The sequence below is a fragment of the Phocaeicola sp. HCN-6420 genome (assembly GCF_037890145.1).
In the GTDB taxonomy this organism is placed as follows: domain Bacteria; phylum Bacteroidota; class Bacteroidia; order Bacteroidales; family Bacteroidaceae; genus Phocaeicola.
Map to the genome: position 1 here is coordinate 1 of NZ_JBBKBJ010000013.1, position 57,671 is coordinate 57,671.

General features: G+C 42.3%; 40 protein-coding genes and 1 pseudogene (1 of these 41 running past the window's edge). 35 read left to right on the plus strand and 6 right to left on the minus strand.

What is annotated here, in order from left to right; translation table 11 throughout:
- Window positions 1–268 precede the first annotated feature (268 nt).
- The 23 genes and pseudogenes from WKT12_RS09285 to WKT12_RS09395 all read left to right on the plus strand — a co-directional run bounded on the left by WKT12_RS09285 (window position 269) and on the right by WKT12_RS09395 (window position 38,215).
- Window positions 269–1,159, plus strand: coding sequence for an AraC family transcriptional regulator (locus tag WKT12_RS09285; protein ID WP_021972009.1), 891 nt, complete (start codon window positions 269–271; stop codon window positions 1,157–1,159).
- A gap of 262 nt (window positions 1,160–1,421) precedes the next feature.
- Window positions 1,422–2,381, plus strand: coding sequence for a glycoside hydrolase family 5 protein (locus WKT12_RS09290; RefSeq protein WP_340319510.1), 960 nt, complete (start codon window positions 1,422–1,424; stop codon window positions 2,379–2,381).
- A 288-nt stretch (window positions 2,382–2,669) separates the two neighbouring features.
- Window positions 2,670–3,974 carry a glycoside hydrolase 5 family protein gene (locus tag WKT12_RS09295; RefSeq protein WP_340319511.1) on the plus strand — a complete coding sequence of 435 codons (1,305 nt, stop codon included), beginning with the start codon at window positions 2,670–2,672 and terminating at the stop codon, window positions 3,972–3,974.
- Window positions 3,975–4,236: 262 nt separating this feature from the next.
- Window positions 4,237–7,509, plus strand: a pseudogene (locus WKT12_RS09300) (SusC/RagA family TonB-linked outer membrane protein).
- Window positions 7,510–7,522: 13 nt separating this feature from the next.
- On the plus strand, window positions 7,523–9,238 hold the full coding sequence (locus WKT12_RS09305) for a RagB/SusD family nutrient uptake outer membrane protein (protein ID WP_340319512.1): 1,716 nt from the start codon (window positions 7,523–7,525) through the stop codon (window positions 9,236–9,238).
- Between the two features lie 16 nt (window positions 9,239–9,254).
- A complete protein-coding gene (locus tag WKT12_RS09310) occupies window positions 9,255–10,517 on the plus strand; it encodes a glycan-binding surface protein (RefSeq protein WP_340319513.1) in 1,263 nt (420 codons plus the stop codon).
- A gap of 17 nt (window positions 10,518–10,534) precedes the next feature.
- Window positions 10,535–12,436: an IPT/TIG domain-containing protein gene (locus tag WKT12_RS09315; RefSeq protein WP_340319514.1), complete on the plus strand. Its 1,902-nt coding sequence runs from the start codon at window positions 10,535–10,537 to the stop codon at window positions 12,434–12,436.
- Between the two features lie 14 nt (window positions 12,437–12,450).
- Window positions 12,451–13,800 (plus strand): glycosyl hydrolase, encoded by a 1,350-nt coding sequence (locus WKT12_RS09320; protein WP_340319515.1) that lies wholly within the window; start codon window positions 12,451–12,453, stop codon window positions 13,798–13,800.
- 183 nt (window positions 13,801–13,983) lie between these two features.
- Window positions 13,984–15,093 (plus strand): glycoside hydrolase family 26 protein, encoded by a 1,110-nt coding sequence (locus WKT12_RS09325; protein ID WP_445323132.1) that lies wholly within the window; start codon window positions 13,984–13,986, stop codon window positions 15,091–15,093.
- A gap of 21 nt (window positions 15,094–15,114) precedes the next feature.
- Window positions 15,115–16,287, plus strand: coding sequence for a glycoside hydrolase family 130 protein (locus WKT12_RS09330; RefSeq protein ID WP_340319517.1), 1,173 nt, complete (start codon window positions 15,115–15,117; stop codon window positions 16,285–16,287).
- 20 nt (window positions 16,288–16,307) lie between these two features.
- On the plus strand, window positions 16,308–17,705 hold the full coding sequence (locus tag WKT12_RS09335; RefSeq protein ID WP_021972021.1) for an MFS transporter: 1,398 nt from the start codon (window positions 16,308–16,310) through the stop codon (window positions 17,703–17,705).
- Window positions 17,695–18,897, plus strand: a complete 1,203-nt coding sequence (locus WKT12_RS09340) for an AGE family epimerase/isomerase (protein WP_340319518.1) — start codon at window positions 17,695–17,697, stop codon at window positions 18,895–18,897. The genes WKT12_RS09335 and WKT12_RS09340 overlap by 11 nt, the downstream gene beginning before the upstream one ends.
- A 139-nt stretch (window positions 18,898–19,036) precedes the next feature.
- On the plus strand, window positions 19,037–21,481 hold the full coding sequence (galA, locus tag WKT12_RS09345; RefSeq protein ID WP_340319519.1) for a beta-galactosidase GalA: 2,445 nt from the start codon (window positions 19,037–19,039) through the stop codon (window positions 21,479–21,481).
- 4 nt (window positions 21,482–21,485) lie between these two features.
- The gene (locus WKT12_RS09350; protein WP_340319520.1) at window positions 21,486–23,825 is read left to right on the plus strand and encodes a glycoside hydrolase family 3 N-terminal domain-containing protein; all 2,340 of its coding nucleotides are present in this window, start codon (window positions 21,486–21,488) and stop codon (window positions 23,823–23,825) included.
- Between the two features lie 538 nt (window positions 23,826–24,363).
- Window positions 24,364–28,560 carry an acyl-CoA dehydratase activase gene (locus WKT12_RS09355; protein ID WP_340319521.1) on the plus strand — a complete coding sequence of 1,399 codons (4,197 nt, stop codon included), beginning with the start codon at window positions 24,364–24,366 and terminating at the stop codon, window positions 28,558–28,560.
- Window positions 28,561–28,566: 6 nt separating this feature from the next.
- Window positions 28,567–29,196 (plus strand): TetR/AcrR family transcriptional regulator, encoded by a 630-nt coding sequence (locus WKT12_RS09360; RefSeq protein ID WP_340319522.1) that lies wholly within the window; start codon window positions 28,567–28,569, stop codon window positions 29,194–29,196.
- Between the two features lie 90 nt (window positions 29,197–29,286).
- The gene (miaA, locus tag WKT12_RS09365) at window positions 29,287–30,204 is read left to right on the plus strand and encodes a tRNA (adenosine(37)-N6)-dimethylallyltransferase MiaA (protein ID WP_021969923.1); all 918 of its coding nucleotides are present in this window, start codon (window positions 29,287–29,289) and stop codon (window positions 30,202–30,204) included.
- Window positions 30,205–30,208: 4 nt separating this feature from the next.
- Window positions 30,209–31,141 (plus strand): diacylglycerol/lipid kinase family protein, encoded by a 933-nt coding sequence (locus tag WKT12_RS09370; RefSeq protein ID WP_340319523.1) that lies wholly within the window; start codon window positions 30,209–30,211, stop codon window positions 31,139–31,141.
- An 8-nt stretch (window positions 31,142–31,149) separates the two neighbouring features.
- A complete protein-coding gene (kdsA, locus tag WKT12_RS09375; protein ID WP_340319524.1) occupies window positions 31,150–31,956 on the plus strand; it encodes a 3-deoxy-8-phosphooctulonate synthase in 807 nt (268 codons plus the stop codon).
- Between the two features lie 94 nt (window positions 31,957–32,050).
- The gene (gene serS, locus WKT12_RS09380; protein WP_021969926.1) at window positions 32,051–33,325 is read left to right on the plus strand and encodes a serine--tRNA ligase; all 1,275 of its coding nucleotides are present in this window, start codon (window positions 32,051–32,053) and stop codon (window positions 33,323–33,325) included.
- A 253-nt stretch (window positions 33,326–33,578) separates the two neighbouring features.
- Window positions 33,579–35,525 carry a glycogen debranching enzyme N-terminal domain-containing protein gene (locus WKT12_RS09385; protein ID WP_340319525.1) on the plus strand — a complete coding sequence of 649 codons (1,947 nt, stop codon included), beginning with the start codon at window positions 33,579–33,581 and terminating at the stop codon, window positions 35,523–35,525.
- A gap of 15 nt (window positions 35,526–35,540) precedes the next feature.
- The gene (locus tag WKT12_RS09390; RefSeq protein ID WP_340319526.1) at window positions 35,541–36,812 is read left to right on the plus strand and encodes a glycosyltransferase family 4 protein; all 1,272 of its coding nucleotides are present in this window, start codon (window positions 35,541–35,543) and stop codon (window positions 36,810–36,812) included.
- Window positions 36,813–36,829: 17 nt separating this feature from the next.
- A complete protein-coding gene (locus tag WKT12_RS09395) occupies window positions 36,830–38,215 on the plus strand; it encodes a glycoside hydrolase family 57 protein (protein ID WP_021969944.1) in 1,386 nt (461 codons plus the stop codon).
- Between the two features lie 249 nt (window positions 38,216–38,464).
- Here WKT12_RS09395 and WKT12_RS09400 read toward each other — a convergent pair whose 3' ends face one another.
- Complete coding sequence (locus WKT12_RS09400; protein ID WP_021969945.1) at window positions 38,465–39,367, minus strand: cation diffusion facilitator family transporter; 903 nt, start codon at window positions 39,365–39,367, stop codon at window positions 38,465–38,467.
- A 218-nt stretch (window positions 39,368–39,585) separates the two neighbouring features.
- Here WKT12_RS09400 and WKT12_RS09405 point away from each other — a divergent pair, with 218 nt between their 5' ends.
- The 5 genes from WKT12_RS09405 to WKT12_RS09425 all read left to right on the plus strand — a co-directional run bounded on the left by WKT12_RS09405 (window position 39,586) and on the right by WKT12_RS09425 (window position 46,927).
- A complete protein-coding gene (locus WKT12_RS09405; protein ID WP_340319527.1) occupies window positions 39,586–39,762 on the plus strand; it encodes a histone H1 in 177 nt (58 codons plus the stop codon).
- Between the two features lie 139 nt (window positions 39,763–39,901).
- The gene (locus WKT12_RS09410; protein ID WP_340319528.1) at window positions 39,902–44,305 is read left to right on the plus strand and encodes a DUF5113 domain-containing protein; all 4,404 of its coding nucleotides are present in this window, start codon (window positions 39,902–39,904) and stop codon (window positions 44,303–44,305) included.
- A gap of 15 nt (window positions 44,306–44,320) precedes the next feature.
- On the plus strand, window positions 44,321–45,043 hold the full coding sequence (locus WKT12_RS09415) for a DUF5932 domain-containing protein (protein ID WP_340319530.1): 723 nt from the start codon (window positions 44,321–44,323) through the stop codon (window positions 45,041–45,043).
- Window positions 45,033–45,737, plus strand: a complete 705-nt coding sequence (locus WKT12_RS09420; protein WP_340319531.1) for an AbgT family transporter — start codon at window positions 45,033–45,035, stop codon at window positions 45,735–45,737. Before WKT12_RS09415 ends, WKT12_RS09420 begins: the two co-directional genes overlap by 11 nt.
- A gap of 89 nt (window positions 45,738–45,826) precedes the next feature.
- Complete coding sequence (locus tag WKT12_RS09425) at window positions 45,827–46,927, plus strand: TlpA disulfide reductase family protein (RefSeq protein ID WP_340319533.1); 1,101 nt, start codon at window positions 45,827–45,829, stop codon at window positions 46,925–46,927.
- A gap of 243 nt (window positions 46,928–47,170) precedes the next feature.
- Here WKT12_RS09425 and fabD read toward each other — a convergent pair whose 3' ends face one another.
- Window positions 47,171–48,058, minus strand: a complete 888-nt coding sequence (fabD, locus tag WKT12_RS09430) for an ACP S-malonyltransferase (RefSeq protein WP_021969951.1) — start codon at window positions 48,056–48,058, stop codon at window positions 47,171–47,173.
- Window positions 48,059–48,128: 70 nt separating this feature from the next.
- Complete coding sequence (gene thiD, locus WKT12_RS09435; protein WP_340319534.1) at window positions 48,129–48,959, minus strand: bifunctional hydroxymethylpyrimidine kinase/phosphomethylpyrimidine kinase; 831 nt, start codon at window positions 48,957–48,959, stop codon at window positions 48,129–48,131.
- Between the two features lie 247 nt (window positions 48,960–49,206).
- Between thiD and WKT12_RS09440 the strand changes: the two genes are divergently transcribed.
- From WKT12_RS09440 to WKT12_RS09455, 4 genes are all read left to right on the plus strand, one after another.
- Window positions 49,207–49,947, plus strand: a complete 741-nt coding sequence (locus WKT12_RS09440) for an NUDIX hydrolase (protein ID WP_340319557.1) — start codon at window positions 49,207–49,209, stop codon at window positions 49,945–49,947.
- 12 nt (window positions 49,948–49,959) lie between these two features.
- Window positions 49,960–51,441 carry a xylulokinase gene (locus WKT12_RS09445; RefSeq protein ID WP_340319535.1) on the plus strand — a complete coding sequence of 494 codons (1,482 nt, stop codon included), beginning with the start codon at window positions 49,960–49,962 and terminating at the stop codon, window positions 51,439–51,441.
- A 90-nt stretch (window positions 51,442–51,531) separates the two neighbouring features.
- On the plus strand, window positions 51,532–52,848 hold the full coding sequence (xylA, locus tag WKT12_RS09450) for a xylose isomerase (protein ID WP_021969955.1): 1,317 nt from the start codon (window positions 51,532–51,534) through the stop codon (window positions 52,846–52,848).
- A 109-nt stretch (window positions 52,849–52,957) separates the two neighbouring features.
- Window positions 52,958–54,022, plus strand: a complete 1,065-nt coding sequence (locus WKT12_RS09455) for a mannose-1-phosphate guanylyltransferase (protein ID WP_340319536.1) — start codon at window positions 52,958–52,960, stop codon at window positions 54,020–54,022.
- Between the two features lie 162 nt (window positions 54,023–54,184).
- On the opposite strand, the gene tpx is transcribed toward WKT12_RS09455, so the two are convergent.
- The gene (tpx, locus tag WKT12_RS09460; protein ID WP_021969957.1) at window positions 54,185–54,697 is read right to left on the minus strand and encodes a thiol peroxidase; all 513 of its coding nucleotides are present in this window, start codon (window positions 54,695–54,697) and stop codon (window positions 54,185–54,187) included.
- 154 nt (window positions 54,698–54,851) lie between these two features.
- Between tpx and WKT12_RS09465 the strand changes: the two genes are divergently transcribed.
- Window positions 54,852–55,763, plus strand: a complete 912-nt coding sequence (locus WKT12_RS09465) for a DUF368 domain-containing protein (RefSeq protein WP_021969958.1) — start codon at window positions 54,852–54,854, stop codon at window positions 55,761–55,763.
- A 121-nt stretch (window positions 55,764–55,884) separates the two neighbouring features.
- On the opposite strand, the gene WKT12_RS09470 is transcribed toward WKT12_RS09465, so the two are convergent.
- Complete coding sequence (locus tag WKT12_RS09470) at window positions 55,885–56,358, minus strand: PaaI family thioesterase (RefSeq protein WP_340319537.1); 474 nt, start codon at window positions 56,356–56,358, stop codon at window positions 55,885–55,887.
- Between the two features lie 14 nt (window positions 56,359–56,372).
- Window positions 56,373–56,672 carry a Dabb family protein gene (locus WKT12_RS09475; protein ID WP_021969960.1) on the minus strand — a complete coding sequence of 100 codons (300 nt, stop codon included), beginning with the start codon at window positions 56,670–56,672 and terminating at the stop codon, window positions 56,373–56,375.
- 72 nt (window positions 56,673–56,744) lie between these two features.
- On the opposite strand from WKT12_RS09475, the gene udk reads away from it, so the two are divergent.
- Window positions 56,745–57,356 carry a uridine kinase gene (gene udk, locus WKT12_RS09480; protein WP_021969961.1) on the plus strand — a complete coding sequence of 204 codons (612 nt, stop codon included), beginning with the start codon at window positions 56,745–56,747 and terminating at the stop codon, window positions 57,354–57,356.
- Window positions 57,353–57,671: the start of an MltF family protein gene (locus WKT12_RS09485; protein ID WP_340319538.1), read on the plus strand. 1,064 nt of this gene lie beyond the right edge of the window; 319 of the gene's 1,383 nt are visible here — the first part of the coding sequence; it begins with the start codon at window positions 57,353–57,355; the stop codon falls past the right edge of the window. Before udk ends, WKT12_RS09485 begins: the two co-directional genes overlap by 4 nt.

The following is a 57,671-nucleotide window of genomic DNA, read 5'->3' on the forward strand; positions in this document are numbered from 1 at the left end:
GGTGAACAGACTGATATGGTTTTATCTTATTCTTGTAGATAGGCCGTAATGAAAAAAATATTTCTCGAGGAGTGTCGATAATTTTTTGTACAAATTTTCTAAGTTTTTGTACAAATTTTCAGAAAAGTTCAGCAGGTTTTTCGGAAGGTCTTTTCATAAATATTTCTGGATTCGATAACTTTTTCTGGCTGCTTTTCTGAGATTTTTCTTGTATTCTTTGAACTATCATTTTATTTCGTATCTTTGTGACTGAAGAAAGATGAGTGCTATGGAAAAACAAGTCAATGAGAATTTCATACGTGAAATAACTCCTTTGTCGGATAAGGATTGCTTTTATATAGCCGACAGGCATAAAAAAGAGTTTACCTATCCGATGCATTCGCATCGGGAGTTCGAACTGAATTTTGTGGAGCATGCCTCGGGTGTGCGTCGTGTTGTCGGTGATTCTGCTGAAGTAATAGGCGATTATGATTTGGTGCTGATTACAAGTCCTGATCTGGAGCATGTATGGGAACAGAATACCTGCACGTCGTCGGATATCAGAGAGATAACCATTCAGTTTGTCCCTTCTTTTATGAGCGGACTGATAGAAACCAATCAGTTCGATATGATTCGTAAGATGCTGGACAAGGCGCAGTATGGATTGTGTTTTCCGATAGATGCGGTGATGAAAGTATATTCGCTTATCGACAAGCTTCCTGAGATGAAAGGCTTTTATGCGGTAGTGCACTTCCTGACTTTATTGTATGAACTTTCCCTTTTTACTGATCAGGCACGTACGTTGTCGAGCTCTTCATTCGCAAAAATAGAAGTCCATTCTGACAGCAGGCGGGTACAAAAGGTGCAGGATTACATTGGGAAGCATTATCAGGAAGAAATCAGACTGGGAGTGCTTGCTGATATGGTAGGTATGACAGAAGTTTCTTTCAGCCGTTTCTTCAAGTTGCGTACCGGAAAGAACCTGTCGGATTACATTATCGATCTGCGTTTGGGGCATGCCACCCGTTTACTGGTGGATTCTACGATGGCGATTGCGGAAATCTGCTATGAATGTGGATTTAATAATTTGTCGAACTTCAATCGTATATTCAAGAAGAAGAAAAACTGTTCTCCTAAGGAGTTCAGAGATAACTATCGGAAGAAGCGCACTATTATATAATAAAGGTGAATCTTTGGCGGAAGCGGCTTTCTCTTTTGTTTTGCAACAAGACATAAAGGAGAAAGCCGTTTTTGTGTAATTATCATTTGAGGGGGGAGGATTATCGTTTCGTTAGAGTTTGTATAAGATTTGAAACTTTTTGTTTTTTACGTAGATGAATAAAATATGATAAGATTGTATTGCTTTTTCATTTAATTGTAGCTTAACTTTGCTATCAGTTAATCGGGATAGAACATCTTCAAACTGAAATGCTATGAATCGGATGAAAATAAGAAAAAGGACTTCTTCGTTTAGGATTTGTCTGGCGCTGTGTGCCGTATTATTATGTGTCAATGTTTCCGTATGTGCAGCGGTCGATCGTTTGTTGGTTAAAGGAACTTCCCTGGTAAATGAACAAGGAGATACCGTTGTCTTGAAAGGTGTCAGTCTGGGATGGCATAACTGGTGGCCACGTTTTTATAATTCTTCTGCAGTAAAGGAATTGAAAGAACAATGGCATTGTACGTTGCTGCGTGCTGCAATGGGCGTAGAACCGGAGGGAGCTTATCTTACAAATCGTCAGAAAGCCTTGGAGTGTATGACTACAGTGGTAGACGCCGCTATTGAAAATGATATGTATGTGATAGTAGACTGGCATAGCCATGGCTTACGGACCGAAGAAGCTAAGGTTTTTTTCAGGGAGATGGCTTCCCGGTATAAGGGTGTTCCGAATGTAATATACGAGGTCTTTAATGAACCTGTAAAAGATTCTTGGAAAAAAGTGAAAAAATACGCGGAAGAGGTTATCGGTTGTATCCGTACCGTCGATAGCGAAGCTTTGATTTTAGTCGGTACTCCTCATTGGGATCAGGATATACATCTGGCAGCAGACAATCCGATTCAGAATGTATCGAATATAATGTATACATTACATTTCTATGCGGCTTCTCATAAAGAGTGGTTACGTGAACGTGCCGATTATGCTTTGAAGAAAGGATTGCCTGTTTTTGTTTCGGAATGTGCCGGGATGGAAGCAAACGGCAACGGTGAAATTGATATGAAGGAGTGGAATCTGTGGTTGTCGTGGATGAAAAAACATGCTGTCAGTTGGGCTGCCTGGTCGATTGCGGATAAAGATGAAACTTGCTCCATGCTTTATCCTTCGGCACCGGATGCCGGATGGGCAGATAAAGATATCAAAGAGTGGGGGCATGTTGTAAAGCATACGTTGCTGGCTAAGTAGTATTTGCCGGTGATGTCGTTGCTTGTCTGTTTTTCAGACCGTATAAAATATATTCGAAGTTAAAGTTTATTTTTTATTGTATGGTTAGTATTTAAAGGTAAATATTGTAAGGATAATGGGCAAAGGTGTTGGTTATTGTGAAGTAACCAGCGCCTTTACTTGTATAAATCAGGTTGTGTGAGCCTGGAAAAAGGGAAGGGGACAAATGTAAATTATTGGATAAAATTATATCATCTTTGTGTGCTGTTTCCCCTTAAATTTGCATTGATGAAAATAAATCTAATAGATATGAGAAAGCTAAATTTAATTGTATCGCTGGTGTTGGTGCTGGTTGCTGTTTCGTGTACCACGCCATCAAAAAATCAAGAGGGAAGCAATTTTGTACGCGTAGAGAACGGACATTTTCTCCGAAATGGGAAACCGTATTATTATGTCGGAACAAATTTCTGGTACGGTGCCATTCTTGGCTCAGAAGGTCAGGGAGGAAATCGTCAGCGTTTGTGTCGTGAGTTGGATTCACTGAAGAGTCTTGGCATTGACAACTTACGTATCCTGGTTGGATCTGATGGTGAAAGGGGGGTATCGGCTAAGGTGGAGCCAACTCTTCAGGTGGCTCCGGGTGTCTACAATGATACGATTTTTGCTGGATTAGATTATCTGCTTGCCGAAATGTCGAAGCGTGATATGCTTGCAGTGCTTTATTTAAATAATTCCTGGGAGTGGAGTGGAGGTTACGGTCAGTATCTTCAATGGGCAGGTTATGGTAAAGCTCCAGCTCCGGCTGCCGACGGATATGCTGCTTATATGAAATTTGCCGGACAATTTGTTTGTTCGGATACAGCACAAGCTCTTTATGCTAACTATGTAAAAGATGTAATTAGCCGTACCAACCGTTATACCAAGGTACGTTATATAGACGATCCTACTATCATGTCGTGGCAGATAGGTAACGAACCTCGTGCTTTTGTAGAAGAGTATAAGGAAAGTTTCGCCAACTGGATAAGTAAGGCTGCTGCTTTGATAAAATCGCTGGATCCGAATCACCTGGTGTCTACCGGCAGTGAAGGTAAGTGGGGATGTGAAATGGATATGAATCTGTTTGAAAGAATTCATGCTGATGCAAACGTCGACTATCTGAATATTCATATCTGGCCTTATAACTGGGGTTGGGCTCCGAAGGATAGCTTGCAGGAGAACTTGGAAAAGGCTAAACAAAATTCTAAGTCATATATCGACGAACACCTGGCAATTGCAAAGAAGTATCAGAAACCTTTGGTGATGGAAGAATTCGGATATCCGAGAGACGGATTCCGTTTTGACAAGTCTTCTCCGGTTACGGCACGTGATGCTTATTATAAGTATATTTTTGATTTGGTAGTACAGCATGCGGCTTCTCATTCATTGTTTGCCGGTTGTAATTTTTGGGGATGGGGTGGCTTGGCCAATCCGTCTACAGAACATGAATATTGGAAACCGGGCGATGATTATACTGGTGATCCCGCTCAGGAGCAGCAGGGATTGAATTCTGTGTTTGCTTCGGATAGCAGTACGATTGCTTTGATAAAAACTTTTTGTAGGAAGCTTAAAAAATAATATTTGTATCGCATAGCTTCTTAATTGATGTAATATCATTTTACTTATTTGTGAAATAATATTGGCTATAAATAATCCTTGTCTTTACTATATCAGTTCTTGATAAAAAAGTATTATTTACTACGTTATATAATTTTTATTTTTGCAGTAATGAAAATACATATAAGTATGAGTTAAGTCTGATATTGTGTAAAGAACAATGATTTTGTTGACTTTTTATCTGGGTCTGATAAATAGAATTTTATTAATCAAAAAGAATATCATGGATAGGAATGTAAGGAAATGCGTACTGATTGCTGGTGCATTTGCAGCCATTTCGATGGGGAATACACATCAGCTATGGGCTTCTGAAGCTCATTTATCAGAGATTGCGCAGCAAACTAAAAAACAAATTAAAGGAAAGGTAGTTGATGCTACTGGTGAAACTGTTATTGGTGCTAATGTTCTTGAAAAAGGTACGACAAATGGAGTGATAACTGATTTTGATGGAAATTTTGTATTGAATGTATCTGCTGGAGCTACACTTGAAATTTCTTATATCGGCTATGTAACACAAACTATTAAAATAACCAACCAGACTTCTTTGAACATTGTGCTGAAAGAAGATTCAGAAACGTTGGATGAAGTTGTCGTTGTCGGATATGGAACAATGAAAAAAAGTGATCTTTCTGGTGCATCTGTTTCTGTGGGGGAAGATGCAATAAAAGGATCTGTCATTACGAACTTGGATCAGTCTTTGCAGGGACGTGCTGCAGGTGTGTCGGCTGTAACAACTTCTGGAGCACCGGGATCTTCTTCTTCAATTCGCGTACGTGGACAAGCTACAATTAATTCGAATGCGGAACCTTTGTATGTAATCGATGGTGTGATTGTACAAGGAGGTGGTTCGTCGGGTGCAGACTTTGGATTGGGTGATGCATTGGGTAACGGTTCTGTTTCTACCATTTCTCCTTTGTCTACTATAAATCCTTCGGATATCGTTTCAATGGAGATTTTGAAGGATGCTTCGGCAACGGCTATTTATGGCGCTCAAGGTGCGAATGGAGTTGTCTTGATTACAACGAAACGAGGAAAAGCTGGTGAAGCCAAGTTTACTTATGACGGTATGTTGGCTGTACAGCGTCAGACAAAGCGTCTGGACATGATGAATTTGCGTGAGTTTGCCAGTTTTTATAATGACTTCGTCGATACGGGTGAACTGGAAAAGAGCTCTACCTATGCCGATCCTTCTTTGTTGGGTGTTGGTACAAACTGGCAAGATGCCGTATTCCGTACAGCATTGCAGCATCAGCATCAGATTTCGGCATAAGGCGGTACCGATAAGGTAAAATATTATGTTTCGGGATCTTATATGGATCAGGATGGTACATTGATAGGTTCCAGCTTTAACCGTTATTCGTTTCGTACAAATCTGGATGCACAATTGAAATCGTGGTTAAAGATTGGACTGAATGCCACTTATTCTTCTACCAAAGATGATTTGAAGTTGGCCGATAGTGACCAAGGTATCATCAGTTATTCATTGCAGACAGTACCGGATATTCCTATTTATGATATCGATGGTAACTATTCATCTATTGTACGTGAAGGATATACTAGTCCGAATCCGATTGCAATGGCTATGATGGATCAGATTCTGTTGTACCGCCAGAAATTGACAGGTAGTATTTTTGCAGACGTAACTTTGATGAAGAATCTAACCTGGCATACAGAATTTGGTTATGATATCAGTTACAACAAAGGTGAGCGTTATCAGCCGAAAGTAGATTTAGGAAATTGGAAGCGTGATAGTAACTCTAGCTCTATACAAAAAAATAATAGTACATTCTGGCAATTGAAAAACTATGTAACTTATAATGGTCAGATTGATAAGCATAGCTTCACTGCAATGTTAGGGCAAGAATGCTGGGAGTCTAATTATGATTATACTTCGGTTGCCAATACTAATTTACCTTCGGATATAGTTCATAATCCTGCATTGGGTACAGGCACTCCGTCTATTAATGCTGGATTTGGTAGTTCGGCGATGGCTTCTTTCTTTACTCGTCTGACATACAACTATGCAGATAGATATTTGGCTACCTATACTTATCGTTACGATGGTTCATCGAATTTCGGACCTGATAATCGTTGGGCTGGTTTCCATGCCGTAGCTGGATCTTGGCGTTTCTCTAATGAAAAATTCTTTGAGCCTTTAACCAATGTGATTAGTAATGGTAAACTGCGTCTTGGATGGGGACAAACTGGTAATTCGAATATTGGCGGATACCGATGGGGAGCAAGTATGTCGAGAATGCCGACCGGATTGGGATTAGGTTATCGCCAGTCTAATATTGCAAACTTGGGAGTCAAATGGGAAACTCAGGAACAAGTTAATGTGGGTATTGATTTAGGCTTTTTCCACGAAAGAGTAAATTTGGTTGTCGACTGGTATAAAAAGGTTTCTAAAGATATGTTGATGTCTTTGCAACTTCCTTCTTATATGGGTACGTCGGGAAATGCTTCTTCTGCTTTGGCTGCACCGATGGGAAACTATGGTGATATCGAAAATAAAGGTTGGGAAATCTCTTTGAATACTCATCCGCTTGTTGGAGCTTTTGAATGGGATTCAGATTTTCAGATTTCATTTAATAGAAATAAATTGCGTGCACTCGATGGCACGGCCAATGCTCAAATCGTAGGATATGGTCAGTGGAGTGATGTAGTGAGTGTGACTAATGTAGGCGAATCATTATATAATTTCTATGGTTATGTATGTGATGGTGTATACGAAGATTTAGAAGATTTGCAGACATCAGCTAAACCTGTCAAATATCCGGCTAATGGTGTGTTTAACAGAACCAATACAGTTTGGGTTGGTGATATTAAATATAAGGATCTGAATGGCGATGGAGTTATTGATGAAAATGATAGAACTAATATAGGTTCTCCGCTGCCTAAGTTTACTTTTGGGTGGACTAATACATTTAGATATAAGAATTTTGATTTGTCTTTGTTTATAAATGGTTCATATGGGAATAAGGTATATAACTATCTTGGCATGAAGTTAACGCATATGAATTCACCTTGGAGTAACCAGTTGAGTTCTGTTTTGGACCGTGCACAAATTGTTCCTATAGATCCTAATAAAGATTATGCGGCAGGTGTAGTGGTCAATGGCGTGACTGTATATAATTGGTATGATGATATTACTAATGTACGTGTTGTAAATGCTGGTACAACTGTCCCTCGTGCTTCCATACAAGATCCTAATGATAACGACCGTATTAGTGATCGTTATGTAGAAGATGGTTCATATATTCGTTTGAAAAATATCACTTTGGGATACACGTTCCCTGGAAAGATGATAAAGAAATGGGGACTGGATAATCTTCGTATATATGCAAATATCCAAAACTTGTTGACAATTACAGGTTATGATGGTTATGATCCGGAAATTGGAGCCAGCACTGCAAGTGCGAATGTTTATGGTTTGGATAATGGTCGTTATCCTTCTCCTACTGTTTATTCTTTCGGATTGAATGTTTCTTTCTAAAAAAACGATGGTTATGAAATTGAATAATATAAAATATTGGGCTTTAGCAGCCGTCTTAGGTATCAATTTATCTTCTTGTGATGATTTCTTGGATCGTCCGGCAGAAGATTCATACAATGTCGATAACTTTTATCAGAACGATGAGCAATGCTTTCAGGGAGTAAATCCTTTGTATAACTCTCCCTGGTTTGATTTTCAACGCGGTTTCTTTAAAGTAGGTGAGGTGCTGGCTGGTAATTACTATTGGGGCTCTTCTCCATATTTGACCTTTACTGTGAATGGTACAGATGAAGATTTGATAAATATGTCTTATTCTTTGTGGTCGGTAAATGCGTATGCAAATACAATTCGGGAAAGACTTCTGTCTGCTACAGTTTCAGATCAGACAAAGAATACGTGCATCGGTGAATGTCTGGTATGGAAGGCTATGGCTTACTTTTATCTGGTACGTACTTTCGGAGCAGTACCTATCGTTCACAGTAACTCTTCGGATATAGCGGAAGGCAACTACAATGAAAAATATAAGGTACAGATTCCAGATGTTTATGAGTACATTGTTATGACACTGGAAAAGGCAATAGAACTGTTACCTCCTTCAAATTCGGAGGGGCGTATCGATCAGTATACTGCTAAAGGTTTGCTGGCTAAGGTTTATCTTACTAAGTCGGGCTATGGAATGAACGGATCGAGAAATGAAGATGACTTACGTCAGGCTGCGGCTTATGCGAAAGATGTTATTGATAATTCAGGCAGACATTTGTTGGAGAACTATTCAGATGTATTCCGTCTGGCAAACAATTTCAATGAAGAGTGTCTGTTATCATGGCACTGGTCGGCTTCTTCTGATGCTTGGACTTGTCAGAATGCCTTACAGTCGGATTTGGCGATAACTGGTTTCGATGAATTTGGTGACTGTTGGGGAGGGTATAACGGACCGTCCGTCGATTTGCAAGATGCTTTTGGTGAGAATGCTTTAAGTCCGACACGTTATAATGGCGATGCACGTCGTAAAGCAACGATGATGATGTGTGGTGATGTTTATGAATATTTTTGGCAAGATAAAGGTGGTTTCAATTATATCAACTTCATTTATGATACAGATAATTTAGGTGGTCCGGGTACTTATCAAAGTGCAACAGGAGCAAATGAAGTAAAACAGTTGTATGGTAATGCCAATGACCATTTGACGGCAACTGGGGTATCTGCTTCATCTCAACACAGTCAATTGAGTACTCATCTGTTACGCTTGTCGGATGTATATTTAATCTATGCAGAAGCTGTAATTGGTAATAATGGTTCAACTACTGATGCCTCTGCAATTGATGCTTTTTATCAAGTACGTCATAGAGCTATCAGTACATACGAACGTCCTTCCGTCATTACGTGGGAAGATGTATGGAAAGAACGTCGTTTGGAGTTAGCTTGTGAGGGAGATCGTTGGTATGACTATGTTCGTTTGTCTTATTATGATCCACAAAGAGCAATAGATGAATTGACGAACCAACGCCGTGATGTTTATTATGGCTTGGATGATTTGTATAAAACATATTATCAGACTGGTACTTTTACCGTAAATCCGGAAGAACATCGGTATAATCCTACCGCAGTCAAACCTAATGTTACTATTTCAAGCTTTACATTGCCGTTTCCTACAGAAGATGTTGTCTTTAATCCTCATCTGATGGAAGACCCGATTCATGTGGATGTACGAAGTGAGTATAGTTATTAATAAAAATAGAAGTAAAATGAAAGCAATACTAAGATATATAAAAGGCTTGGTTATGATTGGAGCTATTATCTCTGGAATGGTAGTAACTTCATGTGAAGATGAACCAGATAAATATGAAATATCAGATGGACTTCCTACTGTAAAATACATACGTATGACAGATCCGGAGGTAGCCGATTCATTGATAACAGGAGCTTATATGGCAAATACGATTTGTTTGGTTGGCGAAAATCTGAGAAGTGTTTATGAACTTTATTTCAACGATCAGAAAGCGATTCTGAATACAAGTTTGATTACGGACAATACTTTGATTGTGGATATTCCTTCCACAATACCGAGTGTGGTTACCAATAAGATTTATTTGACTAATAAGAATCATGAAACTGTAACCTATGATTTCAATGTATTGGTTCCGGCACCGAAAATAACTTCTATGTCGAACGAATATGCTCAACCGGGTACGGTTGCTACAATTTATGGAGATTATTTTATCGATGACCCGAATGTCCCATTATCAATAGAAATAGGAAATGTTCCAGTTACAGAAATAACTGACTTGACGAGAAATGCTGTTAGTTTCGTTATACCCGATGGGGCTGAAATGGGATACATTAATGTGGAATCTATTTATGGAACCGGACAGTCTACTTTCCGTTATATGGAGCGTGATGGTATTTTGTTCGACTTTGATGATGATGGCGATGATGCTATAGCAAAAGATAACGGTTGGCATGCAGCAACTATTGGCACATTGGACAAGGTTACTTCATTGGATGGTAATTATTTGATTTTCCAGGGCGATCTGGATAACGGTGCTTGGAATGATACTGACTTTGCTTTTGAATATTGGCCTTATGGAGATGAAGCTACTCCTTATCTGAATACATTGGTCGATTTTGAAGACTTGAGTAATTTGCAATTGAAGTTTGAAGTAAATGTACCCGACGCTTGGAGCGCATGTGCTATGCAGGTATTGCTCACAACAAATAACGAGGTAAGCGGAAATAATATGAACAATACCTTCTTTCAAGGTGATACTTTCCCGCGTGCTTTGTGGATTCCATGGCAGTCTACAGGAAGTTATACTACTACCGGATGGACAACGGTAACGATTCCTTTATCTGATTTCCGTTATGGTGCTTCTGGTATTTCGATTTCTCCGTTGTCGGCAACAGATATTACTGGTTTGACTTTATTTGTATGGAACGGGGGAGTAACTGGAACAGCTTGTTCTCCAACTATCTGTATCGATAATATCCGAGTTGTTCCTATTTATTAATCAAAAAATGAATTACAATGAAAACAAATAAATTGTCGGTGCTTTGCTTGGCAGGAGCACTTTTATTGACAGGCGTTTCTTTTACTTCATGTCTGAAAGGTGATGAAGTAGATACTAACCAGTATATAGGAGGAATAAGTTTAAATGTTTTCGGTCCGTCTCCTGTTGCACGTGGTGGTGAATTGAGATTCTTGGGAAGTGGTATGAACCAGGTGACGGCTGTTGTTCTTCCTGGATGTGCCGATATTACAGATATTAAGGTAATCAGTGATACGGAAATCCGTATCACTGTTCCTCAGGAAGCGCAACCGGGACTGGTTACTTTAAGAACTCCTAATGGAGATATTACAACGAAAACAGAGTTGACCTTTACGGAACCCATTTCGATAGACAACTTCACCCCGTCGGCTGTATTGCCGGGAGATGAGTTGACGATCGAAGGAGAGTATCTGAATCTGATTCATGAAGTTATTTTTGCGGATGAGGTGGTCGTATCGGAAGACAATTTTATTACGCATGAACGTAATACGATACAGCTGGTTGTCCCTCAAGAGGCTCAAACCGGACAGATTATTCTGTCTGATGGTGAAGAACTGCCTAATTTGATTTATTCAGAAGATGAATTAGTAGTGACCCTGCCTTCTGTAGAGAATGTTGTAAATAAGGAGAATGCTAAGCCGGGAGATTTGGTCGAAATATCAGGACAACATCTTGATTTAGTTCGTCAGGTGATAATGCCCGATGGAACGGAAGTCGAATTTACGTTGAATAATTCAACCGAAATAACGTTTGCATTACCAGAAAATACCTCCGATGGGGATATTGTTGCTGTACCTGCTTCGGGAGTAGAAGTTGTTGTTGCTCATGTAAGCATGGCTGTACCGACAGATGTTGCTGCTGCTCCTGCTTCGGGTCTTAGAGGAGGAGATGAAATTGTTCTGACTGGTACTAATCTGGATGTTGTTACTGATTTATCTTTCCCTGGAGTTGATGAAGCGATTGTACCGACAGCTCAGTCGGAACATGAACTGAAAGTTGTTATGCCTGAAATGGCACAAAGTGGTAATCTTATATTGAATACGAAGAGTGGCAAACAAGTTAGTGTAACAATTGAAACATTGAAACCGCAGGTAGAGAGCTATACTCCTTCCTCTGTTCCGGCTGGTGAAAGTTTGCAGATAAATGGTCAAAATCTGGATTTGGTTGCTTCAGTAACATTCAACGGCGGACAGACGGTAGAAGTTACTTCTCCTTCGGTACAACGCCTGTCTGTAGTTGTTCCAATGCAGGCTGAAACGGGTAATATTGTTTTGAATATGCATAATGGAGAGCAGGTAGAAGCTCCCTCACTTTCCATCTCGAAACCTCAGTGCTGTTATCTTGTAAATGTCCCTGATAAAGTTGAAGCAGGAGCCTTGTTGGAATTGGATGTTGCCAACGGAGATAAGCTGGAACGAGTTATGATAGCAGGAAATCAAGTTCAATTTATTTTACGCGATACGAAGTTATTGATTTCTTTACCTGCCGATGTCGTTGGTTCCGTAAATCTGGATTTGATTTCTTCGAATGGTACAATTTCTTATCCGCTTGAAATTATAGGTTCTATGGGGACACTTATTTTTGAAGGTCCGCTGGATACAGGTTCATGGTCTAGTTACGCACAGATACCATCCGCTTCATTCGCAGCGGCTCAGGTAGGACAGGTGATTACCGTAGTCGTTTCCGATTTGAAATCTGGAGCACAAGGATCATTTAAGAATGGTAGTACTTGGGGAGCTATTGCTCCAGGCATGGAGTATTTTACTATTGATGGAAATTTTTCATTGACAATAACTCAGGATGTCTTGACTCAGTTGCAGGCTGGAGGTTTAATTGTTAGCGGACAGAATTATACAATCGAATCAGTTTATATTAAATAATAAGTTATAAAAGTATGAATAAGATCTATATATATTTGTTGCTAATAGCAGCATTGTTTACTACGCTTTCATGCTCAACGGAGGTAGAGCATGAAATAGCGCAGGTTGCATCTCCGACACTGGTTTCTTCTACTCCTGCATCTGGTACTACTGGAATAAAGGCGGGAAATGTGACAATCAGTTTGACTTACGATAAGAACGTTTTTTTCGCATCGCAGAAAAAAGATTTATTGTCGATTTCCAATGATGGAAGCATCGTGAGTGCTGACGTGATTGGTTCAAGCCCTACATTGGTCGTAGTCGTAAATTGTCCTTCTCGCAATACGACCTATACATTTTCTGTTCCGGAAGGATTGGTCACAGGTCCTAACTCAATGCCGGCTCCTGCTGTTGAGATTAGTTTTACTACTTTGGGGCTGGATGCTGAACCTGTTAACACATTGACAACCGAGGCTCAGAACGTATATAACTTCTTGCAGGAAACCTACGAACAGAAAACAATCTCGGGTATAATGGCCAATGTGGCATGGAATACGGAAGAGGCAGAACGAGTTTATAGTTGGACAGGAAAATATCCGGCACTGAATTGCTTTGATTATATTCATCTGAATGCTTCGGCAGCAGGAAGCTGGATTGATTATGGAGATATTACTCCTGTCAGAAACTGGTGGAATAATGGTGGGCTGGTTGCCGCTATGTGGCACTGGAATGTTCCTGTATCCGAAGGGAGCAGTGATGTCGCTTTTTATAAAGATCAGACTTCTTTTGATATAGATAACGCTTTTACCGAAGGAACATGGGAATATCAGACGATAAACAGTGATTTGGCAAAAGTTGCCGGTTATCTTAAATTACTGAAAGATGCCGGTATTCCAGTCATCTGGCGTCCACTTCATGAAGCTGCCGGTGGATGGTTCTGGTGGGGTAAAAATGCTGAGAGCTTTAAGAAGCTGTGGATTCAGATGTTTGATTATTTCAAGGCTCAGGGCTTGGATAACCTGATATGGGTATGGACAACTGAAACGGGTGATACAGATTGGTATCCGGGTGATCAGTATGTTGATATTATTGGTCGAGATCTGTATGGAAACGATGCGGCAGATTGTGCCTCTCAGTATCAGATGACGGTATCGGAGCATGGAAATAAGATGGTAACATTAAGTGAATGTGGAGCTAATATCGATGCTAATGCAGAGTTGGGCTTACTTTCTGAACAATGGAATGCAGGAGCCCGTTGGTTGTGGTTTATGCCATGGTATGACGGAGAAGGTGTTTCCTTATCGCATGCAAGTCAGGAATGGTGGCTGGATGCTATGTCGCAATCGTATGTGATCGCTCGTGAGTCGCTTCCGTCTTTTAAATGATATTGCTTTTTTATTTTTGAATATGAGGAGTGATCATGTGGAAACATGGTCACTCCTTTGTGTTTAGTACAATATAATATCTGAATGCTAAAAAGAAAGAACGTATATGTATATGTTAAGATTGTATCATTCCGTGGTATAAAATTTCTCTATCTTTGCTGATGTTAAATAATAAAACTAATCATTATGAAAATCTCGAAAGCTATAATTTCAACTATGATTATCGGCACTTGTCTAACTGCTTGCGGTACGCAACAAAAAAAACAATCTGACATGGAAAAAACACCAGAAGCATGTTCTATGCTAAAGATATTAAAGAAGCTTCCTCAGCAAAAACAATTTATGTTTGGTCATCACGACGATCCTATATACGGTATTGGTTGGGATGGAGATGAAAACCGGAGCGATGTGAAAAGTGTCTGCGGAGATTATCCTGCTATGATGTCTTTCGATTTGGGAAGAATGGAAATATATGGTAATAAGACTTTGGATAATGTTTCGGTAGACCGTATCCGGAAAGAGGTGATTGCACAATACGAGCGTGGAGGAATGTCCTCTATCAGTTGGCATGTAGACAATCCTGTTACAGGAAAAGATGCATGGGATGTAAGTGATTCTACTGTCGTTAAATCCATTTTGCCCGGAGGTGCCAACCATGACAAGTTTATTGGCTGGCTGGATAAGATAGCCGATTTCTTGAATTCGATACAGACTCCCGAAGGTGTGAAGGTTCCTGTATTATTCCGTCCTTGGCACGAACATACGGGAAGCTGGTTCTGGTGGGGAAAGAACTTGTGCTCTGCAGAAGATTACAAGGCTCTGTGGAAAATGACTTACGACCGTATGCAGGAAAAGGGAGCCACTCAGCTTTTATATGCTTATTCTCCGGGTACAGAACCTCAGGATTCTACAGAATATCTGGAACGTTATCCGGGAGATAGTATTATAGACCTGATAGGAGTAGATGCCTATCAGTTTGATAGAGATGCCTATATAAAGAGCCTGAATAATGCACTTACCATTGTATCACAAGTAAGCAAAGCACATCAGAAAGCAATGGCCGTAACCGAAACTGGATATGAAACGATTCCCGATTCACTTTGGTGGACACAGACACTGATGCCGGTTATAGAAAAATATCCGATAAGTTATGTACTGGTATGGAGAAATGCACGTGAAAAAGAAAATCATTTTTATGCACCTTACCCGGGACATCCGTCGGCTGCCGACTTTGTGAAATTTTACAATGACCCTCGTACATTGTTTGCCGGAGATATGAAAACAATAAAATAATTGATTATAAAACTAATTGCAATGAATGCGTTTGATGAGAAAGTAAAAAGATTGTTCGCTCAGTATGAAGAGTTGATTACTCGTAAAAATGAGCCTGTAGAAAAAACAAACGGAGTTTTTACTCGCTATAAATATCCGGTAGTGACGGCTGCCCATACACCTGTATTTTGGCGTTATGATCTTGACGAAAAAACGAATCCATATTTGATGGAACGTATCGGGATGAATGCTACGATGAATTCGGGGGCTATCAAGTGGAACGGAAAGTATTTATTGGTTGTGCGTGTAGAAGGTGCCGACCGTAAATCTTTTTTTGCTGTTGCCGAAAGCCCGAATGGAGTCGACAATTTCCGTTTCTGGGATTATCCCATTACGATGCCCGATGATGTAATACCTGCTACCAACATTTACGATATGCGTTTGACTGCCCATGAAGATGGCTGGATTTATGGCATTTTCTGTGCAGAACGTCACGACGACAATGCACCTGCCGGAGATTTGTCTTCAGCAACAGCAACGGCTGCCATCGCCCGGACCAAAGACTTGAAGACATGGGAACGTCTGCCGGACCTGAAATCAAAGAGTCAGCAGCGTAATGTTGTGCTTCATCCGGAGTTTGTCGACGGCAAGTATGCCTTCTATACTCGTCCACAGGATGGATTTATCGATGCCGGAAGCGGTGGAGGTATCGGCTGGGCGCTGGTAGACGATATTACTCATGCAGAGATCAAGGAAGAAAAAATTATCGATTGCCGTTACTATCATACCATCAAGGAAGTAAAGAACGGCGAAGGTCCTCATCCTATCAAGACACCAAAAGGATGGTTGCACTTGGCTCATGGTGTACGCGGCTGTGCTGCTGGTCTGCGTTATGTGCTTTATATGTATATGACTTCATTGGAAGATCCCAGCAAGCTGATTGCATCTCCGGGCGGTTACTTCATGGCTCCCGAAGGAGAAGAGCGTATTGGTGATGTTTCGAATGTATTGTTTACAAATGGCTGGATTGCCGACGAAGACGGAACGGTCTTTATATATTATGCTTCTTCCGATACACGTATGCATGTAGCTGTTTCTACTATTGACAAGTTGGTGGATTATTGTATGAATACTCCGCAGGATGGTTTGACTACTACAGCTTCAGTAGAAACCTTGAAGCACTTGATTGATAAAAACATGAAACTGATGAAATAATAAGGAAAGTAAGTACTACTATGATAAAGCTCACGGAAAAGATTGGTTATGGTTTTGGTGATATGGCTTCTTCCATGTTTTGGAAGTTGTTCGGTGCCTATTTGATGATATTTTACACGGATGTATTCGGGTTGCCTGCTGCTATGGTGGGAACAATGTTTTTGGTTACTCGAATATGGGATTCCGTATTCGATCCGATTGTCGGTGTGGTAGCCGATCGTACTTCCAGCCGATGGGGAAAATTTCGCCCATATTTGTTGTTCCTTGCCGTTCCGTTTGCCTTGATAGGAGTACTTACTTTTTATACACCTCCTTTCGGAGATATGGGGAAGCTGGTATATGCTTACATTACCTATTCATTGATGATGATGGTATATTCGGCTATCAATGTTCCTTATGCCTCATTGTTGGGAGTTATGAGTCCTGATCCGGCAGATCGTAATACGCTGTCTACATATCGTATGATGTTTGCTTATCTTGGCAGTTTTATTGCACTTTTGCTGTTCATGCCAATGGTAAATGTATTCAGCGGGCATAGTAAGGACCTGGGTGACCAGCAGTTTGGATGGTGCATGGCTGTAATTGTAATAGCCGTAATGTGCGCCTTGTTGTTCTTTGGATGTTTTGCCTGGACAAGAGAACGTGTAAAACCAATCAATGATAAGAAAACTTCGCTGAAAGACGATATAAGAGATTTGTTTCACAATAAGCCTTGGTGGATATTATTTGGTGCCGGAGTTGCGACTTTAGTCTTTAATTCTATTCGTGACGGGGCAGCCGTATATTATTTCAAGTATTTTGTGGTAGAAGATGAATATCGTTCTATTTCAGTGATGGGCGTATCGTTTGTTTTAAGTGGCCTATACCTTTCTATCGGGCAGATAGCCAATATCGTTGGAGTTATTTTGGCAGCTCCTATGAGTAACAAGGTAGGAAAGAAGAAAACATTCGCTCTTTCTATGCTGGTTGCTTCCGTATTGAGTGTCATATTCTTCTGGTTCGACAATGACGACCTGATGCTGATTTTTATCTTCCAGTGTCTGATCAGTATTTGTGCGGGTAGCATTTTCCCCTTACTCTGGTCTATGTATGCTGACTGTGCCGATTATTCGGAACTGAAGACAGGCAACCGTGCAACAGGACTGATATTTAGTGCTTCATCGATGAGCCAGAAATTCGGGTGGGCAATAGGTACGGCGGTTACCGGATGGCTGTTGTCTTTCTTCGGCTTTCAGGCCAATGCCGTTCAGAGTGCAGAAACGATCAATGGCATCAAGATGTTTTTAAGTTTGCTTCCTGCCATGGCAGCGTTTATATCCGTTCTTTTCATAGTTTGTTATCCGTTGGGTGAGCAGAAAATGAAAGGTATCATGGAACAATTGAATTTAAAACGAAAATCGAAAAAAGATGGACAATGAAAAGATAAGCCAGTTGTGTGCTGAAGTAAAGGCAGAGCTGGAAAATAATATACTTCCTTTTTGGATGACAAAGATGATTGACCGCGAACGCGGAGGTTTCTATGGTCGCATTACAGGAAACGATGTCTTGGAGGCATCAGCTTCGAAGGGAGCGATTCTGAATGCCCGTATTTTATGGACATTCTCTGCTGCCTACCGTCTGTTGGGAAAAGAAGAGTATCTGGAAACGGCTACTCGTGCCAAACGTTATCTGATTGACCATTTTTATGATGCTGAGTTTGGTGGCATTTATTGGGAGCTGGATTGTGAGGGAAAGCCGCTTGATACTAAGAAACAGATTTACGCCATAGGATTTGCTATTTACGGATTGAGTGAATATGTTCGTGCTACAGGCGATGCGGAAGCGCTGGATTACGCTAAACGTTTGTTTGAAGTAATCGAAAAATATAGCTTCGATGCTGATAAAAATGGCTATCTGGAAGCGCTTACCCGCGACTGGCATCCGATAGAGGACATGCGTCTGAGTGATAAAGACGAGAATGAGAAGAAAACCATGAATACGCATTTGCATATTCTGGAGCCTTATACCAATCTGTATCGTGTATGGAAAGATGAATATCTGAAGAAGCAGATTCGTAACTTGGTCAACTTGTTTCTGGATAAAATACTCGATGCAGACACTTACCACCTGAATTTGTTTTTTGAAGACGACTGGACCAATAAGTATCAGATTGTATCGTACGGACATGACATTGAGGCATCGTGGTTGATTCACGAAGCAGCTTTGGTCTTGGGCGATAAAGATTTGCTGGAAAAGGTAGAACCGGCTATTATAAAAATTGCGGCGGCAGCCGATGAAGGATTGAATCCGGATGGAAGCATGATTTATGAAAACTTTGTAAGTAAAGGCAAGGTAGACCGTGAACTGCACTGGTGGGTACAGGCAGAAAACGTGGTTGGTCACCTGAATCTCTATCAGCATTTTGCTGATCAGTCGGCATTGGAGAAAGCTTTGCGGTGCTGGAATTTTATCAAAAACCATTTGGTTGACAGAGAACACGGGGAGTGGCACTGGAGTTTATATGCCGACGGTACGGTCAATACCAAAGATGATAAGGCTGGCTTCTGGAAATGTCCTTATCATAACGGGCGTATGTGCATGGAAACACTGGAACGCTTCTGCAAAGCGTAGAGGATAATATCTTTTAGTGGAAATAGACATAAAACTCATCACTGTAAGGATCGGACCGATCGTTATGGTGATGAGATTATTAATACTCGGCATTGCAGGACTATTTTTTAGGCATCGACAAAATCTTATTGAAAATATTATGAAAAAACTATTATCTGTATTGCTGCTTATACAGTTTATTGCCTGTCTGTCTGTCAGTGCGCAACAGGCAAGAGAAGCTATATTGCTGAACAATGGGTGGAAATTTGCCTATGGACATGCGGGCGACATGAAGAAGGATTTTACTCATGGTACAGAGTATTTCACCTATTTTGCGAAAGCTAAATCCTTTAATCAGAATCAGGGGCCCAGTTCCGAACAGTTTAATGACAGCACGTGGCAGACAGTCAATTTGCCGCACGACTGGGTGGTAGACCTTCCTTTTTCGAAAGAGGCAAGCCATAGTCATGGATACAAGACCGTCGGATGGAAATATCCGGAAACCAGTGTCGGATGGTATCGGCGTAAGTTTTATATACCAGAAAAGGATTTAGGAAAACACATCAGTGTACGGTTCGACGGCATTTTTCGTAATGCGCAGGTCTTTTGCAACGGCTTTTATTTAGGTCATGAGCCGAGTGGATATGCCACTCAGGTGTACGATTTGACAGAATACTTGAATTATGGTGGCGAAAACTTGCTGACCGTCCGTGTGGACGCCAGTACAGAAGAAGGATGGTATTACGAAGGAGCGGGCATTTATCGGGATGTATGGCTGGACAAGATGTCGCAGGTACATGTTGCTCCTTTCGGCACATTTGTTGCAACGCATATTGATCCTTCTTATAAGACTGCCGATGTAAATATAGAGGTCTGCTTGGCGAACAAAGGGCTGGAGGCAGCAGGTTGTAAGGTCGTCAACCGTATTCTCGATGCGACGGGTAAGGAAGTAGTCCGCACGCAGGAATCAAGCACGACTTTAGCTTCCAAGCAGGAAGAAGTGAAATTGTTGCAGTCGGCGACGATGGACAATATTCATCTATGGGATTTGGAGCATCCTTATTTGTATACCTTATATACAGATGTATATGTCGGCGAGAAACTGGTCGATACGTATACGACGAGTTTTGGAATCCGTAACATTGAGTTCAATCCGCAGAAAGGATTTTTGTTGAACGGCTGTCCCGTCAAGTTGAAAGGTACCAACTTGCATCAGGATCATGCGGGAGTAGGAACAGGTATTCCCGACAGATTGTGGAAATACCGGATCGAAAAAATGAAATCGATGGGCAGCAATGCGATACGTACTTCTCATAATCCCGTATCGCCTGCCATGCTCGATTTGTGCGACCGTATGGGAATGCTGGTTATCGAAGAGAATCGCTTGATGGGGATTAATAAGGAACATGTCGATTTGCTGGAGCGGATGATTAAACGCGACCGCAATCATCCGTGCATCATTCTGTGGAGTATCGGAAACGAAGAGTGGGCACTCGAAGGGAACGAACGCGGATTGCGTATTACTCAATCGATGAGTGAATACGTACATCAGCTGGATTCCACCCGACTGACAACACAGGGTACTGCCGGTGGACGGGTTTCTCTTTTCGGAGTCGATGTGAAAGGGTATAATTATCTTCGCCAGAATCCAATCGATGAATATCATCGCGAACATCCCGACTGGTATGCTCCGGTGGGTTCGGAAGAAACATCGGGGTGCGGAACGCGTAACGTTTATTACACCGATTCGTTGCGTGGCTGGATGGCGCCTATCAACCGTACGGCTGAAGATGACAATCGTATTGTCAATGCCATGGCACGTGGCTGGCAGTTCTACCATGAACGTCCCTGGCTGGCCGGATTGTTTTACTGGACGGGACTGGATTATAGGGGAGAACCGAACCCAATGCTTTATCCGGCAACCGGCTCACAGTTTGGAATATTCGACTATTGTGGTTTCCCGAAGGATGAGGCTTTCTATCTGAAATCGTGGTGGACCGACGAATCGGTGCTACATTTGTCTCCGCATTGGAACCTGTCTGGTCACGAAGGGGATAGTATCAGGGTTTGGGCCTATAGTAATTGTGACGAAGTGGAATTGTTTGTCAACGGAAAGAACTTGGGGCGGAAGCCAATGCCTGCCGATGGTTATATTGAATGGAAGACGGTTTATCGTCCGGGAGCCTTAATGGCTAAAGGATACAAAGGCGGAAAGAAAATCATGGTAGAGAAAATAGAAACAACAGGCAAGGCTGCCCGTATATTGATGGAACCGTATAATACAACTTTGAAAGCCGACGGTCAGGATATTGCGATCGTAGACCTGACGTTGAAAGACGAGAAAAACCGTGAGGTACCCGATGCCATGAATGAAATGACAGTAACTCTGACGGGGCCCGCTACCATCTTGGGATATGGAAACGGTGATCCGGGATTCAAAGAAACAGAACGTCCTGTCAACGGCGAGAAGACTTTCCGCATCAAGGCTTTCGCCGGAAAGGCACAAGTCATCATACGTTCGCTGGAAGGACAGAAAGGAACGGTCCAACTGGAGGTGTCGGGCACGGGACTGAAAAAAGCAACTCAACAATTTATAACTGATTAATAGTATGAATAACATTCGAAACTTGGTAATGGCTTCCATGATGTGTGCGGGAAGCCTTGCGGGAATAGCTCAGACTGCTCCCGCTATTCCTGCCGATCCGGTAATCGAGGCACACATTCAGGAATGGCTGAAGAAAATGACACTCGAAGAGAAAATCGGACAGATGTGCGAAATAACGGTAGACGTGGTAACCGATTTTCCGGGAAGTAAGGATGGCTTTAAACTCAGTGAGGCTATGCTTGATACCGTAATCGGGAAATATAAGGTAGGCTCTATCTTGAATGTACCTTTAAGTGTGGCTCAGAAGAAAGAAGTATGGGCTGCGGCCATCAAGCAGATTCAGGATAAATCGATGAAGGAAATCGGTATTCCTTGTATATATGGTGTCGACCAGATTCATGGTACCACCTACACACTCGATGGAACTATGTTCCCTCAGGGAGTGAATATGGGGGCATCTTTCAATCGTGCGCTGGTGCGCCGTGGTGCTGAGATTTCCGCTTACGAAACGAAGGCTGGCTGTATTCCCTGGACGTATGCGCCGGTAGTCGACCTGGGACGTGACCCGCGCTGGCCGCGTATGTGGGAAAACTACGGTGAAGACTGCTATGTAAATGCCGAAATGGGTGTTGAGGCAGTCAAGGGCTTTCAGGGAAGCGACCCGAACCACATCGGCGAATACAATGTGGCTGCCTGCATGAAACATTACATGGGTTACGGCGTTCCGGTATCGGGCAAGGACCGTACACCCTCGTCTATCTCACGAAGTGATATGCGTGAGAAGCATTTCGCTCCGTTCTTGGCGGCTGTGAAAGCTGGAGCCTTGTCGGTGATGGTTAACTCGGGCGTGGACAACGGTATGCCTTTCCATGCCAATCGCGAACTGCTGACCGGATGGCTGAAGGAAGATCTGAACTGGGACGGTATGATTGTGACCGACTGGGCGGACATCAATAACCTGTGTACACGCGACCACATTGCAGCAACCAAGAAAGAGGCTGTCAAGATTGCCATCAATGCCGGTATCGACATGTCGATGGTGCCCTACGAAGTGAGCTTCTGCGACTACCTGAAAGAACTGGTTCAGGAGGGTGAAGTACCGATGAGCCGCATCGATGATGCCGTAGCCCGCGTATTGCGTCTGAAATATCGCTTAGGTTTGTTCGACCATCCATACTGGGACATCAAGAAATATGACAAGTTTGGTTCGAAAGAGTTTGCGGCTGAGGCTTTGCAGGCTGCCGAAGAATCGGAAGTGCTGCTGAAGAACGAAGGCAATATTCTGCCGCTTGCCAAAGGTACGAAAATCTTGCTCGCCGGTCCGAACGCCAACTCAATGCGCTGCCTCAACGGGGGATGGTCGTACAGTTGGCAGGGACATCGTGCCGATGAGTTTGCGGGAGCTTACAATACCATTTACGAAGCTCTGTGCAACAAGTATGGCAAGGAGAACATCATTTACGAACCGGGTGTGACTTATGCTCCTTACAAGAACGACAACTGGTGGGAAGAAAACCAGCCGGAAATCGAAAAATCGGTTGCCGCAGCCAGCCGTGCCGACGTAATCATCGCCTGCATCGGAGAAAACTCGTACTGCGAAACTCCGGGTAACCTGAGCGACCTGACCTTATCAGAAAACCAGCGAAATCTGGTAAAAGCCTTGGCTGCTACCGGAAAGCCTGTTATCCTTGTATTGAATGAAGGCCGTCCGCGCATCATCAACGATATTGTTCCGCTGGCAAAAGCGGTAGTCCATGTCATGTTGCCCAGCAACTACGGTGGCGATGCACTTGCTAATCTGCTTGCCGGCGATGCCAACTTCAGTGGCAAGCTGCCTTTCACCTATCCTAAATACATCAATGCTCTGGCCAACTACGACTACAAGCCTTGCGAAAACATGGGACAGATGGGTGGAAACTACAACTATGATTCGGTAATGGATGTGCAGTGGCCTTTCGGATATGGCTTGAGCTATACTACTTATCGTTACAGCAACTTGAAAGTGAATACTTCCGATTTTGCTGCATCCGACGAACTGGTGTTTACGGTCGACGTGACCAATACCGGAAAGGTAGCCGGAAAAGAAAGTGTATTGCTTTATTCCAAAGACTTGGTTGCAAGCAGTACTCCTGACAATATCCGCCTGCGCAACTTCGAAAAAATCGCACTTAATCCGGGTGAAACCAAGACCGTAACTCTGAAACTGAAGGGAAGTGACCTTGCCTTTGTAGGATACGACGGCAAATGGCGTCTGGAAAAAGGTGATTTCACCATAAAATGTGGTGACCAGAGTTTGAATATTCATTGCTCGGAAACAAAGGTGTGGGATACACCTAACCGCTAATTATTATTGGAAATAGCAGGAATGTCCTTTACTGCTTTTGTTCTCTTCTCTGTTGGAATAGGAGAGTGTCAAAAGCGGTAAAGGACATTTTATTTTTTTTCTCCTGAGAAGTTCGGGAAAACGTCGCCATCTTTTTTTAAATTTTGTACAAAAGATTTTATTTTTTGTACAAAAAATAGATGAGATATCTATGCGTTACAGAAAAGATGTCGTATGCTTATTCTTATGTTGGGCTTGTATCTTTATTTAAAACTCATTTAAACTCTTGGCACATGCCGTTATCTTATAGTATGTACGATAGTAATTTATCTTGAAAAATGCTCTTCCTTCGTGTAAAAAACTTTGGCCTTTCAAAAAAATACCTGCCGGTTTATAATCGGTTTTTGGCTACTGCAACTTGATATACTCCTCTGTTAATAAGGCTTATATGTATTCTCCGGCACGGATAAATAATGTTAATTATTATTTTGCCCGTGATTTAAAATAAAACATGTTCTCTACTTTTGCGTCTGACTATGATGTAAAATAAGTCAAAATTATGTTGAAGATAGGTATTGATATAGGTTCTACAACGGTAAAAATTGTTGTGTTAGGCGAGGAAAAAAAGCTCTTGTTTTCAAGATATAAAAGACATAACGCAAGAGCAAAAGCCGTGGTCGCCGATATATTGAAAGAGTTATTGATTGAAGAGGGAGATATTGATGTCAGCGTCTGTGTAACCGGTTCGGTAGGCTTAGGCATGTCGGAACAATATGCGTTTCCGTTTATTCAGGAAGTGGTGGCTGCAACTCAGGCAATCCGGCAAGATTATCCGGATGTGGCTTCCATGATCGATATAGGAGGTGAGGATGCAAAGATTGTATTCTTCAAGCATGGAGAACCTGCCGACTTGCGTATGAACGGAAACTGTGCCGGAGGTACCGGAGCTTTCATCGATCAGATGGCTGTCATACTGGGAACAACCGTCGACCAGTTGAACGAACTGGCACTAAAGGCTGTACAGGTCTATCCCATAGCTTCCCGTTGCGGTGTTTTCTGTAAAACTGATATTCAGAATCTGGTTGCCAAGAATGTAAGCAGGGAAGACATTGCCGCTTCTATATTCCATGCGGTAGCAGTTCAGACTGTTGTGACGTTGGCTCACGGCTGGGATATCAAGTCTCCGATTTTGTTTTGCGGAGGACCGCTTACTTTCATTCCGGCTTTACGAAAGGCCTTTATGGAGTATCTGCATCTGGATGAAAAGGAAGTTGTCTTGCCTGAAAACGGTGCTTTGCTTCCGGCTACCGGGGCAGCATTGTCAATACACGAAGATAGTAAGATATGCCGGCTTTCCGATCTGATTGCCAAGCTGACTACCGAAACATCTACTGCGTATAATCAGTGTAGCGGCTTGATGCCAATTTTTTCGAGTAAGGAAAACTATGAAGACTGGCAGCGGCAAATTTCACGGAACAAACTTGGAAGGGCGTCACTGAAACCGGGCGTGCAGGATGTATATATCGGCATTGATTCCGGTTCTACGACGACTAAGATTGTAGTGACCGACTCGGATGACAATATCTTGTTTACCTATTATAAGCCGAACGGCGGACATGCCATAGAAACTGTGGCGGAAGGATTGAGCCTCTTGCAGAAACAATGCGAGGAATCTCAAGCTACACTGAACATTAAAGGGAGTTGCTCTACGGGCTATGGCGAGGATTTGATAAAAGCAGCCTTTCAGTTGGATGCCGGTATTGTAGAAACAATTGCCCACTATGTAGCGGCTCATTATTTGGACAACGACGTGTCTTTCATACTGGATATAGGCGGACAGGATATGAAAGCCATATTTGTCAACAATGGTATTATCGACCGCATTGAGATAAACGAGGCCTGTTCGTCGGGTTGCGGGTCGTTTATCGAAACCTTTGCCAATACGTTGGGATATACGGCACATGATTTCTCACTGGCTGCGTGCCGCTCCTCGAAGCCTTGCGATCTGGGCTCACGATGCACTGTCTTTATGAATTCGAAGGTGAAGCAGGTACTTCGTGAGGGAGCTACTGTGGATGATATTGCCGCAGGACTTGCCTATTCTGTTGTAAAGGACTGCTTATATAAGGTTCTGAAACTGAAAGATGTTTCAGAACTGGGACATCATATCGTCGTACAAGGTGGAACTATGCGTAATGATGCCGTGGTCCGTGCTTTGGAGCAACTGACCGGAGCACAAGTTACCCGTTGCGATATGCCGGAACTGATGGGGGCTTTTGGCTGCGCCATTTACGCCCGGGAGCATTGCAATACAGCCGTTTCTTTGGATGAAATCGTTTCACAGGCACACTATTCTACTCATGTGTTGCATTGTAAGGGATGCGATAACCAATGTCAGGTATTCCGTTACCGGTTCGATAATGGCAAGAATTATTATTCGGGAAACCGTTGCGAAAAGATTTTTACCAACGGTTCGAAGGAACAGCCGGGCGAGAATATCTATCGCTTCAAGAATGAACTCCTCTTCGGACGCAGTAAGACCGTGCCCGAAAAACCGCGGATGGTGGTCGGAATACCTCGTAGCCTGAACATGTATGAGAATTTCCCGTTCTGGCATACCTTGCTGACAGCATGTGGAATTGAGGTTCGTTTGTCGGGTGAGTCTACTTATTCCGGTTATGAGCAGAGCGCCAGAATGGTGATGTCCGACAATATTTGTTTTCCGGCAAAACTGGTACATGCTCATGTGCAGAACTTGATTGCCCAGAAAGTCGACCGGATTTTTCTTCCGTTTGTTATCTTTGAGCGAAGAGGAAAGGAACAAAACAGTTACAACTGCCCCGTAGTTACGGGATATTCGGAAGTCGTAAAAAGTGTACAGTCGGCAGGTATTCCTATCGATTCGCCTGCTATTTCATTCAAGGATAAGGATTTGCTGTATAAACAATGCTGCAAGTATCTGAAAGGACTGGGTGTGGAAGAACCGGTGATAAAGGAAGCATTTGTCAAAGCGACGGAGGAACAGGAAAACTATGGCCGTACTTTGGCAAGCCACAATAAACAGATGCTGGAGAATGCCCGTTGCAACAAACGCATGACTGTGCTCCTTGCCGGACGTCCGTATCATACAGATATGCTGATTCAGCATAAAATCTCGGATGTCTTGTGTGATATGGGAATAGATGTCATTTCCGATGATATCGTTCGAGGCGAAGGACAGAAGGTGGAAAATGTTCATTTCCTGGCTCAATGGTCTTATCCGAATCGGATTTTGGAAGCGGCACAGTGGTGTGCTGCGCAGGCAGATGATGTACAGTTTGTAGAATTGACTTCTTTCGGCTGCGGTCCGGATGCTTTTCTCGTAGATGAAGTGAGGGATGTTCTGATTCGGAGTGGCAAGACATTTACGTTGCTTAAGCTCGACGATATAAACAATGTCGGGTCCATGAAACTGAGAATCCGTTCGCTGATAGAAAGTATGAAGTTGTTTCATGAGCATAAAACCGACAGAAAGGTGACGAACAAGCCCGTTGCTGTTGCGGCTTGCGATGATAATTTCAAGAGCAAGAAGATTCTGGTTCCCTATTTTACTCCTTTTATATCTCCGCTTATTCCCGCTATTATGCGTCTGGCTGGATATGATGTCGAGAATCTGGCATTAAGTAATGCAGAGTCTTGTGAGTGGGGACTGAAATATGCCAATAATGAGGTCTGCTATCCGGCAACGTTGATTGTGGGCGATGTGATTAAAGCCTTTAAGAGTGGGCGCTACAATCCTGAAGAAACGGTTGTTGCCATGACGCAGACTGGTGGCCAGTGTCGTGCCAGTAATTATGTTTCTTTGATAAAGAAGGCGCTGGAAGAGGCGGGATATCCTCATACTCCGGTTGTGTCGTTGACGTTTGGCGGTTCGCTGGAGAACAAGCAGCCGGGGCTTAAGGTAAACTGGATAAAGATTTTGCCGGTTGCCTTACGGGCTATTTTGTATAGTGACTGTATTTCGAAGTTTTATTATGCAGCGGCAGCACGCGAGAAAGAGCCGGGACAGGCTGCTCGCCTGCGTGATGATTTCTTGAAACAGGCTGAAACGCTGATACTGGAGAAGCGTACCAAGAATTTGCTTGACGTATTGTCTGTTGCTGCCGATCGCTTTAATGAGATTTGTCGCGATGTGCATTGCCCGAAAGTTGGAGTCGTAGGCGAGATTTTCTTGAAGTTTAATCCTTTTGCCCAAAAGAATGTTATAGGCTGGTTGACGGAGCAGGGGATCGAAGTTGTACCTTCTGTTCTGACTGATTTCTTTATGCAGAATTTTGTAAATAGGAAGGTGAGAGTGGAATCGTGTATACAGAAAAGTGTTATGCCCGATTTTGTCTACAAGTCGGCTTATAAGATTATCGGTAAGCAGATCGGTAAGTTTAATAAAGTGGGCATGAACTTCCGCTATTTCATTCCGTTTAAAGATATTTTCGAGGAGGCTGCCGATGCACGTAAGGTGATATCGCTGAATGCGCAGTTTGGCGAAGGATGGCTGCTTCCGGCAGAAATCATGTCGTATGCCCGCCAAGGGATATTCAATGTAATCAGTCTGCAACCTTTTGGCTGTATTGCCAATCATATCGTTTCGAAAGGAGTGGAAAAACGTATAAAATATTTTTTCCCGGAAATGAATATCTTATCTTTGGATTTTGACAGTGGTGTGAGTGACGTAAACATAACCAACCGTCTTCTGTTATTTATAGACCATTTAAAATAAGCAGCCATGTCTGAGGAAGTCAAAGGTTCCAGCCTGGAGGAACGGATAATTGATGCAGCCAAGTCTGTGTTCATGGAAAAGGGATATACCGATGCCTGTATGAGTGAAATAGCGGAAAGGGTAGGAATAAACCGCCCGGGGCTGCATTATTATTTCCGGACGAAGGATAAAATGTTTAATGCTGTCTTTGGTATGATTGTGGCATCAGTCATACCAAAGTTTCAGGATATTATTACAAATCGGGATTTGTCGTTGTCTGTGCGTGTGGAGCAGATTGTGGATGTGTATTATAATCTGTTGCAGGAAAATCCTTATTTGCCTTTGTTCATGTTGAGGGAGATAGACCGCGATGTGGACTTTCTGCTCAAGACATATTCCGATTTGAAGGTGGAGCATTTCTTTGCTGAGCTGAAGAATTATCTGCTTGAGGAAATGGATAAGGGGAGGTTGCGCAGGGTTCCCCTTCGGATTGTATTTCTGACTTTTTACAGTGCACTGACGTTTCCTTTTGTTTCCCGAAAATTGATGAGAGAAACAATGATGGAGAAAGGTGAAGACTTTCGGACTGTTCTGGATGAATGGAAACCTTATATAATCAGTCAGATGGTAAATCTGTTGAGTGTTGATGGAAATTAGGATTCTCTTTATAAAAACTTGCTGCTTTTATCTTACTTGTGTTTAAGAAAAAGGTTATCTTTGCCGTCGGAACTTTTTTAAAGGTAGCGTATGAATTTTGATCTGATAACTATACTTGGTCCGACGGCTTCTGGGAAAACTCCATTGGCGGCAGCTCTTGCTGCACGGTTGCACACGGAAATTATTAGTGGAGACAGCCGGCAGGTTTATCGGCGTATGGACTTAGGTACGGGAAAAGACCTTGCCGATTATGTGGTGGATGGCTATCGTGTGCCCTATCATCTGATTGATATTGCAGAACCGGGATATAAATATAATGTGTTTGAATTTCAACGCGACTTTTTGAAGGCTTACGAAAATATGCGCTCACGTGGGCTGTTGCCCGTTTTATGTGGAGGTACGGGAATGTATCTGGAGTCGGTCTTAAAGGGGTACCGGTTGTTGCCGGTGCCGGAAAATCCTGAATTGAGGGAAAAACTGGCAGGCAAATCGCTTGAAGAGCTGACCGAAATCCTGTCTTCTTATAAAAAGTTGCATAATACAACCGATGTGGATACGGCAAAACGGGCTGTTCGGGCTATCGAAATAGAAGAATATTATTTGCATCAGCCTGTTGAGGCACGAGAATTTCCCAAGATTCACAGCTTGATAATCGGTGTGGATATTGACCGTGACTTGCGTCGGGAGAAAATATCCAGACGCCTGAAGCAACGCTTGGATGAGGGCATGGTAGATGAAGTTCGGGCACTGATAGATGGAGGAATTCATCCGGATGACCTTATTTATTATGGTCTGGAATACAAATACCTTACTTTGTATGTTACGGGACAGATAACGTACGACGATATGTTTCACCAGTTGGAAATAGCCATTCATCAGTTTGCCAAGCGGCAGATGACCTGGTTTCGGGGAATGGAGCGTCGTGGGTTTACCATACACTGGATAGATGCAACTCGCCCGATGGAGGAAAAAGTAAATGAAATAATCGGATTACTCAATAAAGATTAAGAACATGGCAGTGGAACCTACTCGTTGGGGAGTGATATATAACCCCAAAGCTGGAAGCCGGAAAGCACAAAAGCGTTGGAAGGAGATTCGGGGCTACATGGAAAGCCGCGGAGTGTTGTTTGATTATGTGCAGTCGGAAGGATTCGGGTCGGTGGAGAGGTTGGCTCGTACACTGGCAAACAATGGTTATCGTACGATTGTGATTGTTGGGGGAGACGGAGCGATAAATGATGCGATAAACGGCATTATGCTTTCGGATGTTCCTGATAAACATGAAATTGCTTTTGGTATCATTCCCAATGGCATAGGAAATGATTTTGCTAAGTACTGGGGATTGGATTCTGATGATTTTAAGGGTGCTGTAGATGTACTGATTAATCGCAGGCTTAGAAAAGTGGATGTCGGGGTATTCAGTTACTTTGATGGGGAAACTCATCAGACTCGTTATTTTCTGAACGCTGTTTATATCGGTCTGGGAGCACGAATTGTTCTTATTACGAACGAAACACGTCGTTTTTGGGGAATACCGTTGTTCTCCTATCTGGCTTCTTTGTTTCTGGTCGCTTTCGAACGCAAACTGCATCGGATGCATCTTAAAGTGAACGACGAACATATACGGGGTCGCCTGATGGCGGTTGCAATTGGTAGTGGACGTGGTTATGGTCTTACGCCGAGTGCGGTTCCTTACAATGGATGGCTGGATGTTTCTCTCGTTTACCGTCCGGAACTCCGGCAGTTGATCTCCGGGTTGTGGATGATGCAGCAGGGGCGTTTGCTTAATCATAAGATTGTAAAGCCGTATCGTACTCGTAAGGTGAAGATACTGCGTGCGCAGAATGCTGAAATCAGCCTCGACGGACGTATCTGGTTCGACCGTCATTTCCCGATAGAAATAACCATTGCTCCTGAAGCATTGACATTAATAATTCCGAATTGATAAATTTTATGATACAGACTATTTCAGATTTAAAAAACAGTGATAATTTCTTTTTGCTGGCAGGACCTTGTGTGATTGAAGGAGAAGACATGGCCTTGCGCATTGCAGAACGCGTGGTAAAGATTACTGATAAGTTGGGTATACCTTATATATTTAAGGGATCGTACCGAAAAGCGAACCGGTCGCGTATTGATTCGTTTACGGGAATCGGCGATGAAAAGGCGTTGAAGGTGTTGGCGAAGGTACGCGAAACGTTTGGAGTTCCGGTTGTAACGGATATACATGCTGCTGCTGAAGCCGCAATGGCTGCCGAATATGTAGATGTTCTTCAGATTCCGGCTTTTTTATGCCGGCAGACGGATTTGCTTGTTGCTGCGGCAAAGACTGGGAAAATAGTAAATATTAAGAAAGGACAATTCCTTTCTCCGGGGGCAATGCGTTTTGCCGCTGATAAAGTAGTGGAGGCTGGAAACAGTCAGGTTATGCTGACAGAACGTGGAACAACGTTTGGTTATCAGGATCTGGTGGTCGATTTTCGTGGAATACCGGAAATGCAGACATTCGGACATCCGGTAGTGCTGGATGTTACTCATTCGCTCCAGCAGCCTAATCAGACTTCGGGTGTGACAGGAGGTATGCCTCAACTGATAGAAACAATAGCTAAAGCTGGTGTAGCTGTAGGCGTAGACGGATTGTTCATGGAAACACACGAAGATCCTTCTGTAGCAAAAAGTGACGGCGCAAATATGCTGAAACTCGATTTGCTGGAGGATTTATTGGTGAAACTGGTACGTATCCGTCAGGCTTGCCGCTAAATATTGGATTTATATCGGAAGTTATGTTGCATGTATTCCGATAAAAAAATATATCTTTGCACAACCAAAATAGAGTTCAAAAAGTAAAAAAGATATGCTTACTATTAAACAAATTACAGAAGATACCGACAAGGTAATTCGCGGATTGGAGAAAAAGCATTTTGCTAATGCTAAAGAAGCTATTGCACAAGTGCTTGAGTTGAATGATAAAAGACGTAATGCGCAAAATCAATTAGATAGAAATCTTGCTGAAATAAATTCTATTTCGAAGAACATCGGTTCGTTGATGAAAGAAGGCAAGAAGGATGAAGCTGAAGCGGCTAAGGCTCGTGTGGCTGAAATCAAGGAGGTAAGCAAGGATTTGCAGGCAGAAATGGATAAGGCTGCTGAAGACATGCAGAATTTGCTTTATACCATTCCTAACGTTCCTTACGATGAAGTTCCTGAAGGATTTGGAGCTGAAGATAATGAAGTCGTAAAGATGGGCGGTATGGAAACGGAACTTCCGAAAGATGCACTGCCTCACTGGGAGCTGGCTAAGAAATATAACTTGATTGACTTCGACCTGGGTGTTAAGATTACAGGTGCAGGTTTCCCGGTTTATAAAGGTCAGGGTGCTCGCTTGCAGCGTGCGCTGATTAATTTCTTCCTTGATGAAGCTCGTGCTGCCGGTTATGAAGAAATTATGCCTCCTACAGTTGTAAATGCAGCTTCTGGTTATGGTACAGGACAGTTACCTGACAAGGAAGGTCAGATGTATCATTGCAATTTGGATGATTTGTATTTGATTCCGACAGCTGAAGTCCCTGTTACAAATATTTATCGTGATGTAATCTTGGATGAAAAGCAGTTGCCTATCAAAAACTGCGCTTACACTCAGTGCTTCCGTCGTGAGGCTGGCTCTTATGGTAAGGATGTACGCGGTTTGAACCGTCTGCATGAGTTCTCTAAAGTCGAATTGGTTCGTATTGATAAACCTGAACATTCAAAACAATCTCATCAGGAAATGTTGGATCATGTGGAAGGTTTGTTAAAGAAATTGGAGTTGCCTTATCGTATTCTTCGTCTGTGTGGAGGTGATATGAGCTTTACAGCTGCTTTGTGTTTCGATTTTGAAGTTTATTCAGAAGCTCAGAAACGTTGGCTGGAAGTTAGTTCTGTTTCTAACTTTGATACGTATCAGGCAAATCGTTTGAAATGTCGTTATCGTAATGCTGATAAGAAAACTGAACTTTGCCATACATTGAATGGTTCAGCTCTGGCTTTGCCTCGTATTGTTGCAGCATTGTTGGAGAATAACCAGACACCAGAAGGTATTCGAATCCCGAAGGCTTTGGTTCCATATTGTGGCTTTGATATGATTAAATAATTCTTGATAGATTTTTATATGCAGAGGGGCTGTCTGGCGGTAAAACCAGATGGCCCCTCTGTTTTTTTATTATTAAAAAGACATTATTGAAGCAGCTTTGTCGTCAATTAGTTGCAAATGGAATTTTTTTTGTCGGAAAATGGAAAAAATACCCATTTATTTTTCTCTTTATTTTATTTAATTACTATTTTTGAGGAAGCAATAAAATAACATTTTTTATAGAATTATTAATTATAACCTTAATATAACAGCTATGAGTTATTTACGATTCGACAAAACGCTAATGACGAATTTGGAAGAATCTCTTACGCGTGAGATTTTACGTACAAATCGTTCGGGTGCGTACCACTGTTCTACAATTGTAGATTGTAATACTCGCAAATATCATGGTTTGTTAGTCATCCCTGTACCAGAACTGGATGATGAAAACCATGTTTTACTTTCCTCTTTGGATGAAACGGTAGTACAGCACGGAGCTGAATTCAATTTGGGGCTCCATAAATATCATGGGGATAACTTTAGTCCGCGTGGACATAAGTATATCCGTGAGTTTGAATGTGAAAAAGTCCCTACTACAATCTATAGAGTAGGAGGAGTAGTTCTGAAAAAAGAAAAACTATTTGTTCATCATGAAAATCGAATATTGATTCGCTATACTTTGCTGGAGGCTCATTCTACTACGATTCTTCGTTTACGTCCGTACTTGGCTTTCCGCAGTGTCCGTCAGTATACACATGAAAACTCACAGGCAAGTCGCCATTATGACGAAGTAAAGAATGGCTTAAAAACTTGTATGTATCCTGGGTATCCTGACTTGTATATGCAAATGAGTAAGGAAAATGATTTTCATTTCCAGCCTGACTGGTATAGAGGCATAGAATATACGAAGGAGCAAGAACGTGGATATGACTTTAATGAGGACTTGTATGTTCCGGGATATTTCGAAATGGAAATAACAAAAGATGAGCCTATTGTCTTTTCTGGCGGTATTTCTGAAATAGAGCCTGAAAAGTTGAATGAGTTGTTTGCTCTGGAAGCCGACAGACGTACTCCTCGTGATAGCTTTAAAAACTGCCTTATCAATGCAGCTCATCAGTTCCTCAACAAACAAGGCGAGGAGTCTTATATTTTGGCGGGTTATCCTTGGTTTAAATGTCGTGCACGTGATATGTTCATTTCATTGCCGGGACTGACTCTTGCTATTAATGAACTTGATAAGTTTGATACGGTGATGCGTACTGCCATAAAGGCTATTTATGCTTTTATGAATGACGAAGATACAACTTTGAAGGTATATGAGATGGAACAGCCGGATGTGCTTTTATGGGCTGTATGGACTATCCAGCAGTTTGGCAAGACTGTTTCTCGTAAGGATGCTTATCAGAAATATGGTACGCTTTTGAAGGATATAATGACTTATCTTGCCGATGGAAAGCATCCTAATTTGACTGTCTGTGATAATGGACTGGTTTATTCTCATGGAACAGAAAAGGCGGTAACATGGATGAATGCGACTGTTAATGGACGGCCGGTAACACCACGTTCAGGATATATTGTCGAATTTAATACACTTTGGTATAATGCATTGATGTATGTTTCAGAACTGGTCGCAGAAAATGAAGGACCTTCTGATTTTACATCTCGTCTGGCAGAATTAGCAGGAAGAGCGGGGCAGTCTTTTGTCAGCACTTTCTTGAATGAATATGGTTATTTGCTGGATTATGTAGATGGTGATATGCTGGACTGGAGTGTTCGTCCTAATATGATTTTTGCGGCAGCTTTCGATTATTCTCCATTAGATGCAAAACAGAAAAAAGGTGTTGTGGATATCGTTACAAAGGAATTGCTTACACCTAAAGGCTTGCGCTCTTTGAGTCCTAAGAGTGGTGGATACAATCCTAATTACGTGGGTCCGCAGTTGCAGCGCGATTATGCATATCATCAAGGTACTGCGTGGCCATGGCTGGAAGGATTTTATCTGGAGGCTTATTTGCGCTTGTATAAACGTAGCGCGATTTCGTTTGTCGAGCGGCAAATGATTGGCTATGAAGATGAAATGAGCTTGCATTGTCTTGGAACTATCCCTGAACTGTTTGATGGAAATCCACCTTTCAAGGGAAGAGGGGCAATATCATTTGCAATGAATGTTGCGCAAATTTTGAGAACTTTAAATCTATTGGAAAAATATGATAATCAGTAAAAAGGAGGAAAGAATATGAAAGTTTTAATGTTTGGTTGGGAATTTCCTCCTCATATTTTAGGAGGTTTAGGTACTGCCAGTTACGGTTTGACTAAAGGTATGTCACAACAGCCGGATATGGATATCACTTTCTGTATTCCGAGACCGTGGGGAGATGAAGACCAAAGTTTCCTGAAAATTATTGGAATGAACAGTGTTCCTATTGTGTGGCGTGATGTACAGTGGGATTATGTGAATAGTCGTGTTGGAAGTTATATGGATCCGCAACTGTATTATGACTTGCGTGAACATATTTATGCTGACTTCAATTATATGCATACAAACGATTTGGGTTGTATGGAGTTTTCCGGACGTTATCCGGATAATTTGCACGAAGAAATTAATAACTATTCGATTGTAGCAGGAGTCGTTGCTCGCCAGCAAAAGTTTGATATTATCCATTCTCATGACTGGCTTACTTATCCGGCTGGCATTCATGCAAAGCAAATCTCAGGAAAACCATTAGTCATCCATGTTCATGCAACTGATTTTGACCGTAGTCGTGGTAATGTAAATCCTACTGTATATTCTATTGAAAAGAATGGTATGGACCATGCCGACTGTATTATGTGTGTAAGTGAACTGACTCGTCAGACAGTTATCCATAAATATTATCAGGATCCGCGAAAGGTGTTTACTGTACACAATGCAGTATCTCCATTATCAAAAGAAATTCAAGATATCGTTCCACATAAAAATCCTAAAGAAAAAATTGTTACTTTCCTGGGCCGTATTACGATGCAGAAGGGACCGGAATATTTTGTGGAAGCAGCTGCTATGGTATTAAAGCGTGCACATAATGTACGCTTTGTAATGGCCGGAAGTGGTGATATGATGAATGCAATGATTCGCTTAGTGGCAGAACGTGGTATTGCCGATCGTTTCCATTTCCCCGGATTTATGAAGGGTAAGCAAGTATATGAAGTCTTAAAGGCAAGTGATGTATATATAATGCCTTCTGTTTCCGAACCATTTGGTATATCTCCGTTGGAAGCAATGCAATGTAGTGTGCCAACTATTATTTCCAAACAATCGGGATGCGCAGAAATCTTGGATAAATGTATAAAAACTGATTATTGGGATATTCATGCGATGGCCGACGCCATTCATTCTATTTGTACTAATCAGTCGCTTTATGAATACTTGCGCGATGAAGGAAAGAAAGAGGTTGATGGTATCGTGTGGGAAAAAGTTGGTTTGAAGGTACGCGCTCTCTACGAGCAGGTTTTAAAAAATTATGGTAAATAATAAATGCTAAGTTAGTTATGAAAACAATCTGTCTTTACTTTGAAATACACCAGATTATACATTTGAAACGTTATCGTTTCTTCGAAATTGGAACCGATCACTATTATTATGATGATTATGCCAACGAACAAGGCATTAACGAAGTGGCAGAGCGTTCCTATATTCCTGCTCTGAAGACTTTGATTGAAATGGCAAAGAACAATGAAGGAATGTTTAAGGTTGCTCTTTCTATTTCGGGAGTTGCATTGGAACAGTTGGAGATACATGCTCCGGCAGTCATCGAGTTATTGCATGAGTTAAATGCAACTGGTTGTTGTGAATTTATTTGTGAACCTTATTCTCATGGTCTTTCTTCTTTGGCAAATGAAGATTGTTTCCGTGAAGAAGTTGAGCATATGCGCCGTAAGGTTAAGGATTATTTTGGACAAGAACCGAAGGTATTCCGTAACTCCAGCTTGATTTATGACAATGAAATTGGTGGCATTGTAGCCAGCATGGGATTTAAGGGCGTACTGGTGGAAGGAGCTAAGCATGTATTAGGTTGGAAGAGTCCTCACTATTTGTATCATTGTGCTGAAAATCCGAACCTGAAGCTTTTGATGCGTGACTTTAAATTGTCTGATGATATAAGTCTCCGTTTCTCTAATAGTGAATGGAGTGAGTATCCTTTGTTTGCAGATAAGTATATTGATTGGATTGCTTCTCTTCCTGAGAACGAGCAGGTTATTAATATCTTTATGGAATTGTCTGCATTGGGTATAGCACAACCGTTATCATCTAATATATTGGAATTCTTGAAAGCTCTTCCGACATGTGCAAAACAAAGAGGAATCACTTTCTCTACTCCGACAGAAATTGTAACCAAACTGAAATCAGTTGATATGGTAGATGTACCTTATCCAATGTCGTGGGCAGACGAAGAAAGAGATATTAGTCCATGGCTGGGTAATGTGATGCAGCGTGAAGCATTCAATAAATTGTATAGTGTAGCCGAACGTGTTTATCTGTGTGATGACCGTCGTATCAAGCAGGATTGGTATTATTTGCAGGCAAGCAACAATTTCCGTTTCATGACTACAAAGGATACAGGCGTTGGCTTAAATAGAGGTATTTATGATTCTCCATACGATGCATTCACCAATTACATGAATATTTTGGGTGACTTCTTGGGTCGTGTTAATTCTCTCTACCCAGTAGATATGGATAATGAAGAATTGAGCTCTTTGCTTACTACGATTAAAAATCAGGGTGAAGAATTAGTTCAGTTAACCAATGAAGTCAATAAATTGCAGGCTGAGTTGAAGAAAGCTGAAGCTGCTGCGAAGAAAGCGACAACTAAAAAGGCTGATTCTGCAGAAAAGAAGACAACTGCTAAGAAAACAACCAAGAAAGAAGCTAATTGATAAATAACTCAATGCCTTTATCTGGTAAGGCAAGTAGCTGCATATTAAAAGCCTTCCTGATTATTCTTTTCGAATAATGGGAAGGCTTCTTTCTTTTGTAGCACTTATCTGTCTGTCATCTTGTAATTATTGCTACGTATTGTTTACATATCTATTTGATTCAGAAAAGCAGGAACAAAGAATTTTGTTCGGCTCGAAAATATCAGAATAAAATCGGAAAATAAAAGTGATATTCGATATAAGCAGATATTAACAGCAACTTCTTTCTTTGCAAACAGAATCTATCGTTTCACATTCGATGGTTACATGCTGGATACCTTGTTGATGTAATTTCTTCTTCAGCTCCCATTTAATGTCTTCCATTTGCGATAAATCTTTAATTACAATGTGGACAGTAGCTGCATTTTCGGTTGTGCTGACAGCCCATATATGTAAGTGATGCCAATCTTCTATGCCTGGTGAGTGGGCTATGATTTGTTCGATAGTTCGTATATCAATATTTTCGGGTACAGCATCAAGAGAGAGAAATAAACTTTCTTTCAGTAATTTCCATGTTGAGCATAGAATAATAGCCGCAATGATTAAGCTGACTAATGTATCAATGACTGTATAGCCCGTGTATATAATAACAATACCGGATATAACAACCCCTACAGAAACCAGTGTGTCCATTGCCATATGCAGAAATGCTCCCCTTACATTTAAATCATGCTTTTGATTTTTCATCAGTAGCCAGGCTGTTATGCCATTTACCAATATTCCTATACCAGCTGTCCACGATATGGCTTTTCCAGAAGTTGCTTCCGGATATTTTAGTTTGTATATACTTTCGATAACGATAGCTCCAACGGCAATCAGTAAGATAATGGCATTTACAAGCGAGACCAGTACTGTACTTTTCTTATATCCGTAAGTAAAGTGACGATTACCTCGATGCAATGACATCCGAAAGGCAAAAAGAGACAGCAGCAGGCTGAACACGTCACTCAGGTTATGTCCGGCATCCGAAAGCAATCCCAGTGAGTTATAAATGAATCCTGCGCCAGCTTCTATGAGAACAAAAATCAGATTGATAACGATGCACAAGATAAATATTGTGTTGAGCGAAGTTACTTCATGATGATGCTCATGTGAATGATGATAACGTTCCATTTTTTTTGTTGTTTATATTTACGGCAAAAATACAGAGCTTATGTTATAAATTCAATATTTAGTCCTCTCATTTTATCCCTAAAGGCTTCATTTGCAACTGAATTGCATTGAAAAGTAGATTAATGTATTAAATAATGTAAAAAAGAAAGATAAAGATGTATGTTATTGAGTTATTTGTATTTACTTTGAGATTGTTTAAAATAAAAATACAGAAGATTATGAACGAATTGATTGCAAAGATTAAGGAATTGAATGCAGCCTTGGTTGCTGATGCTGAATTGCAGGTTGCTAAAGGTAATAAAGCAGCAGGAACTCGTGCTCGTAAAGTTTCATTGGAACTGGAAAAAGTATTGAAAGAATTTAGAAGAGTTTCTTTGGAAGAATCAAAGAAATAAAGTGTTTTCACTTTATCTGCAAGAGGTTATATCATTTCGCCAGAACGTTATGGTATAACCTCTTTTGTTTTTTTATCATCTGGTTTACCGTTTCTTCGCAATGAACTTTGTACATTTGTAACAAATCGTGTGTTTCTGTATGAGAGTGGCAATATATACATTGATTATGGCTTTCATGGCTATGGGCTGGATATCGTGCGGAGAGCATAAGAAGCAAGACACAGCTGCTTATGCAGAGGCCGATTCCTTGAATCAGGTAGCCTATGATATGCGTTATAAAGACTTGTCTGTTGCTGTGAAGGCAGCGTCCCGTGCTCTTCTGCTGTCTGAAGGAAACGCAGATTTACATGCAGAAGCGCTGAATAACATGGGCTTTTGTGCATTCATGCGCATGAATTTCGAGAAGTCTTCTTCGTTGTTCCGTCAAGCATTAGAGGAGGGGAGTAATGAAATAGAACATCTTATATCGGATATTGGCATGATGAAAATATGCCAGCGCACGTCGATGAACAAGGAGTTTTATGATTACCGTAACAGCGCGTTACGCCGTTTGAAACGTATCCGTGAAGACGAGTCACTCATATCGGATGCTCACGAAAAAATGCGGCTGAATTATGCTGTTTCTGAATTCCATATTGTTTCGGGCATTTATTTTTATTATCTGGAACAACACAAGGCATCATTGCAATCCATCAATTCCATCACTCCCGAAGTATTGCAGAACGACACTGCCCAGTCACTCTATTACGAATACATGAGAGGGTCGGGAGGCATGTATGAAGCTCCTACACGTGAACAAGTCATTACAGGAGAATTTGGCTGTCTGACGAACTGCTTGCTGCAAAGTCGTAAGGGAGGATACATTTATTTTGAAGCCAATGCATTGCAGGCAATGGCCGAGCTGCTGAACTTTCGGCGTAATCGGGAGATTCTGGAAAAACATCGTTCGGGTATACTCAGGTTAGTCAATGAAAAAAATTTGCCGGTAGACAGTTTGCCTTTATATTATGCAAGGCAGGCATTGGATTTGTTTAAGCAATACGGCGACGGATATCAGATTTCGGGAACTTACCGTACCATTGCTACATATTATAATTATTCAGGACAACCGGAGAAAGCACTTGAAAATCTGAAGGCTGCACTTCAGTATGTAAACTGGCATCACGAAAAGTACTATCATTGTACCGATACAACCGATCGCCTGCAGATTTATGCTCCTGGTGCGACACATTCTACCGAGTTGAAATGGATTGCCGACGAAGGAATCAAGACAATACCGGAATGGATTCTGCGTCTGCGTGAACAGTTAAGTCGGACCTATGCAGCAATGGGCTGTAAGGCAGAGTCGGATTATAACCGGAATGTTTATTTGGATTTGCTCGACTATACCCGGCAAGACAAGGCTTTGGAGAGTCGCTATGCCGCTTTGGAGAAAGAATCGAGGCAGCTCAATGTCCTGTTATCGTTGGTCGTTTTAGGCATTTTTGTATTGATTATTCTCTTTATCGTTCTGAACCGTCGCTGGAGAAAACGCAATAAGCAATACATAGCCGTATTAAAAGAGGTATTTGATTTGTGTCGTAAGATAACCTCGTCCGTTCCGGTTTGTGTAACCGAGGCAGATGAGATAATAGATGCGCTTTGTCAAACGATTAAAGGAGGATTTTATCAGATATTCGGTGCTACCGATGTGAAAATTATATTGGAAGGACAATTGCCGGAGGAGCAGGCAGCCGAACAATATGCCGGTTACTACGAATATGATTTGTTCTCTCCCGATCAGAAAAAAACGGTGGGAAAGCTTTTGCTTGCCTTGCCTTGTCCACTTCGGAAGGAAAAATGTACATTGCTGCAACTGATTCTGCCATATTTGGCGTGGACATTGGAAAATGGATTGAATCTGGTTTCACTTGACGACGAACGTCGGAGGCTGGAAAAAGAGCAGTACATCCATGAACAGCATCTGGCCGACAATAAACGGCAGAACATGGTAAAGAAAGCTTGTCTGTCTATTGTGACCGGCATTTTACCTTATATAGACCGAGTAGCCAATGAGGTTCATAAGCTCCAGTCGGCTGTCTATGCGCGTCAGGCGGACGTAAAAAAAGGTAAGTTCGAGTACATCGATGAACTGATAACCCGTATCAATGAATATAATGAGATACTGGCCTTGTGGATTAAGATGCGTCAGGGAGTACTGAGCCTGAATATCGAAAATTTTGCATTGAAGGAACTTTTTGCCATTATATCAAAGGGAAAACGTTCATTCGAGATGAAGCATCAGGAACTGGTCGTTTTCCCAACCGAAGCTGTTGTCAAGGCAGACAAAGCTCTGACGCTTTTTATGATCAATACGCTGGCAGAAAATGCACGTAAGTATACTCCCGAGCAAGGACGCGTGGAACTTAAGGCCGTAGAAACTGATGATTATGTAGAAATTTCAGTTACCGACAACGGTCCTGGGCTGTCGGAAGAAGATGTCAACCGCATTTTGGGAGAGAAAGTCTACGATTCCGGTTCGATAGGTATGAATACGGCAACTGATGTGGAAGAATTGCGTAAGCAGAAAGGTTCCGGTTTCGGACTGATGAACTGCAAAGGAATCATCGAAAAATACCGTAAGACCAATGCTGTATTCGGTGTCTGTCGCTTTTCGATAGACAGTACGTTGGGAAAAGGTAGTCGTTTTTATTTCCGTTTGCCTAAAGGGGTAAAGAAAGTACTCTCCATATGCTTGTGGCTGATAGCCGGTCTGGCTGGACTGGGCAGTTGTCAGCCTTCGGTACAGCATGCGGCAAAACCGGAAACAGATCAGGTATACGACAGTCTGTTGTCGATTGCAAACGACTACGCCAATCTGGTATACGATTGTAATGTAAACGGTCGGTATCAGGAGGCTCTGGTATATGCCGACAGTGTCCTGCGATATATGAATATGCACTACCTGAAGTATTCGAAGCGTCGCTATCCGTTGTTGAAACTGTATCGCGACGATTACGATGCAGCCGAGCAAACATGGCTGGCTCAGGGATTTGTCACCGATTACTATATCCTGCTCGATGTGCGCAATGAAGCCGCCGTAGCCGGGCTGGCTGTAAAAGATTTCCGTACTTATTATTATAACAATCGCGCCTATGCTACCTTGTACAAGCAAATTAGCAAGGACCGTTCGCTGGAGGAATATTGCGTACGAATGCAGCAGTCGGCCAACAACAAGCTGATAGCTCTTGCCATTTTCATCCTGCTTGTGGGAGGGTGTCTGGCTGGTTATTATATTCTTTACCTGCGTCACCGCTTGCACTATCGTTATAATATGGAGCAAGTTTTCGAAATCAACCAGTCTATTTTTTCGGTAGCACAGCCTCGCGAGGAAGAAGAAGCGAATCTGGCGGAAAATATTCTTGAAAAACTTTCCGGCGAAATGAACGAACTGGTTCCGGTAGCCGACATGGCACTGGCCTTGTACGATGAGGAAACATCCGCCTTGCACTATATCTTTGGCGAAGAAGGCGAAAACGAAGACGTGTGCAACAGAATGCAGCGTTGTTTTGAAAAACGGCAGGTGACATGGACGAGCGAAGCGGCATGGAATTATTTCCCCTTGAATGTAGAAGTAGGTGAGGAACATTATTGTACTGGTGTGCTTGCTATAAAGACAGCCTTGCCATGTGTCCGCGAAGACGACAGGCTGCTGGTAGAACTGGTGGTTAGTTATCTTGCCGTGGTACTGCACAACACGGTTGTTTGTGTCCGGAGAAAGCATTACGATATCGAGCTGGCTCAGGACGATGCACGGCGTACTTCCTACGAAGAGAACATGCTGCACGTGCAGAATATGGTGCTGGACAATTGCCTGTCTACCATTAAACACGAAACGATTTATTATCCTAACCGCATAAAACAGATTGTCGATCGTTTGAATCGGGAAGAAAATATTTCTTTGGAGGAAGAACGGCAGCAACTACAGACCATATCCGAGCTTGTAAGCTATTATAAGGATATATTTACCCTGCTCAGTTCGTGTGCATCGCGTCAGCTCGACGATATTACATTCCGGCGGGCAGAGGTACCGGTTACTTGGATAGTTAGTCAGGCAGAAAAGTACTTGCGTAAGATAACCCGTAAGCTGTCGTATACCCTGCACTTGGAAACCGAAGTAAATGCCGGATTGTCGGTAGCGGGAGATGCCGTGTTGCTTCTCTTTTTATTTGAAAACCTGCTTGACGAGGCTGTGCGTTATCCTCAGTCGGGCACCTTGAAACTTGCTGTTTACGAAGAAAACGGATTTGCCCGTTTCGACTTTACAGATATGCGCCGTAACCCTACGCAGGCAGAATTGAACGATTTGTTCTATCCCGTGCTGTCACACTTCCACGAAGGAGGCGGAACCGGACTTCAAGGAACCGAGTTCCTGGTCTGCAAGCAAATCGTCCGCGAGCATGATGAATTTGCCGGAAGGCGTGGATGCCGCATAAATGCTTGCCCGTATGCGGGCGGAGGATATACAGTATGGTTTACCATACCTCTTAGTACAAGAAAATAAACGAACGATTAAGATATGGAAAAGTTTAAAGTTATCATTGTAGAAGACGTCAAACTGGAATTGAAAGGTACGGAAGAAATTTTCCGTCACGAGATACCCAATGCTGAGGTTATAGGTACTGCTATGACCGAAGCCGAGTTCTGGACGTTGCTGGAGCAGCATACTCCCGACCTGGTTTTGCTCGATTTGGGATTGGGAGGTTCGACAACAATCGGAGTCGATATCTGTGCACGTCTGCATCGGGAACGGCCGGAACTGAAGGTGCTGATTTTTACAGGCGAAGTTCTGAATGAAAAGTTGTGGGTAGATGCACTGAATGCAGGGGCAGACGGAATCATTCTGAAGACAGGCGAACTGCTGACTGCTACCGATGTGGAGGCTGTAATGGCAGGCAAGAAATTAGTGTTCAACTATCCGATACTGGAAAAGATAGTAGAACGCTTTAAAAAATCGGTAGAAGTGGAGATGCGCCGTCAGGAAGCTATCATCGATTATGACATCGATGAATACGACGAACGTCTGCTTCGTCATCTGGCATTGGGTTATACCAAGGAAATGATAACCAATCTGAAAGCAATGCCTTTTGGAGTAAAGTCGATAGAAAAGCGCCAGAACGAACTGGTGAACCGTTTGTTTCGTCCCGAAGAACGCACGGGTGTAAACGCCTGTCGTCTGGTTACACGGGCTTTCGAATTGAGGATTTTGGATATCGATAACCTTGAACCGGATGATGAATAAGCGTTTTCTTCACCCTGCTACGGTATTTTTCCTGCTCACCCTGGTGGTCGCCCTGCTTTCGTGGGTAGGAAGTATCTATGGCTGGTCGGGCGTACAGAGTCTGATCAGCGCGGAGGGGCTGCGCTGGAAGCTCAGAAATGTAGGCGACGGATTGCTGGAGGCTCCATTTTTCGGCGATATCTTGCTGCTGTCTTTTGGCGTGGGGTTATGTCTGCACTCCGGCTTTTGGGAAGCCGTCAGAGGTGTACTGTTCCGTGGCAGGAAACTTTCCCGTAAGGAGAAACGTTCTTTATGGCTGAGTCTGAGTGTCGGTATGGTTTATGTACTGGTGGTATTGTTTCTGGCACTGGGACCATGGGGAGTTGTGCGCAGCATTACCGGCGAGTTGAAGAACTCTCCTCTGGCAGAAGGTGTCAGTTACCTGTTGTCATTGGGACTGGGAATTATGGCTATGATATACGGTTATGCTGTCGATTTATATCGCACCGACAGGGATATTATCCGGGGCATGTCGTACAGTGTTGTGCGGTTTTCCGGCTATTGCGTGACATTGTTCTTTGTTGTCCAGTTGTTTACTTCATTACATTATACCGGGCTGGATACTTTCTTTGGAATTTCACTCCAGTGGTATCGGGCTCTTTATGCATTGTGCTGCCTACTTCCGCTGTTTCTTCGGAAAAATAAATTCGAATAGCATTCGGAAGAATCTGCTTCAATTTGTTTGCCTTTCGAATTTAATGGGCTATCTTTGTCGGCAATCTAACTATTTATTTTTACACTATTATGAAGAAATTATTATTGATGGCAACTGCCGGACTGCTGGCATTTGCTTCTTGTCAAGAAAAAGCAGGGTATACTATCAAAGGTACTATCGAAGGTGTAGCCGAAGGTGATACCGTTTACTTGCAGGACTTTGTCGATGGTGGACTGGTTAAAATGGATTCTGCTGTTGTAAAAGGTGGAGCTTTCGAATTTAAAGGTACTCCCGATTCTGTAACTGTAAGCCGTTATGTGACTTATAAGAAGAACGGACAGCGCATGACTGCGATGGTCTTTATTGAAAAGGGTAATATCAGCCTGAATATGAGCGCTAAATCGAATAAAGTTGCTGGAACAGCATGCAACGATGCATATCAGCAGTTTATGGATAAGTTCGTAGCAATCAATCAGGAGATGTCGGACTTGTATCAGAAGGCTCAGACAGATACAACACTGACCGAAGAACAGCGTAAGGATTTGGAAAAGCAGTTGGCAGAAAAAGACAGCCTCGGTACCGAAATGGTTTACAATTCTATTTCGGCAAATATCAATAATCTGGTTGGTGTACAGTTGCTTACTTCGTATGCCAATGCGTTCGAAACTGCTAAGGTTAAAGCATTGCTGGACAAGGTTCCGGCTGCATACAGCAACGACAAGGATGTCGTAGCATTGAAAGAACATATTGCTACTGTCGAAAAAACAGAAGTAGGCCAGAAGTTTATTGACTTCACAATGAATACTCCGGAAGGCAATGAAGTGAAATTGTCCGACTTCATCGCTCAGAATAAGCTGACGCTGATTGATTTCTGGGCCAGCTGGTGTGGTCCTTGCCGTGCCGAAATGCCGAATGTGGTAGCTGCATACAACGAATACAAGGCTAAAGGTTTTGGTATTGTAGGCGTATCGCTGGATAATAATGTAGAAGCATGGAAGAAAGCTATCAAGGATTTGAACATCACATGGGCACAGATGTCCGACCTGAAAGGATGGGATTGCGAAGGTGCTAAACTGTATGGTGTACGTGCTATTCCTGCAACTGTATTGGTTGACCAGCAGGGAACAATTGTTGCTCGCAACCTGCGTGGCGAGCAACTGGCTGCCAAACTGGGAGAACTCTTGAAATAATAAATATTATTTTACCCCCTTTGTGAAATTTCCGTCCGGAGTCTTGCTCTGATTTTTAAGAAGCAGGAATGGAGAAAAATCGCAAAGGGGGTAAATTGTGTCCCGACGTTTCTTGAAACATCTGCGGAAGGGGATAAAAAAATCCGCTGACATTTCTTAAAAATTTGTACAAAAGAAATAATTTTTTGTACAAATTTTCGGAAGGATGTCAGCGGGTTTTATTTTTTTATGCCGTCAGGCAGATTATGCTATGCCGTGAGCATTGACTTCTTTGTTTATCTTTTTGATAAGTCCCTGAAGAACAGCACCCGGACCGCATTCGATGAATTCAGTTGCTCCATCGGCAATCATGTTCTGTACAGTCTGTGTCCAGCGTACAGAAGCAGTCAGCTGTGCTACCAGATTCGACTTGATTTCGGCCGGATCAGTATGCGGTTTAGCATCTACGTTCTGGTAAATAGGACACTTTGGTGTGTGAAATTCAGTAGCCTTAATAGCAGCTTCCAGCTCTACTTTGGCAGGATTCATCAGCGGAGAGTGGAAAGCACCACCTACCTTCAGAGGCAATGCACGTTTAGCACCGGCAGCTTTCATCAGTTCGCAAGCCTTGTTGATGCCTTCTATTGAACCCGAAATAACAATCTGTCCCGGGCAGTTGAAGTTGGCTGCTACACAAGTTTCACCTTCAGCGCTGACCTGTGCGCAGATTTCTTCCACCTTTTCATCAGGCAGTGCGATGATGGCAGCCATTGTAGAGGGTTGCATTTCACAAGCCTTTTGCATGGCCATGGCACGTGCGTATACCAGTTTCAAACCGTCTTCGAACGACAATGCACCAGCCGCTACAAGTGCAGAAAATTCTCCCAGAGAATGTCCTGCTGTCATCTCGGGCTTGAAGTCTTCGCCCATGCAAAGAGCCGAAATAACTGAGTGAAGGAATACGGCAGGCTGGGTAACTTTTGTCTGGCGCAGGTCTTCGTCTGTGCCGTTGAACATAATGTCGGTAATGCGGTAGCCTAAAATATCGTTTGCTTTCTCGAATAATTCTTTTGCCAGCGCTGAGTTTTCGTAGAGGTCTTTGCCCATTCCTACGAATTGCGCACCCTGTCCGGGGAATACAAATGCTTTCATAAATTTATTTTTGAATTAAGTTATTAATGACAAAGGTAATGATTTATTTTAGAATTCTGCTTGTTTCGGTTTAATCTTCATCGTAAATGTGCATCGGAACGGGAGAGTGAAAATGATTCAGCGGTCCGTGTCCTTCGCCGATGTGTATGTCTTTCCCTGAGAGAATGCCTTGATATACGTATGCTTTGGCAAGACGTACAGCTTCGGTCATGTCGTGTCCCAAAGCCAGATAGGTGGCAATGGCGGAAGAGAGTGTGCATCCGGTGCCGTGGGTATTGTGACTTTCTACTTTATCGGCTGTGAACAGATGTGGCTCAGTTTCGTTTTCGATTTGCAGAACATCGCACATGCCGCCGTTTTCCAGATGTCCTCCTTTTACCAGTACGGCGTGACAACCATAATGCAAAAGGTCGCGCGAGGCAGTTTTCATTGTTTCAATATCGGGAATTGGCATTCCTGTCAGCACTTCGGCTTCGCGCAGATTGGGAGTGATGAGGGTGGACAGGGGCATGAGCTGGGAAGTAATGGCTTCTATTGCTTCGTCTTCCATGAGCTTGCATCCGCTGGTCGATACCATAACCGGATCGAAAACGACAAATTCCGGCTTGTATGTCTGCAGGGATTCGGCTATAACCTTTACAATATTTACATCGTTTATCATGCCGATTTTTATGGCGCGTGGGCGTATGTCTGTCATAACGGCTTCAATCTGTCCCTTTACGTAACTGGCAGGAACAGGGTGGATGCCCGTTACTCCGCATGTGTTTTGTACGGTAATGGCGGTGATGGCGCTGGCTGCGTAAGCCCCCAGTGCTGAAATGGTCTTGATGTCTGCCTGAATGCCGGCCCCTCCGCTACAGTCTGAACCGGCAATGGTAAGTACACAAGGGTAATGTTTCATATCTTACATTATTACAATTGTTTGCTACAAAGATAAGAAACTAATTTAAATGTGCTTTCCCCGCAGGTGAAAATTGCTCTTTTACCTTTTCGTATATCGTACAATAATACATTAATTATATATCGTATAAAGTATGAAATCTATTTATTTGTGGAATAATGTTTTATAACATGATAAATATTGCTATATTTTTGAATAACGAATGAGAAAACTACTTATATTTGCATTGTCAAAAGAAAATGAAGATATGGGAACTCAAACCGGAAATAACCTTATAATCGATGTACATGTGTCGGTGGATTGCGTGCTGATTGGCTTCGATGGAGAACAGTTTCGCGTTTTGCTGGTGCGTCAGATTGGCAAGCAAACCGACGGTGAGTTTAATGATTTGAAGCTTCCGGGCAGTTTGATTTATGCGGATGAAGACCTTGATGAGGCTGCAAAACGAGTACTGAATGAGTTAACCGGCTTGAAGAACATAAAGATGAGTCAGTTTAAGGCTTATGGATCGAAAGACCGCACTTCGAATCCTAAGGATGTGTTGTGGCTGGAACGTTTCCATCGCATTACAGACAATAAGGTGGGCAGAATTGTAACAATCGCTTATCTTTCTTTGCTCAAGATAGATCAGCGTAACCGACAGCTGACTGATACGTACGATGCTTGCTGGACTCCGGTTTCGGAGGTGAAGACGCTGGCGTTCGACCATATTCAGATTTTTCATGATGCACTGACGTATATTCGCCATTATGTGGAAACAAATCCTTCGGTCATGTTCGATCTTCTGCCGAGAAAGTTTACTGCGGCTCAGCTTCGCATATTATATCAACTGGTGTACGACAAGGAGTTCGATATCCGGAATTTCCATAAAAAAATAGCGTTGATGCCTTATGTTGTGCCGATGGAAGAAAAAGAAAAAGGTGTTCGTCACCGCGCAGCACGATATTACAAGTTTGACAGAACGATTTATAATAAACTGAAAAAATAAAATATCAGAATTATGTATTTGTTAGGTTATGATATAGGTAGCTCTTCGGTAAAGGCCAGTCTGGTTAATTCCGAAACAGGTAAATGCGTAGCTTCTGCTTTCTATCCGAAAACGGAAGCGGAAATTATTGCTGTACATCCCGGATGGGCTGAACAGAAACCGGAAATGTGGTGGGCAAATCTGAAGCTGGCTACGGAAGATGTTATGAATGCAAGTGGAGTGTGCAAGGAAGATGTTGCAGCTATCGGAATCTCTTATCAGATGCACGGCCTGGTATGTGTGGATAAGAATCAGAAGGTACTTCGTCCGGCAATCATCTGGTGCGATTCTCGTGCCGTTCCGTACGGGGAAAAGGCTTTCCATTCGCTGGGTGAAAAAGTGTGCCTTTCTCACTTGCTTAATTCTCCGGGTAACTTTACTGCATCGAAACTTGCGTGGGTAAAGGAGAACGAACCGGAAATTTATGCTAAGATTGATAAGATTATGCTCCCGGGCGATTATATCGCCATGAAGCTGACCGGTGAGGTTTGTACCACAGTATCCGGACTTTCGGAAGGTATGTTCTGGGATTTCAAGAACAACCAAGTGGCTAAGTTCCTGATGGAATATTACGGATTCGACAATTCGCTGATAGCAGATATCAAGCCGACTTTCTCCGAACAGGGACGTGTAACTGCCATTGCTGCAGCAGAGTTGGGGCTGAAGGAAGGTACTCCTGTAACTTACCGAGCTGGCGACCAGCCGAATAATGCTTTGTCGCTGAATGTGTTCAATCCGGGTGAAATCGCTTCTACTGCCGGAACTTCGGGCGTAGTATATGGCGTGAACGGTGCAGTAAACTACGATCCGAAATCGCGCGTCAATACATTTGCTCATGTAAATCATACAGCGGAACAGACTCGTTTGGGAGTGTTGCTCTGTATCAACGGAACAGGTATCCTGAATTCATGGGTGAAACGTACGGTTGTGCCTGCAGGCGTTTCGTACGCTGAGATGAACGAGCTGGCTGCTCAGGCTCCCATTGGTGCCGGCGGCATCAGTATTTTGCCTTTTGGCAATGGGGCTGAGCGTATGCTGCAAAATCAGGAAACAGGATGTTCTATCAATGGAATCAATTTCAACCTGCATACACGTAACCATATTATTCGTGCTGCTCAGGAGGGTATTGTGTTCTCTTTCAAATATGGTATCGATATTATGGAAGGTATGGGAATGGACGTGCATAAAATTCATGCCGGACATGCCAATATGTTCCTGAGTCCGATATTCCGTAACACGCTGGCAGGGGTGACGGGAGCAACCATCGAACTGTATGATACTGATGGTTCGGTAGGAGCAGCCAAAGGCGCAGGTATCGGAGCAGGTATCTATAAAGATAACAACGAAGCGTTTGCAACACTGGATAAACTGGCTGTCATTGAGCCGGATCTTGCCAACAAAGCTGCATACGAGGATGCTTATCAGCGCTGGCTTTCGTATATGAATAAAATTTAATCTCCTTGTTTTTGTCTGAAAGCAGGCAGGACAAGAAGTCAAAATAAAAAAATAAATAATAAATCATTAACTTTTAAATAAAATAGAACTATGGCAACAAAAGAGTATTTTCCCGGTATTGGTAAAATCAAATTCGAAGGTGTAGAAAGCAAAAATCCGATGGCTTTCCGTTATTACGATGCTGAAAGAGTGGTAATGGGCAAGAAGATGAAAGACTGGTTGAAGTTCTCTATGGCATGGTGGCATACATTGTGTGCTGAAGGTGGCGACCAGTTTGGTGGCGGTACCAAGAAATTCCCATGGAAAACTAATCCGGATAAACTTCAGGCTGCAAAGGATAAAATGGATGCTGGCTTCGAATTTATGCAGAAAATGGGTATCGAATACTATTGTTTCCACGATGTAGACTTGTGCGACGAAGCTGATACTATTGAAGAATACGAAGCAAACTTAAAGGAAATTGTAGCTTACGCAAAACAGAAACAGGCTGAAACAGGTATCAAACTGTTGTGGGGTACTGCAAATGTCTTCGGTCATGCTCGTTATATGAACGGTGCTGCAACAAATCCTGATTTCGACGTTGTAGCTCGTGCGGCTGTTCAGATTAAGAATGCTATCGATGCAACTATCGAACTGGGCGGTACTAACTATGTATTCTGGGGTGGACGTGAAGGTTACATGTCACTGTTGAATACAGATCAGAAGCGTGAAAAGGAACATCTGGCACAGATGTTGACTATGGCTCGCGATTATGCTCGTGCAAAAGGATTTACAGGTACTTTCCTGGTTGAACCGAAACCGATGGAACCGACTAAACATCAGTACGATGTAGATACTGAAACAGTTATCGGATTCTTGAAAGCTCATAACTTGGATAAAGACTTTAAAGTAAATATTGAAGTGAACCACGCTACATTGGCAGGCCATACTTTCGAACACGAACTGGCTGTTGCTGTCGACAATGGTATGCTGGGTTCTATCGATGCTAACCGTGGTGACTATCAGAACGGATGGGATACAGACCAGTTCCCTATCGATAACTTCGAAATGACTCAGGCTATGATGCAGGTAATCCGTAACGGTGGCTTCGGCAACGGTGGTACTAACTTTGATGCCAAGACTCGTCGTAACTCTACTGATCTGGAAGATATCTTTATCGCACATATCTCTGGTATGGATGTTATGGCTCATGCTTTGCTGAGCGCTGCTAAATTGCTGGAAGAATCTCCGTATAAGAAGATGCTGGCAGACCGTTATGCTTCATTCGATTCTGGTAAAGGTAAGGAATTTGAAGAAGGTAAGCTGACTCTGGAAGATGTTGTTGCTTATGCAAAAGCTAACGGCGAACCGAAACAGACAAGCGGAAAGCAGGAATTGTATGAGGCTATTGTAAATATGTATTGCTAATAGGTTTTTATAAAACCATTCTCTTTATCCCGGCTGATTTTTATCAGTCGGGATATTTTATTTTGTCAAAATAAAGCTATATTTGCATACGAACTTAAAATTCATGGTGATGGCTTTAAACAACAATCATGTAGTTATTATGGCAGGAGGGGTCGGAAGTCGATTTTGGCCGATGAGTACTCCTCAAATGCCCAAACAGTTTATAGATATACTGGGATGCGGAAGGACATTGCTTCAGCTTACGGCTGATCGTTTTCAGGGCATTTGTCCTTTGGAAAATATATGGGTAGTAACATCAGTTAGTTATGCAGATGTAGTGAAGGAGCAATTGCCCGATATTCTGCCCGATCATATTTTACTTGAGCCTTGTCGTCGTAATACGGCTCCGTGTATTGCTTATGTCAGTTGGAAGATAAAGGCAAAGAACCCGAAGGCGAATATTGTAGTGACTCCAAGTGATCATGTGATTATGGATGTCAGAGAATTTGTACGTGTCATTAATTCGGCAATGAAATTTACTGCTGATTCTGATGCTATTGTTACATTGGGCATGAAAGCTACTCGTCCGGAAACGGGATATGGATATATCGAAGCGGATCTGACCATGGCTTGTCCGTCCAATAAGGAGATTTATCGGGTAGATGCTTTTAAGGAGAAACCGGATCTGGAAGTGGCGCGTCGTTATATTCAGCGTAAGAATTATTTCTGGAATGCGGGAATCTTTATATGGAATGTCAATACGATTGTAAATGCTTTGCGGGTTTATCAGCCTCCTATGGCTGAGATATTCGAGCGTATGCTTCCTTATTTCTATACAGAAAAGGAACAGGATATGCTGAATGAATTGTTCCCTATGTGTGAAAATATTTCGGTAGACTATGCCATTATGGAGAAGGCGGAGGAAATTTATGTATTTCCGGCTTCGTTTGGCTGGAGCGATTTGGGTACATGGGGCTCTTTACAGGAAAATTCGAAAAGAGATTCGCATAATAATGCTTGTATCGGCGATAATATCAAGCTGTTTGAAACCCGAAATTGTATAGTTCATACGACTCAGGAAAAGAAAGTGGTGGTTCAGGGACTGGACGGTTATATCGTAGCCGAAAAGAATGATACATTATTGATTTGCCGTTTGAGTGAGGAACAGCGTATCAGGGAGTTTGCCGAGGAATGAGTTCTTTAGTGAAATAGCCATTATTCCACGGAGGATATCTTTGGCCGCTATGTTACGGGAAATTATTATGTATATGAAATAAAAAATAACGTGGCGAAAAGAGAAGGTGAATATTATCCGATTCTCTTTTCGCCACAGTTGTTAGTTGGTATAGGGTGATAGTTATCTTTGCGCTTTAAGTGCTGCTAAAGCTGCTTCATAATTCGGTTCCTGAGTGATTTCAGGTACAAGTTCAGTATAGATGATTTTACCTTCCGGGTTGACGATTACTACAGCGCGTGCCAGTAATCCGCATAATACTCCGTCGCTCATTAGTACACCATACTTTTCTCCGAAATCGGAAGTGTATCTATAATCTGACAGAGGAATTACGTTTTCGATACCTTCTGCCGTGCAAAATCTTCCTTGTGCGAATGGTAAGTCTTTGGAAATTGCCAGAACAACAGTGTTTTCCATTTCAGCTGCCAGCTTATTGAATTTGCGGACTGAAGCTGCACAAACACCAGTATCCATACTTGGGAATATATTCAGCAGGGCATATTTTCCTTTAATGTCATTTTGAGTAAACGAACTTAAATCTCCTTTTACCAGTGAAAACTCAGGAGCCTGAGCTCCAACTTTTACAAACTCGCCTGCCAATGAAACAGGAGTTCCTTGAAATGCTGTTTTTGCCATGATTACTTTTTATTAAATGTTTCTGTGAATATAACAAATATTTGGTACGAATGTTTATTCATAGTGCCTTTTTTATTTTTTTCGTAGAAACATGTCGTTTTTTTCTTTTACTTTGCAGATTGAAAAATTCTTAAAAAACAGATAAAGGAATAAAATGAAACGAGGTTTTAAAGACTACGCTTTACTTGCTTTGAAAGGAATGGGCATGGGAGCAGCCGATGTCGTTCCGGGAGTATCTGGTGGAACAATCGCATTTATAGTAGGAATTTATGATGAATTGATTGATTCGATTAAAAGTATCAATGCTCAAAGTTTGAAAATGTTTTTTACCGGAAGATGGAAGGCTTTTTGGAAAATGATAAATGGCAATTTCCTGCTGTTCCTGCTGGCTGGTATTGGTATCAGTGTCTTTTCATTGGCAAAGGTTATAACATGGTTGCTTATGGATCATCCGGTACTGGTATGGTCGTTCTTTTTCGGACTGGTTCTTGCTTCTACGTGGTTTGTAGGAAAAGATATTAAGGAATGGAACTGGAAGACGATTCTTGGATTTATTGTAGGGGGAATTGTTGCTTTTTATATTACAGTAGCTACTCCGGCCGAAACTCCGTCGAACTTATTGTTTATTTTTATATGTGGTGCCATTGCAATTTGCGCAATGATTCTGCCAGGCATTTCGGGTAGTTTTATATTGGTGCTGTTGGGAAAGTATTTTTTCATAATGGAAGCTGTAAAAACGCTTGATATAAAGATTATAGTGATTTTTGGTGCCGGAGCTTGCATCGGTATAACTACTTTCTCTCGTGTACTTTCGTATGCATTGAAGCATTTCAGAAATATTACTTTGGCTGTACTGACTGGTTTCATGTTAGGTTCTCTGAATAAAGTATGGCCTTGGAAACGGACCGTTGAAACTTTCATTGATAGTCATGGGGTAGAGAAACCGTTGATAGAAACCAATATATGGCCTGATCAGTATCTTTTCGAAGCTATTATCTTGATGCTGGTTGGTTTCTTTCTTGTGTATTTTTTGGAAAAATTATCCAATAAAAAAGTCAGCGAATGAAATAATCGTGCAAAGTTTGCGTTGAACTCAATATATTTAATACCCTCGTCCTTGCTTGTAACAATATTATTTTCTCTTGCAGGAACGAGGGTATTTGTTTGTATGTCATGAAAGTCGAATGTTATTCATCTTCAGTCTTACATTCGTGAAAGTGCATTTCCTTTTCAGCTTTTTCTCGTGGAAATGCAAAATAAGTACATACAGCCTGGGTACATATTTCGCCTGCCTGATTAAGCAATGAAGCTTCAATCACAACAATGTTGCGGCGTTGTTCTTTGATAGATGCACGTATTGTTAAAGCGGTGTCGGTTGTATGTACAGGTTTCAAGTAACGGGTTTCCATTTTTGAAGTAACGCCGGCGGTTTGCAGTTTTCGCATGATGACCCATCCGCAGACTTCGTCGAGCAATACTGCCTGAATACCTCCATGCAGCGTATTAAGCCAACCCTGATATTTGCTGTCCGGATGCCAGAAGCTGACTATTTCATCACCATCTTCGTAAAATTCCATTTGTAAGCCTGAAGGGTTTTGAGGCGCACAACCAAAACAATTGTAACCCTCCACACCACTCCAGGGGTTAATAATCTTCTTCATAGTCGTATGGAATTCTAAAAAATGTAGTCAGTGCAGGCGCGATCTTGCTTAACTTCTTTCAGGATGCCGGCTGCGGCTACGTGCGCCGGATGAACGGCATAAGCTTTTACATCGTCCAGTGTATCGAATTCACTTTCCAGACAGATGTCCCATTTTTCATCGGGATTGATATTCAGACCTACGAAGATTTTGCGAATGCTTGGTATTGTGGCTGGCAAAGCCTCGATTGCAGCCTTGAAGTTGTTCATGACTTGCTGTTTTTCTTCTGTAGAAAGACTTTCTTTCAGTTTAAATAAAACAATGTGCTTGACCATAGTTGTTTATATTATGAATTATCGTAAATTTGTATAGCTGCAAATATATAACTATTTATTGAAACATTGCGTATGATAATCATTGGAATTGCAGGAGGTACAGGCTCCGGTAAAACAACTGTAGTGAAAAGTATAATTGACAGTCTTTCGGCCGACGAAGTCGCTTTGCTCCCGTTGGATTCTTATTATAATGACAGTAGTCATGTTCCGGTTGAGTTGCGTCAGAGCATTAATTTCGATCATCCAAATGCTTTCGACTGGGATTTGTTGTCGAAACACGTAGCTATGCTTCGTAGAGGAGAAGCAATAGAGCAACCTATTTATGATTTTCTTACTTGTACACGTCAGAAAGAAACCTTGCATGTGGAGCCTCGTAAGGTTGTTATTATAGAAGGTATTCTGGCTTTGAGCGACAAGGAGTTGTGTAATTTGATGGACTTGAAGATTTTTGTAGATGCCGATCCTGATGAACGTCTGATTCGCGTGATGCAACGTGATGTTGTAGAAAGAGGACGTACGGCAGAGGCAGTTATGGAACGTTATATGAGAGTCTTGAAACCGATGCATCAAGAATTCATTGAACCAGCAAAGCGATATGCTGATCTGATCATTCCTCAAGGAGGATACAATAGAAAGGCTATAGAGATTTTGAAAATGTATATTGAAAAAATAGTCGGACGATGAGAATATCCTATGTTCTCTGGTCAGTATTGTGTCTGAGTTTGTTGTTTTCTTCCTGCCATTCCCGAAAGGGGACGGTAGAGGGTGAAGTTGCGGTCGATTTACCTGAAATAATGGAAAGAGGAGAGCTGGTGGTTCTTACTGCCAATAGTTCTACTTCTTATTTTAATTATCGGGGTGAACCGATGGGCTTTCAGTATGAACTGGCACAGCAGTTCGCGCGTTCACTTGGACTGAAACTGAAACTGAAGGTGGTGAACAACCCTTCGGAGATGGTTCGTTGCCTGTTGAAGGGAGAGGGTGACTTGATAGCTTACA

Excerpts from the sequence above, each read along its gene's own strand:
- WKT12_RS09310 (WP_340319513.1), top strand. The coding sequence starts at position 9,255 with ATGAAAGCAATACTAAGATATATAAAAGGCTTGGTTATGATTGGAGCT.
- WKT12_RS09425 (WP_340319533.1), top strand. The coding sequence starts at position 45,827 with ATGAAGAAATTATTATTGATGGCAACTGCCGGACTGCTGGCATTTGCT.
- kdsA (WP_340319524.1), top strand. The coding sequence starts at position 31,150 with ATGATACAGACTATTTCAGATTTAAAAAACAGTGATAATTTCTTTTTG.
- WKT12_RS09385 (WP_340319525.1), top strand. The coding sequence starts at position 33,579 with ATGAGTTATTTACGATTCGACAAAACGCTAATGACGAATTTGGAAGAA.
- udk (WP_021969961.1), top strand. The coding sequence starts at position 56,745 with ATGATAATCATTGGAATTGCAGGAGGTACAGGCTCCGGTAAAACAACT.
- miaA (WP_021969923.1), top strand. The coding sequence starts at position 29,287 with ATGAATTTTGATCTGATAACTATACTTGGTCCGACGGCTTCTGGGAAA.
- WKT12_RS09355 (WP_340319521.1), top strand. The coding sequence starts at position 24,364 with ATGTTGAAGATAGGTATTGATATAGGTTCTACAACGGTAAAAATTGTT.
- WKT12_RS09340 (WP_340319518.1), top strand. The coding sequence starts at position 17,695 with ATGGACAATGAAAAGATAAGCCAGTTGTGTGCTGAAGTAAAGGCAGAG.
- WKT12_RS09305 (WP_340319512.1), top strand. The coding sequence starts at position 7,523 with ATGAAATTGAATAATATAAAATATTGGGCTTTAGCAGCCGTCTTAGGT.
- WKT12_RS09420 (WP_340319531.1), top strand. The coding sequence starts at position 45,033 with ATGATGAATAAGCGTTTTCTTCACCCTGCTACGGTATTTTTCCTGCTC.
- fabD (WP_021969951.1), bottom strand. The coding sequence starts at position 48,058 with ATGAAAGCATTTGTATTCCCCGGACAGGGTGCGCAATTCGTAGGAATG.
- WKT12_RS09410 (WP_340319528.1), top strand. The coding sequence starts at position 39,902 with ATGAGAGTGGCAATATATACATTGATTATGGCTTTCATGGCTATGGGC.
- WKT12_RS09320 (WP_340319515.1), top strand. The coding sequence starts at position 12,451 with ATGAATAAGATCTATATATATTTGTTGCTAATAGCAGCATTGTTTACT.
- WKT12_RS09360 (WP_340319522.1), top strand. The coding sequence starts at position 28,567 with ATGTCTGAGGAAGTCAAAGGTTCCAGCCTGGAGGAACGGATAATTGAT.
- WKT12_RS09295 (WP_340319511.1), top strand. The coding sequence starts at position 2,670 with ATGAGAAAGCTAAATTTAATTGTATCGCTGGTGTTGGTGCTGGTTGCT.
- WKT12_RS09290 (WP_340319510.1), top strand. The coding sequence starts at position 1,422 with ATGAAAATAAGAAAAAGGACTTCTTCGTTTAGGATTTGTCTGGCGCTG.
- WKT12_RS09470 (WP_340319537.1), bottom strand. The coding sequence starts at position 56,358 with ATGAAGAAGATTATTAACCCCTGGAGTGGTGTGGAGGGTTACAATTGT.
- galA (WP_340319519.1), top strand. The coding sequence starts at position 19,037 with ATGAAAAAACTATTATCTGTATTGCTGCTTATACAGTTTATTGCCTGT.
- WKT12_RS09330 (WP_340319517.1), top strand. The coding sequence starts at position 15,115 with ATGAATGCGTTTGATGAGAAAGTAAAAAGATTGTTCGCTCAGTATGAA.
- xylA (WP_021969955.1), top strand. The coding sequence starts at position 51,532 with ATGGCAACAAAAGAGTATTTTCCCGGTATTGGTAAAATCAAATTCGAA.
- WKT12_RS09390 (WP_340319526.1), top strand. The coding sequence starts at position 35,541 with ATGAAAGTTTTAATGTTTGGTTGGGAATTTCCTCCTCATATTTTAGGA.
- WKT12_RS09475 (WP_021969960.1), bottom strand. The coding sequence starts at position 56,672 with ATGGTCAAGCACATTGTTTTATTTAAACTGAAAGAAAGTCTTTCTACA.
- WKT12_RS09445 (WP_340319535.1), top strand. The coding sequence starts at position 49,960 with ATGTATTTGTTAGGTTATGATATAGGTAGCTCTTCGGTAAAGGCCAGT.
- WKT12_RS09415 (WP_340319530.1), top strand. The coding sequence starts at position 44,321 with ATGGAAAAGTTTAAAGTTATCATTGTAGAAGACGTCAAACTGGAATTG.
- serS (WP_021969926.1), top strand. The coding sequence starts at position 32,051 with ATGCTTACTATTAAACAAATTACAGAAGATACCGACAAGGTAATTCGC.
- WKT12_RS09455 (WP_340319536.1), top strand. The coding sequence starts at position 52,958 with ATGGCTTTAAACAACAATCATGTAGTTATTATGGCAGGAGGGGTCGGA.
- WKT12_RS09370 (WP_340319523.1), top strand. The coding sequence starts at position 30,209 with ATGGCAGTGGAACCTACTCGTTGGGGAGTGATATATAACCCCAAAGCT.
- WKT12_RS09440 (WP_340319557.1), top strand. The coding sequence starts at position 49,207 with ATGGGAACTCAAACCGGAAATAACCTTATAATCGATGTACATGTGTCG.
- tpx (WP_021969957.1), bottom strand. The coding sequence starts at position 54,697 with ATGGCAAAAACAGCATTTCAAGGAACTCCTGTTTCATTGGCAGGCGAG.
- WKT12_RS09285 (WP_021972009.1), top strand. The coding sequence starts at position 269 with ATGGAAAAACAAGTCAATGAGAATTTCATACGTGAAATAACTCCTTTG.
- WKT12_RS09465 (WP_021969958.1), top strand. The coding sequence starts at position 54,852 with ATGAAACGAGGTTTTAAAGACTACGCTTTACTTGCTTTGAAAGGAATG.
- WKT12_RS09400 (WP_021969945.1), bottom strand. The coding sequence starts at position 39,367 with ATGGAACGTTATCATCATTCACATGAGCATCATCATGAAGTAACTTCG.
- WKT12_RS09405 (WP_340319527.1), top strand. The coding sequence starts at position 39,586 with ATGAACGAATTGATTGCAAAGATTAAGGAATTGAATGCAGCCTTGGTT.
- WKT12_RS09335 (WP_021972021.1), top strand. The coding sequence starts at position 16,308 with ATGATAAAGCTCACGGAAAAGATTGGTTATGGTTTTGGTGATATGGCT.
- WKT12_RS09395 (WP_021969944.1), top strand. The coding sequence starts at position 36,830 with ATGAAAACAATCTGTCTTTACTTTGAAATACACCAGATTATACATTTG.
- thiD (WP_340319534.1), bottom strand. The coding sequence starts at position 48,959 with ATGAAACATTACCCTTGTGTACTTACCATTGCCGGTTCAGACTGTAGC.
- WKT12_RS09315 (WP_340319514.1), top strand. The coding sequence starts at position 10,535 with ATGAAAACAAATAAATTGTCGGTGCTTTGCTTGGCAGGAGCACTTTTA.
- WKT12_RS09350 (WP_340319520.1), top strand. The coding sequence starts at position 21,486 with ATGAATAACATTCGAAACTTGGTAATGGCTTCCATGATGTGTGCGGGA.